Below are 57,671 nucleotides of genomic sequence, written 5' to 3'. Positions count from 1 at the left end.
GCTTTGTGGGCGGCGACGCCTTGACCATTGAGGCCAAGAACCTGTTGGTGGAAGTCAATCAAGTGTTTGGCATCAGCGGCGCACAAGACGCCAGCCAGTTGGTGGTCGACTTCGCTGCAGCCCCGATGGACGTGCTGACCGGAACGGGCACAACCCGCACCTTGAATGTGGACGGCGACAAAGGTCCGCTGATCCGCGCGACCGGTTCGGTCGAAATCGCTGTGGGCGACTTCTTCTACGTCGGCGGTGATCTCGGGTTCGAGAAGTCCACCCGCGACTTGGTGCTCGAAGACGGCAGCACGGTCAGCCACGATGTGATGACGGTGGGCGGCAGCAACTTGCAAGCCTTTGCCGGTCTGAATGGCGGCCCGTTGGTCGACACCAACCTAGACGGCAAGATTGATGCGACAGACCTGCCTGGCCTTGAGGCCGTGGGCTTTTCGCTCTCCGGTGTGGACTTTGCGCTGGTCATTGCCAGCGAACGTGAGGTGGTGCGCGCGGCCTACAAAGACGCGCTGGATTGGTGCGATGTGGCGGTGTCTGACACCCTGCAAGTGGCGATTGCCAGCGGCACCACAGGCTCGACCACTGCAGGCATTTACTTGTCTAAAGACGCAGGCAAAACGTGGGCGCAGTCGGACGCGCCGACTGATTGGGTCTATTCCTCGGTCACCGTTTCTGCCGATGGCCAAATTATTGTGGCCAGCGTGCGCGACGGCGGCATTGTGCGATCAAGCGATGGTGGCGAAACGTGGATCACCACCGGCGCCGTCACTGACCGCTACACCGATGTGGCCTTGCTGGACGGGAATGTGCTGATGTCGCTGGACACCCAGCGCATGCGTGACATGGCGGTTCTGACCCTCACGGGTCAGGTCAAAACGGGTAACGTCATTGCCGTCCAAGTACAGGGTTATGCCCCTGTGTTTTACCGCGTGGTGGCGGCTGACCTCAAAGATGGAAACTCGACCGCGAGCGCAGACAAGGCCTTGGCCAATGTGACACTCAAGTTGCGCGATTTGTTCAACGCCATGCCTGGCAGCCAAGTGACAGCGGTGGCCAATGGCACGTCCTTGGTGTTGGCAGCGAAGTCAGGCAGCGAAGGTTTTGCCGGCATTGGTGTCGGTAAAAATGCCAAAGATCTCCAAATCACGGGCACGCAAGAAGCAGGTGTCAAACGCGCACAGACCGATGCAGTGTTGTTTGACGGTACTTACGCCGTGGGTGACACGATCACGCTCAAAGGCATAGCCGAGGTGGATGTGGTCTACAAGGTGGTGTCCAACGACTTGACGGTCAAGGGCGACGGCTCAGGCGGCAAAGCCAGCTCAGCGCAGACCATCGCCAACATCACAGCCAACCTGCGCAAAGCGATTTCAGCTGCCAATGGTGTCAAAGTTGACGTCAGTGGTTCGGATGCACTGATTGTGTTCAAGGCCAAAGCTGAGAATGCCGCGTTCACGCTGGTGGCGACTGAAACGGCCGCTAAGGGCAGCTTGCAACAAACCCGTTCCGACATGCTGGTCGGCTTGGGTGGCAGCGTGCGTTTGGCAGAAGGTGCAGCCAGCACTTGGACCGATCAACAGTCCTACAGCAACATTGGCAGTGCCAATTGGTCCGCTGTGTCTACCTTCAATGGCGCAAGCCAAGCCTTGGTGGCCTCGGCTGCAGTGAGCGTGTCTGGCATGCCAGGACGCTTGTATTGGGTTGATTTAGCGAGTACCGACCGAGGTGCCGCTGCGACCCATTGGCATGACATCACACGCAACATCGAAGACAACACCAACTGGGTGGCGGTGGATGCCAACGAAGGTGTCGCCGCAATAGATGGCACGACGGCTGTGCCTGCAGGGCGGATCTTGCTGGCGGCAGCGTCGGGTGGTGCGGTCTACTTGGCCGATACGACCCATGACGACTGGACCTGGACTTTGGTGTTGCCAGAGGCCGATTGGACGGCGGTCGCTGTGTCTAACGATGGCAAGACTTTGGTTGCCAGCGCGGGCGGCAGTGCCGGTATCTTGCAGGTGTCTAGCGATGCGGGTGTGACGTGGCGCGAAGTGACTGGCTCAGCCGGTCTGGATTGGCGCTCGGTGGCGATCAGTGGCGACGGCAAGTCGGTCACCGCGGTGGCCAAAGGCCAAGGCATTTACACCTTCACTGTGGTGGCCTCTGTGGCTAAAGCCACGCGTGTGGCGCTGGAAGCCAGTGCGGCTTCTGCCCGTTTGGTTGGCGTGCAAGACGTGACGATCGCGGTGCGCGACGTGGGCGTGAGCATCAACTTGGCTGACGCATCCACGGGGCGAGTGATTGATTTTGCGTCGTCTGATTTCTCGGTCTTGACCGGCCCGAACAGCGCGCACTTGATGACCATGGACGGTGCAAACCACGAAATGCTCAGCGTTTCTGCGGGCGTGACGATTGAGCTGGCCAACTACGTTTACTTAGACGGCACCGCCGCGTTTGAAAAGCGCAGCGACCGCGTGACGCTGGCCGATGGCACTCAGGTCGAGGTGGATGCCTTGACCGTGGGCGCCGCCAATGTGAGCGCGTTCGCTGGTTTGGGCGGTGCTTACCGTGTGGACACCAATGCCGATGGCGTGGTGGATGACCAAGACTTGCTGAACCCCGACTCGGTGGGCTTCTCGCTCAGCGATGTCAACTTTGGCATGGGGCTGTTTTACGCCCAAGAAGGGCAACTCAATGCTGCCAAGAAGAGTTTGGACGGCGTGCGCTGGTTGGCCTTGTCGGTGAATGCCGGCGCGGTGGATGTGGTGGGCATACCTGATCTGACCTTGGCTGCTACGAACTTTGAGGTGCAGGTGAACCAAGTGCACAACTTGGCGGCAGGCACGGATGCTGCTGATCAAGTGATTGACTTCTCTGCCAATGCCTACGCGGTTCGCACAGGCTTGGACAGTGAACTTAACCTTGAGATGGACGGCGACTTGGGCCCACTGCTGCGGGTGCAAGGCGAGGTGACGGCGCAAGTGGGCGACTTCTTGTCGCTCAATGGCGCGATCAGCTTTGAACAAAGCACCAAGGTGCTGACCTTGAACGAAACCGCAGACGAGGTGCAACGTCTGTCGATTGCAGCCAGTTCAAGGACCCAGCCAGCGCTCGATCCGACGAAGGCCGCAGGCTATCGATTGGCATTGGTGCTGGATGGCAAGACCTACACCACGGCCAACTTGTCACGCGACGCCAGTGCGCAAAGCGTGCAAGACGCCCTCAACACTGCCTTGCAAGGCAGTGATGGGGCCGTGTCGGTTGAACACTCAGCTACATCGCTGGCTCAGTCTGAGGCGATTCAGCTCACAGGTAGTTACACCGTGGGTGACAAGATTGTTTTGAGTGGCTTGGCCACCAAGTACCTCACCTACACGGTCACCAGCAAAGACTTGCAACTCAATACCAAAGGGAAAACGGGTAACGAGCTCGCGGCTCAAGTACGTAACAACATTGCAGCGAATGTGCGTGCGATGGTCAATGGCGCTGCTGGTGGCAAGGTGTACGCCTATGGCGATGCAGACATCATCACCTTGGGCGCTCGCAGTGTGGGTACAGCAGGTGCATTCGCATTCAACGTGAATGTGATGAAAAACCTCTTCACCAATGCTGCGGTGGACATGTTGTCGCAGCGCGCCAGTGCCGCAGGTTCAGACCTTGCACAACGCGAGTTGCTGTTGCTCAGCGGCGACTACGCCGTGGGGGATGAAGTTGTGCTGTCGGGTGTGGCTGACGAGGATGTGATCTACACCTTGGTCGCAGAAGACTTCACGCGTTTTGGCAATGGCCGTGGCGGCGTGGTCTCGGGTTATTGGGTGGCCCACAACGTGGCTGAAAAACTGAAGCTGGCCTTGGCCGATGCTGAAGGTGCTTTGGCCACCGCCCAAGTGGAAGGCGCGTTCATCAAGTTCACTGCCGTCAAGGCTGGCGTGGCAGGGGCGTTTGAGTTGAGCGTGAGCTTGCCTGAATCGGCCAGCATGTTCTTGTCGCAGGCAGCGCGTGACGACTTTGACATTCGCTTCACGGAAGGCTTCGCTGGCAAGGACCAAGCAACGCTGACAGTCATTGCCGCCAGCAAAACTGGCGCTGCGGCCTCATGGCTGCAGGCCAATGCCAGTGTGGTCGAGCAAGAGCAGGGCGGTGTGGCCAAGACGGTGCAAAGCCACGTCATGGTGATTGGCGGTACCGACATCAACGCCCGTGTGGCGACCGGTGCCGATGCCTCGGCCTTGGGTCTCGAACTCAAAGGTTTGTCGTTGGGCATGGCCTTGGCCACGCCGACTGACACCACTGACGCACGCAGCTGGCTCACGCTCAAGGCGCAGGCCAACAGCTTGACCGTGCTGGGCACACAAGCCATGGGCGTGACTTTGTCGGGCACCAACTTGGGTCTGCAATTCAACATGGGTTTGGGCAATACGGCCGAGGGCAAAGCCAACACCAGCACGGTGGATTGGAGCCAGACGCCGATCACCCTCAAACCCACCGCGACATCGACCGCGGTGACTTTGGACCTCAAGGGCCAAGTGTTCGACGTGGAAGGCACCATGAGTTTGGCGTTGGGCGACACCTTGTCGGCCAAAGGCACGGTGGTGTTGTCGCGTCAAGAAATTGACGTGACGGTGGGCGGACGCACAGAGTCCGTCAAAGGCTTCTATTTGGGGGCTTCAAACGTCTCGGCCACGGTGCAAGGCATTGCGGTCGAGAACGCGGCCTTGGCTTTGGCGCTGTTGCGCCCCGCTGACCCAGCACCGGGCGACACCCGCAGCTGGATGGCTGTGAAGGCCAGTGTGAATTCGGTCAAACTCAATGCGGCGCAACTGGGCCTACCCGACGATTTGCTGGACATCGAGGCGCGTAATTTGGCACTCGAGATGAACCAAGCTATGGGTTACCAAGGCGGCATCGCTAATACCCAAGTGATGGACTTGGGCACCACAGGCACAGGCACCACCTTGGTGGACCGTGGCTTGCAAGTGCGCACGGGCGGTGCCAGCACCACCAAGCTCGACTTCAGCGCAGACGCCGCCGAGTTCTTGCGTTTGGCCTTGGACGCGACCTTGAACATCAGCGATGTGGTCAGCGTCAGTGGCACCTTTGGTCTGGCCGCTTTGGGCTTGCGCGGTGCGACGCTGGACAACGGCAGCCGCCGCAATCTGCGCACCACGTTGCTGACCGCGCAAGGGGTAGATGTGCAACTCGGCCAAGGTGCAGGCACCGACGCCTTTGTGGGGGTGTCCCTGCAAGACGCCAGCATGGGCTTGGCCTTGTTGCAAGACCCGAGTGGTGGCGCCAGCTTCATTGGCTTGCAAGCGACTGCGGCGAAAGCCAGCTTGGACGGCGTGGCAGGTCTGACTTTGAACGGCTCGCAGATGACCTTGAACGTCAACGTGGGTCCAACCTCCGGTGCCTTGAAGGGCCGTGTGGTGGACTTCAGCCAAGGCGATTTGGATGGCAACGGCGTCAACGATGGCGCAACACTGCTGATGCTGCAAGGCAAAGAAGTCGCCTCACTCCGTGCGAAAACTACGCAAATTCAGGCGCAAGGCACCGTGACGGTTGAGTTGCGTGCGCCGGATGCAGCGGCGGATTCAACCGCGATGGTGGCCGGCAGTGCCACGGTTCGCTTTGAACAAACGGGCACGGGCCCGATGTTGATGGCCGCGACAGGTTTGAAGGCGACGGTGAATGTGGCGGGTCAATCCGCTGGTATCGTGGACGGTCAGCTGGGTGTGGTGTTGCCAGGGCAGGGCTACGCCCTCGACCTGCAAGCCACCTTGAGCTTGCCAATTCCTGGCCTGCAAGGCGTGGCCTTGATGGGCGATGTGAACTTGGCCATGAACCGCACAGGCAAGGCGGTGAACCAAACGATCACGGTCGGAGACCAAGACGTGACGGTACGTTTCGCGACGACCGCTGATGTGACGACCTTTGGCATCACCAACTTGGATGCGTCCATCGGTGGTGCTTTGGGCGAGGCCCTCAAAGGCTTGGCCAGCGAGATGAACAAGGCCAGCGCCTATTTGCTGGCCGACAAAGAGTTGCCTTTGGTGGGCCAATCTTTGAACGACTTGCTTCAGATTGCTGACGAGCTGAGCATTGGCACGCATGTGGGCAATTACTTGAACCAGGACAGCGCCAAATTTGGCGCGCTGGGTGTACCTACTTTGCGCGGTTTGGAGGCCTACCTCAAGGCCAACTGGCAAGCGGGTAACGGTGCTTCCGGCCTGCGCTTTGATTTGACGCAGACCGGTTTGGCCTTTGGCTTCACGGGCGACATCAAAACCCAACTCAACGACATTGAGCTCAACCTCGAAGGTGCGTTGGGCAATGTGGGCGTGGGCATCAATGGCCAAATGTTGGTGGACGCCAGCTTTGAGGCGGCACTGGACTTCGACTTCAAACTCGATTGGTCCAAGGGCTTTGCTGCCAAGTTGGATGTGCGCGAACTCAGCTTTGATGGCAGCTTGTCGGCGCAAGATGTGATCTTGAACGCCAACCTCGGCCCCTTGGGCTTGAGCATTGGCCGTGTCGATGACCCCACCGTCAATGGTGTGGCCGGTCAGACATGGCAGCGCGCTAGTTTGGACGCGCGACTTGCGGGCGATTTGAGCTTTGTGAACGGCAAACTCACCGTCAACGCGCCTGCGGCTAAGAACTACTTTGATGTGAAGTTGCCGATATACGCCAGCATCGCGGGCATTGATTTGGCATCGGATCCCGCGACCTCGCCGTTGATCACGATTTCGGCCAGTCCCTTGGCGGGCAAGTTCGATGTACAGGCGAAAAACCTGGACCAATTGGTCAAGTTCAACAAAATCAGCGTGGCTGACTTGATCACTGCGCTGCCCAATATGTTGAGCTACTTGCAGACCATTGATGTCGACAGCCTCGGCTTGTCGGGCTTGCCGTTCATCGAGCAGTCGGTGGGCGATTTGCTCGATGTGGCCTCGGTGTTCCAGACGCAGGTGATTGACAAGGTCAACTTCAACCGCGAGATCAAACCTTGGAAAGCGTCCACGGGCGACAGTGCCAAGGCCACGGGTACATTGGCGGTCACACCTAACAGCGCTTCAGCATTCACCGTGACACAGGGCGCTGCATCTCTCACAGGTGCTGCCGCTCAGTTCTCCAGTGCCATGGCAGGTTATTGGGTCACGCTCAAAGGCGTGAACGCCAAGGGCGAAGCACGTAGCCAGACCTCACAAATCATGAATGTCACGGCGGATGGCTCGGCCCTCAGCCTGACCAACAACTTTGCAGAAGACCTGCAAAACGTCAGTTACAGCGTGCACCAGAAGATCGAGCAGATCCAGACGGTGGACGAGTTCATCGATGCCGTGAATGTGTCGGGCTTGTTGGGTGACCAAAAAGTGACCTACGACGTTGCCAGTGGTGATGTGCGCATCCCCGTTCGCTTCAAAGGTGCGCTGGCGACTTTGGAGACGCCGATCAATTTGGGCTTGGGGACAGACAGCCCCATCAGCTTGACCACCTCGGCCACCGGTTCGGTGGGCGTGAATATTGAGGCTGGTTTCGATCTGATCTTGGAGCTGGGCGGTAGCAGTTTTGGTCTGGCGATCGACCACCTGTCAGCCAGTGCCGGCATTGCTCTGGCGGTGACCGACCTGACCGTTGCGGCACAGATGGGCTTCTTGGGCTTGCAAGCCGGTGGTGCGGGTTCCGGTTCCGGTGTTGTGTTGAACGCGCAAGCCACCATTGGTTTGGACCGCACCCGCAACGCAGAAGGGGGCACACGTTTTGAGGTGTCAGAGCTGCTGAGCAGCGCCGCCTTGAACAGCATCGTGGTGGGCGTGTCAGGCGACGCGTCGGCCAGCCTCAAAGGTCTGACCGTCAAGGCGGGCAGCGCCAGCATGGAACTCGGCGACGACTTGGAGTTGGGCCTGTATGTGCAAGATTTGCTGAACTGGAGCCAAGTTGAAGTGCGCACGTCGCCGTTTGACTTAGCGGCGTCCATCAAAGACGGCAGCGTGCCACAAGGCGCTGTGGTCGTGGTCTTGCCTGATTTGGGTGGCTTGTTCGATGTGAGCAACTTGACCTTTGCTGACATGGTCGAAGCGGTTCGCTTTGGTTTGGAAACCATCGACCAAATGGCGGCCGACCAGCCGTTCTACACCGCACAACTGCCGATCATCAACAGCTCTTTGTCAGAGTTGATGGTGCTGGGCGACACCTGGTTGGGCAATTTGCAAGCCATCATGGACGAGCCTGTCGGTGGCTTAGATGCGGCTGAGCTGGCCATTGAGAAGGCTTTGGGCCTGCCTGAAGACCTGCTGGACTTCAGTATCGACACCCTCACGGGCAAGTTGTTCTTGGACGTCAATTTGGAGGTGGACTACACCAACCAGTTTGGTCTGAATTTGGACTTGGCATCCTTGGCTTCGCTGGCCGGTGTCAACCTGCCGGATGGTTTTGGCGAGTTCCTCGATGCGTCGGGCAGCGGCACGGTGGCCTTGGCCGTCGGTGCGGATGTGCAATTGCGCTTGGGCTTGACTCTGCCCAAGAAGGGCCAAGCGGCGGGCATTGCCATCGAGGACTACAACGACGTGACAGAGAAGGGTACGCGCTTGGCGCTGACGGCCCGCATGGTGGCGCAGGACGTCAACCTGAACTTCAAGGTGGGACCTTTGGAGATGGGCGTCAAGGACGGTTTGATCGCCATGGACGCTGACGGCCAGGTGTCTGCACCGGTCGATGGCAAAGCTGTGGCGGAAGCGCCGGCCGCTTTGACGGTCACGTGGGTGAATGGCAAACCCGTGATTGAGGCGATTGGTGCGTTGGACATCAAGATGCCTTTGGCTGCCAAGATTTTTGGCAAAGAAGTGAAGATTGGCCTGCTGCAAGTTGCCACCAATCCTGAACTCGGTGGCAAGGGCCTTACGGCTTTGGTCAGCGAGTTGGCAGGCACTGCGCCCGCCGATGCGCCTGACGCATTGGTGGTGAAGCTGCCCGACTTTGATTTGGCCTCAGCCGGCCAGAACACCCTGATGCAGTTGCTGTACGACCCCACCAATGTGTTGGACGGCGTGGACATGGGCTTGGGTGCCGTGCAAGACCTGTTCCAAAGCAGCGTAGCGGTGGACTTGCCGTTCATCGGCACGGGTCTGGCCAGCACGGGCGAATTGATTGCCAACTTGCGTGCGGGCTTGTTGCAAGACCTGCGCACCAAGCTGTCGGGCGAAGGCAAGCCGGTGGAGCTGATACGTGAAGAATTGTTCAAGGTCTTCAACAGCTTGGGCATTTTGCAAGAGCAAGACGGTGTGGCTGGCATCACGGCGAACGATGTGTCAGTGGGCTTCTATGGCACCACGGGCAAGCTGGTGGCCACTTGGCAACCGGGTCGCCCTTTGCCAACCGGCGGTGTGGACTCGATCCGCTTTGACATGAACTTGGGTGGCCGCATCTTGGGCACAGGGCTGGATATTCCGCTGAACTTTGACGTGCCTGGCTTTGAGCTGGACATCGACGGCGGCTTCTCCTTGGCCGCCAATTGGGCGTACGACTTTGGCTTTGGCTTGTCGGCTTCTAAGGGCTTCTTCTTGGGCACCAACATGGGCGCTGAGGCCAGTACAGCTGAGTTGCGCATGAATGTGGAAGCCTTCTTGGATGGCGATCCGAAAGATGCGGATTCGGTGACGGCCTTTGAAGGACGCGGCAAAATTTTGTTCTTCGAAGCCGCAGTCATTGACCACGACATCAGTGCTGAGGAAGGTTTCCAAGGCAGTGGGCTGCGCGGAGAACTGACCATCGACTTGAAGGGCAACACTGCAGGTCAGCTGACGCTGGACCAAGTGCTGTCAAGCCCGCAAACGGCCTTCAAGGCGGACTTTGGTGTTCAGGCCAACCTTGACTTGGGTGTCACGCTCAGCGCGGTGGGTATGCCTAGCTTGAAGAGCGACTTGGTGGTGGATTGGGGTTGGAAGCTGGGCGATGCTGCTTTGCAGTTCCCAGAGATTTCCATCGAGAACATCACGCTGGACATGAAGTCTGCGGTTGCCGACTTCTTGCTGCCGATTGCCAATGCCGTGTCCAACGTGGCTGCGCCATTCCGCGATGTGGTGGATGCGTTGACCGCACCGATGCCGGACTTGGGTGTCTTGCTTGATCCGGCGCGCGAAGCCTTGGACTTGCCAAGCGATAACACCTTGCGTGGATTCATCGACACGGTGAACGAGTTGACCCGCAAGGCTCAGCCTAGCTTGGGTCTGCAGCGCATCGATTGGTCGTTCCTAGACGCGGTGAAGTTTGCGCTAGATATGCCTGACGCCGTGAAGAGCTTGCTTTCTTTTGGCTCCGGCATGGCCATAGGCAGCATCTATGGTTTGGGGACCGACAACGTGAGCTTTGTCAAAGGCGAAGCATCCTCGGCCAGTACCAAAGACAACCAAAGCAACAACGACTTGCTGAACGCGATTGCCGGCATGACTTCAGAAGCCTCAGGCGGGTCTGTCAGTCAGACCAGCCGCTCGGGCTTGCAGTTCATGCCTTACCTGACGGACATTGGCAACTGGGCCAAGATCTTCAGTGGTGGCAGTGCGACCTTGTTCACTTATGAGCTGCCGTTGATGCAGTTTGATTTCAAGTTTGACCAGATCTTGGCGAATATTCCCGTGCCTCTGCCCCCTCTGGCGTGGTTGAGTCTTGAGATTGGGGCTTTGGGTCGGGCGTCTGCCTTTGTGGACTTGTCCTTTGGCTTTGACACATTTGGCATTCAGAAGGCCATGTCCAATGGCAATCCCTTGTCGGTGATTGACGGTTTTTATGTCAACGACTGGACTTTGCCCACCTTGAAGGACAACAAATTCGTGGCTGGCACAGGTGGCCTCGAGAAGCCCGAGTTTGGCTTGACGCTGGAAGCGGGCTTGAAGGGCGGTATCAGTGTGGGTGTTGCGTCGGCAGGTGTGGGCGGATCCATTTCGCTCAAGATCACGGCGGACATGAACGACATCAAGACGGGCACGATTGCACGCGATGCCAACGGTCAGGTGACCAGCGTCAACTACGTGGGCGACGGCAAGGTCCGCTTGTCCGAAGTGGCCGCGATGATGTTGTATCCGGGTGTGATTCCCTTCACGCAGCAAAGCACGGGTTTGCCAGGCGGTCCTTTCAACTTGTTTGATTTGAGCTTGCAGGGGTCGCTCAAGCCTTTCATTTACGGCAAGGCGTTGGGCTTTGAAGCCAAATTCACGCTGTTTGAGATCAAGTTACCAGCGTTGAATTTGTCTGCGCCCACGGTGATTCCCGAGTTGGGCCGCTTAGACAGCGCAACCGGTGTGCTGACCCTGAACATGGGTAGCCGTGCCAGCGATCGTCTCTTCCTGACCACCGAGGACGTGGCGGAGAGCGTCATCTTGAGCGGCTCAGCCGCTGGGGTGGTGGATGTCGAATTTGCGGGCTTCTTGAAGCACTTCACTGGTGTGACGCAAGTGGTGGTCGACATGGGTGAGGGCAACGACACCTTGGACGCCTCGCGTGTGCTGAACAACGTCTATCTTGACGTGCGTGGCGGCGATGGCAACGACACGGTGATGCTGGGCAAGGGCGGCGGCCGTGTGTTTGACTTGTTGGGCAACAACACCCTCAAAGCGTTGGCCACGAGTGCCTCGTCCGTGACTTTCATCACTGGTGAGGGTGACGACAAACTCTTCGGTGGCTTGGGGAGCGACACCTTGTTCGCAGGTGCCGGTTCTAACCAGTTGACCGGTGGTGCTGGCGACGACACCTTGTACGCGCTGGCCGGCTTGAACCGTTTGGTGGGTAACGACGGCGCTGACCGTTATGTGTTCATCGGTGGTTTGGGCAACAACACTTTGGTGGAGTCGGGTGCAGAGCCCACAGACTTGGACTTCTCGGGCTTCATTCCCGATGAAATTCTGCGCGTGATTGGCCCCGCTGTGGGCGCGCCTGCGGTGTCTATTCCTGCGAACTTCAACGTGGCGCGTGATGCGAAGTCACGTTTGGTGTTCTCAGGCACCCCCTTCATGGGTGACGCATCGGTGCCGATGGCGGTGACCTTGTCGGCAGCGGATGGGGTGTTCTCTTACGACGTGCTGGCCAGCGATGGCATCACGGTGTCTGGGCCGGACAATGCGCGGATTTTCAGCGGCTCGGTGGCGAACTTGAACACGTTCTTCACCAACCCTGACAAGGTGTCGTACACCTTCGCTTCCGAGGACGTGACGCGTACCCTCACCGTGACCGTGATGCAAGCGGGCTTGTTGAACCAAGCCACAGCCACTTTGACCGCCGTGGATGCGTTCACCCCAGAGTCGGGCAGCAACCAGGGCTGGGCAGATTTGGCTGTGCGCGGCGATGTGATGGTGGCCGTGTCCAATGTGGACAGCACACAGATGGGTATTTATGTGTCGCGTGACCAAGGCGGCACATGGACATCGGCGCAGTCGCTGGCAAACCGCCCAGAGGTGCAAAGCTCCACGGCATCAACGGGGAATGTGTTGATCACGCAAGGCACCGTTAATTTGTTTGATGGCGCGAGCGACACGGTGTATGTGAACAGCAGCACTGTGAATCCAGGCTTAACGTTCTCGTTGCACAACACAGAGGTTCTGCGCGGTTTGCAATTCACTTCGGGTGCAGATGCGCCTGAGCGTGATCCAACGCGTTATGCCTTGTACGGTGCCAACGAAGCGCTGGATTGGGATGACACGAGCTGGAAAAAAGTGGCCGACGGCGCCACGAATTTGACGGAAACACGCTTGGCAACCAGCAACGTGAGTTTTGACAATGCCAGCAGCTTCAAGTACTACAAGTTGGTGTTCACCGAGTTACGTCCGGTTATGGTCAAGGCCGTGGCTTCGCCTGCCGCAATCACCAAAAATGCGGAGAGCGTGGAAAAAGCGATCGACGGCAGCACGGGCAGCAAATATCTCAACAGCAACAAGGTGGATGCCGGCTTACTCGTGACCTTGTCAAGCGCATCCATCGTGCAGTCGCTGACCTTGACCACGGCCAACGATGCGTCTGAACGCGACCCGATGCGTTATGTGTTGTTGGGTTCAAACAGTGATTTGGCATGGGCTGATGCGACTTGGTCGCAAATTGCCACAGGCCAGACGGGCCTGAGCACGGACCGCAAAGCCACCAACACTGTGAGCTTCGAGAACACGCAAAGCTTCAAGTTCTACAAGTTGGTGCTGACCGACTTGCGCAACGCGAACACGGCCAATGGCATGCAGGTGAGCGACGTGAAGTTGGGCAATGCGCTCAGTAGCAACAACGCTGTGACCAACGCAGTGCAGTTGGCTGAACTGGGCTTGGTCACCGGCTTGTCGGACGTGGCCTCGCCTGGCATGGTGGCGTTTGAACAAAACGCTTCTGCGGCTCTGGATGGCAATGCCAGCACCAAGTATGTCAATGCCTCCAAAGCCGGTAGCGGTTTGATGACGGCGTTGCAAGCGTCGCAGGTGGTGACAAGCATTGACTTCACCAGCGCGAACGACAAGTCCGAGCGCGATCCAACCCAGTTCGTGTTGTACGGTTCGAACACGCCGTTGACATGGGGCAGCACGGCTTGGACCCAAGTGGCCAATGGCGCGACGGGTTTGACGACCGCTCGCGGTGAGATCAAAACGTCCAGCTTTGCAAACACCCAAAGCTTCCAGTACTACAAGATGGTCTTTACCGAGTTGCGCTCGGCCAAGGATGCGACGGCGATGCAAATAGCCGGCGTGCGTTTGGACAGTGCGTTGCCAGTGGGCCAAGGCTTTGACCATGTGTCGATGTCGCCAAATGGCCGAATGATTGCCGCCTTGTCTAACGCAGGCGTGTTGGCAATTTCACGCGATGCGGGCAGCACTTGGTCGATGGTTCAAGCCCCTGCAGACGACTACACCGATGTCTTGGTCACCGATGACGGCCGTGTGATGTTGGCGGACCGTGCGGGCAGTGAGCGTTACAGCTACAAGAACTTCTTGGGCTTCACGATTTGGGATACGCGCGATACCGTGGGTTCGTTACGTGAACTGGCGACAGACGGCAGAACCTGGACGACAGCCAAGCTGCCAAGCCGTAACTGGAACGACTTAGTGCTCAGCGACGACGGCAAAACTGTGCTGGTGGCGACAGGCAAGGCGGCCAACGGGGCTGCAGCCGGCGCGATTTTCCAAGGTGTGATCACGGCGGGTCAAGGCCTGAGTGGCATCACTTGGACGGATGTCACGCGCAGTGCCTTGAGCAACGGCGATTGGTTCTCTGTGGACATGGACGCCAGCGGCAAGCGTTGGGTGGCATCGACCGTGGACGGCAAGATTTTCTATGCCGACACCACGCAAGCGGCTTGGACGTGGCAGGCCGCCGGCACGATGGGTCAAGACACCCGCGTGGCCATCAGCGATGACGGCACAGCCCTGGTCGCCACAGGTTCGGGCGCCAACGGTGGCGTCTGGGTGTCGGGCGACTTGGGTAAGCGCTGGGTGCGCTCGGCAGGGCGCGGCGAGATGGGGGTGACGGCCGATAGCAATTGGGTAGGCGCTTCGATCGACGGTAAGACGGGTGTGATCACGGCCTTGTCCAAGAACAATGCGATCTTGCGTTTTGCGCCAACGTCTGTCACCGCTGCAACCAACTTGCGTCTGCCAGAGGTGTTGATGGTGGCTGGCAATGAGATGACGCCGTTGACCTTCCCGCTGGCTTCGCTTTACGACGCTGACTTGCTCAAGACTTCTGTGGCGGGCGACAGCACGCCTGTGGTGTCGGTGCAGTTTGATGTGACGCAGGGCGGTTTCGGTGTGTCGGGTGCGGATGCAACACGCTGGGGTGTGGCGGTTGCTGCGACGACCTCGGGCGTCAAGCTCACGGGCACGGTGGCCAAACTGTCGAGCTTCCTCGCCGAAGTGGGTAACTTGCAGTTCGTGCCGGGTCAGGCCGGTGTGCAAGGCCCGCTGGTGGTGACACTCAGCGACGGCATCAACACCACGGTGCATGAAGTGCCCTTGGTCGTGCAAAAGCCAGTGGCGCTGAAAGCCTCCTATAACGCGGGCAACTTCGAGATTTTGGCCTCAGGCGGTAACGCCTTGCGCTTGAACCGCAGTCCGCTGGACGAGGTGCGTTTGGGCTTGTTGTCGGATGAACTCACCGTGGTGCGTCTGTCGGACACGCCGTTGGTGGTGCGTGCGTCGGAAGGGTCCGATGAGATTGTCTTGAACCTGGGCAATACCGTGGCAGCCGATGGCTTGGCGCGTGTGTTGCAGCTCAAGGATGTGTCAAACGCCACCAATACGACCACTGAGTTGCGTGATGACACCTTGACGCTCAACTTCAAGCCCTTGGATAAATCGAGCACCAAGAACGTGGTGACTTTGAGTAATGGACAAGTGGTGTCGGGCATCGAGAAGATCGTCTGGGACGAGACCTTGGGCACTGTTCACCTGGTGGGTGACACCATCGTGATCAAGCCGCAGGGCGATGCCGTGATTGACTTGGGTCACACCAAGTTGGTGGTGGATGCCAAACGCCTGGTCGTCGAGGGAGATTTGCGCGTGATGGATGCCGGCCACATCCAGCTCAATGTGAGCGAAAGCATCACGTTGGCTGGACTCAAACAATACGGCGTGGATGGTGCTGCCGACAGCAACTTGGCGGTGCAAAACGTGCTGTCCAAAGATGCCGCCGGCAAGGTGTTGGCGCAAGTGATTCAATCCGTCAAGATCGCGATCCCCGAAGGCGGCGGCGCTGTGGACTTGACCGCATTCGCTTCACCTGGTTCAGGCTTGCAGGTAACGCCAGAAGCTGGGGTTGCCATTTCCTTGGGTGGAAAGGGCGGTGGCTTGTCGCTGGATCCGAGCAAGTTGGTGGGTATTCCAGCGCTGGTCATCGGCTCCTCGGGCAGCGCGAACCCGATTTCCATGGGGGGCGGTGCGTCAACCCTAGCCGTCTCGGTGCCTTTGGTGATTCAGTCGCAAGGCACAGGCGGTCGTGTTGAGGTGGCTGGCACTGTCAAGGGCAAGACGCTGCAAATTTTTGGTCCCGGCAACACCACGGTGTTCTCGGACGGCACTTTGCTGTCATTGAGTGAAGGGGCCTTGATCAACGATGCGATTCGCTTTGATGGCACGGTCACGTTGTCCATGGGTGACGCGGCAGTCGACATGGCGGGTGATTTCCATGTGACCGGCCGTGTGAACGGCGGCACGGGCGATGCAGATGTGTGGGTGTTGTCTGCTTACGAAGGCAATATCGCGATTGACGGTCGCGTGGGTGGCGGTATCGGTTACAGCCACAGCACGACCATCGTCAGTGGTGGCCAGTCGTATGCCGACGGTGTTTACAACGAAGTGGTGCTGCTAGGCGGTAAAGGCTCTGGGGCAACCGCCAACATCACCGTCGCAGGTGGTGTGGTGACGCAAGTGACTTTGGTGTCGGTTGGCGGGGGTTACGAAGTCGGTGATGTGCTGACCGCTGCGCGTTCCAGTTTGGGCGACTTGGCCGGGGTGGCTTCAGGCTTCAAGTTGCAAGTCGATGCCCTGTCTGACGTGGAAGGTATCACCGTCAGCGACGCGATGAATGTGACTTTTGGCGAGCGCGTGTATGTGGATGGCGACATCACCATCAACGCGACTGGCAAGGTGGTGTTCTCAGGTGAAGTGGTGCTGCTTAACGGCGGTCAGCTGATCATCAACGGGACGCAGGAGGTCGAGTTCCTCAACGGCATTCGTTTCGAGGCGGACACTGCGGGCCACAAGGGCGCACTGAAAGTCACCTCGAGCAATACCTCGGTCAGCTTCTTATCGGGCTTGTTTGCAGGTCAGAACGATGCGATGGCTTGGTCTGGCGTGACAACACTTGACTTGCAAGCCCCAGAGACCGCCGCACAAAAGGGTAGTTTGTCGGTGGTGGGGGTTGATTTGGTCCTGAGTGAGGCCCCAGGTTTCGCCAATTTGAATCTCAACCTCGACGCCTTGACGCTGGATGCACAAAGTTTGTCCATGCCTGCAGCGAGTGCGGTTGCGGTGAATATGAACGTGGGCACTTTGGACATTTCTGCCGATGCTGGCGTGGGTGCGGCCGGTGCCTCTTTGAAAGTGAACGCCGAGCGGATTGTGGCGAAAGCGACCGATGGCGATGTGTTCCTAGAAATCACAGGTTCAGAGTCTGTCCTGCTGGATGTTCAAACGCGTATCTCGGGCACCGCACACATCAGTGCCACCCAAGATTTGCGTTTGGATGCCGTCAACGTGCTGAACGCGACCCATGTGAGCCTGAATGCGCAGCGGGATCTGCAGTTGAACACGACCAGCACCGATGGCTCATGGGTCTTGGGTGCGGTGCGCCATATGCAGATCAGCAGCACCGGGGCGACGGTGTTGGGCAACACCACGGTGGGCGGTTCGCTCACTGTGACCAGTACCGGAGCCATCAGCCAAGTTGTCGCGTTGAACGTGACCGGCGACAGCCAGTTCACGGCAGCAGGCCAAACCATCACGTTGAACAGCGCCAACGACTTCGGTGGTGCGATCAGTTTGACAGCGTCTAGTGCGAGCCTGAACGATGTGAATGCATTGGATCTGGGCACCGTGAATGTGGGCAACCTCAGCGTGGCAGCGGCAGGTTCAGTGACGGACAGTGGCGTGTTGACTGTGAGCGGCAACAGCCAGTTCACCGCAGCAGGCCAAGCGATCACGCTGGACAACGCCAACGACTTTGGTGGCGCAGTCAGTCTGACGGCGACGAGCGCAATCCTGAATGACGTCAACGCTTTGGACATGGGCGCATTGAATGTGGCTAGCCTGAGCGTGACAGCTGCAGGTGCAGTGACGGACAGCGGCGTGCTGACTGTGAGTGGCAACAGCCAGTTCACGGCAGCAGGCCAAGTCATCACGCTGGACAGCGCTAACGACTTCGGTGGTCTGGTTGTGGCTCAAGCGCAGCGTGTGGTGGTTCATGCGGTGACGGATTTGAATGTGTCGCTGACGGCAAATCAGATGGACTTGCGCAGCGCCCAGGGCGATGTGAACGTCACTTTGTCTTCAACGGGCCCCGTGAATGCACATGTGGTGGCTGAGGGCAAGGTGTCGGTGATGCACGCTGGGTCGTTGGCATTGGCCTCTGGGTCGATTTTCGAATCTAAAACCGACGCCATTGCGATCGTCGCGACCGGTGACTTGCTGGCGTCTGGCACAACGCTGCTGGCCCAATCTGCCTTGCTCAAGTCGGACCACGCCATCAAGGCGACAGCGCTTGAGCATGCGGCGCCCGTTTCATTCACAGGCGAGTTGCGACTTGAAGCGGTGAACGGCATCGGTGGGTTTGGCTTTGAGCGTGTGCTGGTGAAGGCATTGACGGCTGATGCCAGCGTGAGCGCACGCAACTCCACCAGCGGTGATGTGGTGATTGCGGGGCAGAACGGCTTGACCGTTTCTGTGGCCGGGATTACTTCAGAGTCGGATGGTTGGGTGGGGCTAATGGGTGGTGCGGGCAACATCACTGAGCTAGGCCAAGTTGTGGCTAGCAGTCACAACGTGGTGCGAATGACGGGGGTGACTTGGATGCCGCCTATCAATCCAAATGGCGCACGCGCGATCACGATGGTCGCCGAAGCACTCAAGAGTGGTTGGTCCCCTGTTGCTCAGCTATCGCCTTTGGCGCAGATGAACCAAAGCTTGGCCAAGAGCTGGACGGCCAACACGACGGCACAAAGTGGTGAGCAAGCGTCGAGCGCCAAAGCCGAGGTGTTGGTGACGAAGGCGCGTGTCCAACTGGGTGAGGTGATGACGCACGCGACGAGTTCCAACTCGGCCAGCGTCATGGCTAGCCCTCAGTCGACCGCGCAGTTCCTTGAGTTGGCCATGGCCGCTTCGCAGCAGGGACAGCAACCTGCAGTGAACGACAAGGAAACGTTGACGAGTTGGATTGTTCGAACGTCACCTTCTGAGGCGAATTCAAGTTCGGAATCGACGCGAAAGTCGACGCCACTGGCTCGTGAGACGCCCACTCAGGCTGATGCGGCCAATACCTTGCCAGCGGCCCAAACGCCTGTCAGCCCATCGGACACGGCACCCGTCGCGCCTTCCGACAGCGCATTGGAGCAACCTACCTCCGGTGTGCGCTGGTTGTTGCCTGAGGGCGATTTGTCGCAGTGGGTGGGTTTTGGGGTTGAACTTGCTCAGCCTGCCTCTGACAGCGCTGGAGCCTCAGAGTCAAGTGTTTTAGAGAATTTGGAGGGCAAAGATCAAGGTTAAGGGTGTCTATCGACCTTCGCGTCCCCCATGTGAGAGTGTTGGGGACGCTTGGGCTTTTGTGCTTTGGCTTGATTGACCCCTTAGGAGCCAAGGCACAATACACCCCGCTATGTCCGTCCATCAAAACTACCTCAAAGAACTCGAAATCCGTGGCTTTAAAAGCGACCCTGCCCAGCTGCGTGCCATTGACGCCCTTCAGCGTTGCGCTGACGAGTGGGCCGCTTACAAGGAGAAGCGTTCGAGCCCGCTGAAAAAACTGGTCAACCGTCCGCCCATTCCCCGTGGCGTGTACATGTTTGGTGGGGTGGGGCGTGGCAAGAGCTTTTTGATGGATTGCTTTTATGACGCGGTGCCGATCAAGCGCAAAACGCGTTTGCATTTTCATGAGTTCATGCGCGAGGTGCACCGCGAGTTGCGCGAGTTGCAAGGCACGGTGAACCCCTTGGATGTGCTGGGCAAACGCATGTCCAAGCGCTACAAATTGATTTGCTTTGACGAGTTTCATGTGGCCGACATCACTGACGCCATGATCTTGCACCGCTTGCTCGACGCGTTGTTTCAAAACGGCGTGGGTTTTGTGACCACGTCCAATTTCAAGCCCGACGATCTGTACCCCGGTGGCATGCACCGCGATCGCATCATGCCAGCCATCGACTTGCTCAATAAATCGCTGGACGTGATCAACGTGGACAACGGCACCGACTACCGCCGTCGCACCTTGGAGCAGGTCGAGTTGTATTTGCGGCCCTTGGGCGAAAAAGCCGATACGGCCATGACAGACGCGTTCAAGCGTTTGGCCGAATGCGCCGACGAAGATCCGGTGTTGCACATCGAGGCCCGAGAAATCAAAGCACGACGTCGTGCGGGCGGCTTGGTCTGGTTTGACTTCAAAGAGCTGTGTGGTGGCCCGCGTTCGCAAAACGATTATTTAGAGATTGCCAGCCAATTTCACACCGTGCTGCTCAGCGATGTGCCGCACATGCCGGTGAACAAAGCGGCCGAAGCACGACGTTTCACTTGGCTGATTGACGTGTTGTACGACCGTCGCGTGAAGCTGATGATGTCGGCGGCTGTGCCCCCCGAAGAGCTTTACACGCAAGGCCCGATGGCGCACGAATTTCCGCGCACAGTGTCACGTTTGAACGAGATGCAGTCGGCCGAGTTTTTGGCGCTGGAGCGACGCATGGTGGATACGTCGCTCACATGAAAAAAAGGGTCATCGCGCTTTGGGCCCTGGTGGTGTGGGTTGGTGCAGGCGCGCAGGATGTCTTGCACCCTGCTGCCCTTACAGCGAGCGGACCCGTTGCAACCTCGGCAGTTGCCCTGCATGCCGATGCGCAGGGCTTGCCACCGGTCGCTTCAGCGGCTGAACGCGCAGCACAGAGCCAGCAGCTGCTGGCTCGCCGCCAGCAGTTAGAGACGGCCTACAACCAAGAGATGACGGTGTGTTATCAGAAGTTTGATGTCACGAGTTGCCGTTTGGAAGCGCGTGAACGTCGCTTGCAGGCGCATGCAGCTTTGCGAAAAGACGAAATTGCGTTCAACACCGTGGAGCGACGCCTCAAAGCCGAAGAGGCGGAGCGGCGTTTGGCCGAAACCAATGCCTTGGCGCGTGTGCGAGAGCAAACGCGACAAACGTATGCCGCTGACAACGCCAAAGCCGCAGCGGATCGCGCCGTACAAAAACAGGCCGACCATGCTGCGCAAGGTCAGCAGCGTGAAGCCTACGAACAAAAGCAGCGCGAGGCGGCTCAGCGTCGCGCTGATCTCGAAAAAAAATTGCGTGAACGCGACAAGCCGCCTGCAGCCTCGTTGCCTGCGCGTGGAGCCAGCCAATGAGCGACACCGCCATGAGTCACCCCTTGCGCGACATGGTGCAAGAAGCCTTTGCGCCCTTGGGCGTGTTGGCGCGCAGCACCGACCATTTCCAGCCTCGCCAAGGTCAAACGGACATGGCCTTGGCCGTGGCTGATGTGGTGGCCTTGGGCGGTAGTTTGGTGGTCGAGGCGGGCACAGGCGTGGGCAAGACCTTTGCCTATTTGGTGCCTGCCTTGTTGAGTGGCGAACGCGTGTTGCTGTCGACCGCTACCAAAGCGCTGCAAGACCAGTTGTACGCCCGCGACTTGCCGCGTTTGGTCAAGGCTTTGAATTTGCCAGTGCGCTTGGCCTTGCTCAAAGGCCGCTCCAGTTATTTGTGCACCCACCGCATGGAATTGGCGCGTCAAGACCACAGTGCCACCGACCGCCACACGGCACATTTGTTGTCGCGCGTTGAAACCTGGTCCATGGCCACCCGCAGTGGCGACTTGGCGGAGCTGCCAGGCTTGGATGAGCGCTCGCCACTGATCCCGCTCATCACCTCGAACCGTGAAAACTGTTTGGGTTCGCAGTGTCCGAAGTTCAAAACCTGCTTTGTGAATGCGGCGCGTCGCGAGGCTTTGGGGGCTGACGTGGTGGTGATCAACCACCATCTGTTTTTTGCCGACATGGCGGTGCGCGAGTCGGGGATGGCCGAGTTGTTGCCCAGCGTTCGCGTGGTGATTTTTGATGAGGCCCATCAACTCAACGAAACCGGCGTCAACTTCTTGGGCAACCAAATTGGCACGGCGCAATTGCTGGATATCACGCGCGATGTGTTGGCTACGGGCTTGCAGTTGGCGCGTGGTCTGGCCGATTGGCAGGGCACGGCGTCGGCGCTGGAGCGATCAGCGCGTGAGTTGCGCTTAGTCGTGGGCAAACGCCAAGGCGCCTTGAAGTTACGTTGGGTGGGCGAGGCCCCCGAAGACATTCATCCCGCTGCGTGGCAGCAGTCGTTGCACGATGTGGGCGCGGCCTGTTTGCAAGCTTTGCGCGCCTTAGAAACAGTGAGCGAAATTGCGCCCGACTTCATGCGTTTGTTCGAGCGCGTGGCCGAAATTGCCAAACGTGTGCAGGCATTTTTAGAACCCTGCGCGCACGATGCCGTGCGTTGGGTTGACGTGAGCGCTTCGCAAATTCGCCTGATGGAGGCACCCCTCGACATCGCGGCGACGGTGCGAGACCGGCTGCTGACGCAAGGCGTTGGCGCTAAAGAAATTGGCCAAGACGACGAAGCACCTTGGCAAGATGAGCCCGAGGTCTTGGCCGATGCGGGTGGTTTTTTAGCCGAACATGACGACGCGCAAGATTTGAATGTTGATGCGTTCGCGGCGCGTGCACGCCCCGATGAAGACACGCGGCCTCGAAGCTGGATTTTCACGTCCGCCACCTTGGGCGATGACCCCCGTTTGCGTTGGTTCACCGAGCCTTGCGGCCTAGAGTCTGCTCAGATCTTGCGGGTGAGCAGTCCGTTTGACTACCCCGCGCAGGCGGCCTTGTATGTGCCGCGCCACTTGGTCAAGCCCAACGATCCGGCGCACAGTGGCCAAGTGGCCCAGCTGGCCAGCGACGCAGCCCGCCGTTTAGGGGGACGCACTTTGGTGCTCACCACCACGCTGCGCGCCTTGCGTGCGATTGGCGATGGGATGAAGCAGCAACTCGAAGGCTCAGGCATCGAGGTGTTGGTGCAAGGTGAGTGGCCCAAACGCCATTTGATGGAGCGATTCCGCGAAGGTGCGCAAACCGAAGAGGGTGGTTGCGTGTTGGTGGCCTCGGCCACGTTTTGGGAGGGCTTTGACGTGCCTGGTGATGCGCTGCAATTGGTCATCATTGACAAGCTGCCGTTTCCCCCGCCCAACGACCCGTTGGTGGAGGCGCGTGGCAAACGCTTGGAAGCGCAGGGGCGCAGCCCGTTCAATGATTACTTTGTGCCCGAGGCCGTGGTGGCCTTGAAGCAAGGCGCAGGCCGTTTGATTCGCCGCGAAACAGACCAAGGCGTGCTGGTGCTGTGTGACAACCGTTTGGTGACGACGGGCTATGGCCGACGTTTGATTGCGGCGTTACCCCCTATGCGCCAACTCGGCAATGACGCGGACTTGGCGCAAGCGCTGGACGCGCTCAAACCGGCTTAATCGCTGGACGCGTCAAGCCGGTTTAACTCACCAAAATTTCCACCAAGATTTGGGAGCGACCGCGCGTTCTGGGTACAAGAACACGCTGTTTGGGTAGGTGGCTTCGAGCACGCGGCGTGTGTCGTCGCGCAATTGCACCAAGCCCAGTTTGTCGTAGGACTTGACCAAGATGAACAAAGCCTCTTCCACCGCAGGCACATCGCGGAACTCTTGAACCGCGGCTTGTGCACGGTTGATCGCTGCGACGTAGCCACCGCGCTCAAAGTAATAACGCGCCACATAAACCTCTGAGCGAGCCAGCGAGTTTTTGATGTAAGCCATGCGCAGGCGCGCGTCTTCGGCATATTTTGATTGCGGGAATCGTGTGGTTAATTCACGAAATGCTTCAAACGATTCTTTGGCCTGCTTGGGGTCACGCTCCGCCAAATCTTGTTGGGCGAGGGTGGAGAAGAGGCCCAAGTTGTCGTTGAAGTTCACCACGCCTTTGAGGTACAGCGCGTAGTCCAGCGCAGGGCTGGCGGGGTGCAACTTGATGAAACGGTCCAAGGTGGCCACGGCCTGAATGGGCTCGTTGGTTTTGTACTGGGCCCACGCTTTGTCGAGTTGCGCTTGCTGTGCCATGGGCGTACCCGCCGCACGGCCTTCGAGCTTTTCGTAGTAACCAATGGCCTTGTCGTAGCCGCCAGCGGCGAGCTCGTCTTTGGCTTCTTGGTACAGCTTGTCCACGCTCCAAGCGGAGGTCGGGTCATAGTTTTGGGCACAACCCGATAAAAGAATGGCCGCAGACATTCCGAGAGCCATCCACACAGCCGATAATTGAAGGCGTAACACCACAGGCCACTTTCTTGAAGCAAAGACAAACCATTCTATCGGCACAGCCGACCGCCGCACCCTCAATCCTTGAGGATGTTTTGCCAGACGAACACGTTGAGCTGGTGGACGGTCCCGAGATCGAGTGGCGCGAGCTCGACATTCCCACCACCTTGCACGGTGAGCGTTTAGACCGCGCCTTGGCTTTGTTGCTGCCCGAGTTCTCGCGCAGCTACTCGCAGCAGTTGTTGGCCGAGGGGTGTGTGTCGTGCATCTTGCCCACGCAGCGCGAGGTGACCAAGGCGTCTAGCAAAGTGCGCATGGGCGAGCGTTACCACGTGGCCTTGCGTCCCACGCCGCAAAGTCAGGCGTTCAAGCCTGAAGATATTCCTTTGGATGTGGTTTACGAAGACGACGATTTACGCATTTTGAACAAGCCCGCTGGCTTGGTCGTGCATCCCGCGCCGGGCAACTGGAGCGGCACCTTGCTCAACGGCTTGTTGGCTTTGGACCCGCAGGCGGTCATGCTGCCGCGTGCTGGCATCGTGCACCGGTTGGACAAAGACACCAGCGGTTTGATGGTGGTCGCACGCACCCGTCGCTGCATGGACGCCTTGGTCGAGCAAATTGCCGCCCGTGATGTGCACCGCGAATACTTGGCCGTGGCCTACCGCAAATGGAATGGCAACCCGAATCGCGACGTGGTGGCTGGCATTGGCCGCGACTACCGCAACCGCCTGCGCATGGCCGTGGTCGATTTGGAGCGTTTGCCCGGCAAAGAAGCCCACACCACGTTTGATTGCTTGGCCAGCCAAGAAGAAGCGTGTTTGGTGCAATGCACCTTGCACACCGGCCGCACGCATCAAATTCGTGTGCACATGGGCCACATTGGGCATCCGCTGGTGGGCGATTCTTTGTACGCCGGTCCCATGACTTTGGGCATTGACCGCCAAGCGCTGCATGCGTTTCGATTGAGTTTTGAGCATCCCATTTCGGGCAAAGCGCTTTCGTTTGAGGCGCCATTGCCTGCGGACATGGTGGCATTGTTGGATGGGCTGGGCCTTAAAAAGCCATAAGCGTTACAATCACGCACCCGCTTGTGAAAGCGGTGAGCCCTTTGGCTCTGACTTCGCGAACGCTAGAACAACAACTGGCCCTGTCCATTTGAGCTTTGCCTTACCGGCCCCGAGACGTGTTTCGGGGACACTTTCCTCGATTCCCTGACCTCGGAACCCCTCACGATGAACACCGTGGATGCCAAGCGTGTGCTTGAGACCGCTTTGATTTGCTCCCATCAGCCGATTCAAGTGCGCGATTTGCGCGTGCTATTCGCAGATGACTTGGGCGCAGACACCATCAAAACGCTGCTGGAAGAACTGCAACTCGACTGGGCCCAGCGTGGCGTCGAGCTGGTGCATGTGGCTTCGGGCTGGCGTTTTCAAAGCCGCCCTCAAATGCGCCCCTTTTTGGATCGCCTGCACCCCGAAAAGCCACCCAAATACAGCCGTGCAGCCATGGAAACCTTGGCCATCATTGCCTACCGCCAGCCCGTGACCCGCGCGGACATGGAAGACGTGCGTGGCGTGACCATCAACTCTTTGGTGATCAAGCAGCTGGAAGACCGGGGTTGGGTTGAAGTCATCGGTCACCGCGAAACGGTGGGTCGTCCCTCCTTGTTTGCCACCACGCGCCAGTTTTTGGACGATTTGGGCTTGGCGTCTTTGGACCAATTGCCCACTTACGACACGGCCCAAGCCCAAGCCAACGCCTTTGCCCGTTTGGGCGAAGACGATCCCAGCCTGCAAATGAACATGGTGTTGGATGCGCCTGTTGACACCGCACCCACAGAACTCCCATCCGCACCGGACATCTTGCTCGCCCCTGAACTGGGCGAGCCCGAAGTCTTCCACCTATCTCTCCCTAGCGAACCCGCCACACCTGGCGACGAACCCCATGAACACTGAAAATAATCACCCTGGCAACACGCCAGAGCTCGCAGACGCTTTTGATGCCGATGACGCCGCGTTTGACTTCGACGATGTTGTCTCCGGCCAGTTTGACGCCGAGCTGATTCGCGCCGATGCCGCGCCTGAAAAGCGCGTGCTCTTGCCCCAGCCCGAATCGCCCAAGTTGCACAAAGTCTTGGCCCAATCGGGTTTGGGCTCGCGCATTGAGATGGAGCGTTTGATTGCCGACGGTCACGTCGCGGTGAACAACGAGGTGGCCCACACCGGCCAGCGCGTGCAGTTTGGTGACCAAATCAAGGTCAACGGCCGTCAGCTCAAAGTGCGTATTGCACCACCGCCTCCGCGTGTCATCGCATACCACAAGCCTGCGGGCGAAGTAGTGACCATGGACGACCCACAAAACCGTCCCACCGTGTTTCGCCGTTTACCGCGCCTCTACCAAGGCAAGTGGCAGTCGGTGGGTCGTCTGGACTTGAACACCGAAGGCCTGTTGCTGTTCACCAGCTCGGGCGAGTTGGCCAACCAGCTGATGCACCCCCGTTTCGGTTTGCAACGCGAATACGCGGTGCGCTCCTTGGGCAAACTCAGCAAAGACCAAAAAGAACAACTGGTCACGGGCATTCAGCTCGACGACGGTCCTGCGCAATTCGGCTCCATTGAAGAGGGCGGCGGCGAAGGTTCCAACTGCTGGTATCGCGTCACCATTTCTGAAGGCCGCAACCGCGAAGTGCGTCGCATGTTCGAAGCTGTCGGTCACGCCGTGAGCCGTTTGATTCGTATTCGCTACGGCGCCATGGTGCTGCCACGCGGTTTGAAGCGCGGTGCTTTTGTGGAGTTGGGCGAGCGCGACATTCGCGCCTTGATGGAAGCTGCCGGTGCCGAGGCCCCCATGGCCAGCGGCCCCTCGCAAAACAACCGCACCGAGCGTGCCAACAGCCGCCGCCGTGGCAACAGCGTGGGCCCACGTCCGTCGATGCCACGCGCACCGGACGAGCGTCCACGCGGTCCTGAGCGTTTGGTCATGAGCGAGCGCAAACGCGGTGGCCGAGGCAAGCCTGAGCCCGTGCAGCAGCAACAGCCCGACCCCATGCAAACGTCGGTGGGTTACATCGGTGCTGACAGCTACGCGATGGAGCGTCAACGCAAAAAAGACGGCCACAAGGCCTTCAAAGCCGGTTTGGTGGGTGCTCGCAAGCCTTCTTCTGCGCCTGCGGGCCCTCCTAAACGCGGCGGCATCCCCGGTGGCAGTTTTGGTCGAGGCCGTAACGGCCGCTGATCACGGCTAAAAGCATCACAAATGCTCAGGGGGAAACCCTTTGAGCGGTTAAAATAACGGGCTTCGCTTTTGTCGAACTCAGTTTTTAAAACGTCAAACAAGGAAAATTCCAACATGACTATCGAACGTACCCTCTCCATCATCAAGCCCGACGCAGTTGCTAAGAACGTCATCGGTCAAATCTACGCCCGTTTCGAAGCTGCTGGCTTGAAAGTCATCGCCGCTCGCATGGCTCACCTGTCACGTGGCGAAGCTGAGCAGTTCTACGCTGTGCACGCTGCACGTCCTTTCTTCAAAGACTTGGTCGACTTCATGGTCTCTGGCCCCGTCATGATCCAAGTGTTGCAAGGCGAAGGCGCTATTTTGAAAAACCGTGACTTGATGGGTGCTACCAACCCTAAAGACGCAGCCCCTGGCACCATCCGCGCTGACTTCGCTGACAGCATCGATGCCAACGCTGTGCACGGTTCTGACGCCGCTGAGACTGCCGCTGTTGAAATCGGCTTCTTCTTCGCTGGCATGAACGTTTACGCTAAGTAAAGAAAGTTTGCTGTGGTTGGTAACAACGACGGCAGCGATAAAAAAATGACGGCCAACCTGCTTGATTTTGATCTCGACGGTTTGGCCGTTTTTTGTGAACAGCTGGGCGAAAAGCGCTTTCGCGCCACCCAGTTGTTTCGCTGGATTCATCAAAAAGGCGCACAAGACTTTGATCAGATGTCTGATCTCGCCAAGTCGCTGCGTGAAAAGCTGAAAACCTGCGCTCAGGTTCAGCCCTTAACCCCCATTTCCAGACACGATTCCGCCGACGGCACCATCAAGTGGTTGTTCGACGTGGGTGACGGCAACGCCGTCGAAACCGTGTTTATTCCTGAAGACGACCGAGGCACTTTGTGCATCTCGTCACAAGCCGGTTGCGCCGTGGGTTGCCGCTTTTGCTCCACGGGCCACCAAGGCTTCAGTCGCAACCTCACCACAGGCGAAATTTTGTCGCAGCTGTGGTTTGCCGAGCACACGCTGCGCAAACAGTTCAACACCACCGACCGCATCATCTCCAACGTGGTGATGATGGGCATGGGCGAGCCGCTGCAAAACTACAGCGCCTTGGTGCCCGCCCTGCGTGCCATGCTGGACGACCACGGCTACGGCCTGTCGCGCCGTCGCGTGACCGTGTCTACCTCGGGCGTGGTGCCCATGATGGACCGTTTGGGTGAGGATTGCCCCGTGGCCTTGGCTGTGTCTTTGCATGCCCCGACGGACGCCTTGCGCGACAACCTCGTGCCACTCAACCGCAAATACCCGTTGCATGAGTTGATGGACGCCTGTCGTCGCTACTTGGCCCACGCGCCACGCGACTTCATCACCTTCGAATACTGCATGTTGGACGGCGTGAACGACCAACCCGAACATGCGCAAGCTTTGATCGAGTTGGTCAAACCAAAGCGCGGGGCAGGTGAGGGTGTGTCGTGCAAATTCAACCTGATTCCGTTCAACCCTTTCCCTGCGTCCGGGTTGACGCGTTCCAGTGCCGCGACGGTGAAAGCCTTTGCAGCGCGATTGAGCGAAGCCGGCATCATCACCACGGTGCGTAAAACCCGAGGTGACGACATTGATGCCGCTTGCGGTCAGTTGGCCGGTGATGTCAAAGACCGCACCGACGTGGACTCGCGCATGGCCAAGCAGCGCGTGATTGCGCTCAAACAGGTGCCCTCATGAACGGGCGCTTGGGCGCGCAGCAATGGATCAAAACTGTGGCGTTTTTCGCCTTGATGTGGTGTGTGTTGGGTTTGCAAGCCTGCAGTTCACCCATGCAAGACACACGCGCTGCACAGTTGGATGCCTTGACCACGCCCGAGCCCGATGCGCAGCGCCAACGTGCCATGCGTCGTTTGGCATTGGCTTCTGCCTACTTTGAGCAAAACCAATCGGATGCCGCTCTGCAAGAGGCGCGCGCTGCGTTGCAAATCGACGCCACCTACCCGCAAGCTTTCAGTTTGATTGGCCTCATTCACCAGCGTGCCAACGCCCCCGCGTTGGCCCAGCAAAGTTTTGAGCAGGCCTTGCAACTCGCGTCTCAACCGCTCGCCACCCCCGCCGATTTGGCCGAGGTACAGCACAACTATGGTTGGTTTTTGTGCCAGCAAGACCGCTTCGAACCCGCCCAAGCGCAGTTGACGCAAGCGGTGTCGCAAGCTGGCTACCGTCAGGTCGGCAAAAGCTGGATGGCCTTGGGCGTATGCCAACTTCGCGCGGGGCAAAAAACACAGGCGCGACGCAGTTTTGACGCGGCTTTGGCTCTCGAACCTGCCAATCCTGTCGCCCGCTACCAATTGGCTGTTCTCGATTGGCAAAATGGCGATGCACAGCGCGCCCAAGTGACCCTGTCCTCGCTCAACAGCTCGCCCCAAGCCAGTGCTGAAAGCCTTTGGTTGGGCATCCAGCTGACCCGTGCTTTGGCGCAGCCTCAAGAACAACGCCGCCTCGCGCAACAATTGAACCAGTCCTTTCCCAACTCGACCCAAGCGCTTGCGCTGGCTCAGGGTAAATTTCAAGACCAATGACCCAAGATATTTCGACCTCTTCTGAATCTCAAACGCCTGACGTTCAGGTGGATTCACACCCCGTGGCGACCCAAACAGCCGGAGCGTTGTTGCGCCATTACCGCGAGACGCAAGACGTCAAGATCGAGATTTTGGCCAGCTCGTTGAAGGTGCCTGTCAGCAAGCTTGAGTCCCTTGAAAACGACAGTTTGGACGAGTTGCCAGACGCCATGTTTGCCCGTGCGTTGGCCTTGGCCGTGTGCCGTATTCTGAAGATGGATGCAGCGCCTGTGTTGGCCTTGTTGCCCGGCCAAGACGTGTCGCGATTGGCGCCCAAAGATGAACGCGGGATTGATTTCCCCTTGCAGCGTCCTTCGTTTTTGCCGCAATCCAAGTTACTGACGACGACGGCTTTGTTCACGCCCATGCGCGGTGGCGCCGTTTTGGCGCTGCTGGTGGCCTTGGTGTTGGCGTTTTGGCCCGATGTTCAAAGTTTGCTCGGCAGCAAAGACGCCACGCCCGCCGACGCGGTGACGGAATCTGTGATACCTGTGGCCCCCGCTGTGATGGCTGCCTCTGCGGCGGTCGTGGAGGCGGTGCCTTCAGGCTTGGTGCTTGTGCCCGTTCAGTCGATGGCCACCGCGTCTGCCCCCCTGAATGCGGTGGCACCTGCTGCCGCGCAGACCCCCACGAGCGCTTCAGGAGCTGGGCATGTCCGCTGACACGTTGTTGCCTTGCGGCATTGCCATGTCGCAGCCCAAAGCTCGCCAAACCTTGCAAGCGCGTGTGGCATGGGGTGACCATGTGGTGACCGTTGGTGGTGACGCGCCCGTGCGCGTGCAGTCCATGACCAACACCGACACGGTGGACGCGATTGGCACCGCCATTCAAATCAAAGAGTTGGCTTTGGCGGGCTCTGAGTTGGTGCGCATCACAGTGAATACGCCCGAAGCCGCAGCCGCTGTGCCTTATGTGCGCGAGCAGCTCGACAAAATGGGCATCAACGTGCCGCTGATTGGCGACTTTCATTACAACGGCCACCGTTTGTTGACCGAGTTCCCTGACTGTGCGCAAGCTTTGTCGAAGTACCGCATCAACCCCGGCAACGTGGGCAAGGGCGACAAGCACGACAAGCAATTCGGCCAAATGATTGAAGCCGCAATGCGCTACAACAAGGCTGTGCGCATCGGCGTGAACTGGGGCAGCCTCGACCAAGAACTGCTGGCCCGATTGATGGACGAAAACGCTTTGCGTGCCAAACCCTTCGAAGCCAAGCAAGTGATGTACGAGGCTTTGATCACCTCGGCCATCGACTCGGCCAAACTGGCGCAGAGCATGGGCATGTCGGCCAACCAAATTTTGCTCAGCTGCAAAGTGAGCGGCGTGCAAGATCTGATTGCGGTGTACCGCGAGTTGGCTCAGCGCTGCAACTATCCGCTGCATTTGGGCCTCACCGAAGCAGGCATGGGCACCAAGGGCACGGTGGCATCGGCCACGGCTTTGTCTATTCTTTTGCAAGAAGGCATTGGCGACACCATCCGTGTCTCGCTTACACCGCAGCCCGGCGAGGCGCGCACGCAAGAGGTGGTGATTGCTTCTGAAATTTTGCAAGCCTTGGGCCTGCGCACGTTTGTGCCCAGCGTTACCGCATGCCCAGGTTGCGGTCGCACCACCAGCACCACGTTCCAAGAAATGGCCAAGTCGATTGACGACTTTTTGCGCGCCCAAATGCCTGTGTGGCGTACCCAATACCCTGGCGTGGAAAACCTCAAAGTGGCGGTGATGGGCTGCATCGTGAATGGCCCTGGCGAGAGCAAGCATGCTGACATCGGCATCAGCCTGCCCGGCAGCGGTGAAGCACCTGCGGCTCCCGTGTTCATTGACGGTGAAAAAGCCATGACCTTGCGCGGCGACAACATCGCGCAAGAGTTCCACCACATTGTTGAAACCTACATTGAAAAACGCTTCGGCTAAGCCTCAAGCGTGATGAAGACTTCTGGATCGAAACGTGACTTCTGAACTCACCCCAAACCACGCGGCCGAGCCCGTGAAATCAAGCAAGCCCGCCAAGGCCCAAGCGCTCACAGCCGTCAAAGGCATGAACGACTTGTTGCCCCCAGCCTCAGCCCAATGGGAATGGCTGGAAGACAAAGTGCGCGGCTTGATGGCACGCCACGCCTACCGCAATCTGCGCACGCCCATCGTCGAACCCACTGCTTTGTTTGTGCGTGGTTTGGGCGAGGTGACCGACATTGTGGAAAAGGAGATGTACTCCTTTGAAGACCGCTTGAACGGCGAGCAACTCACGCTGCGTCCTGAAGCCACTGCCGGTGTGGTGCGTGCCGTGGTCGAACACAACATGCTGTACGACGGCGGAAAGCGCCTGTACTACATGGGCCCCATGTTCCGCCACGAGCGCCCACAACGTGGCCGCTACCGCCAGTTTCACCAAATCGGCGCGGAGGCTTTGGGCTTTCCTGGCGCCGAGGTGGATGCCGAACTCATTTTGTTGGCCGCCACGCTCTGGCAAGAGCTGGGTTTGCAAGACGTGCGTTTGGAGCTCAACAGCTTGGGCCAGCCCAACGAACGCGCTGCGCATCGCACAGCCTTGATTGCGCACTTGGAAGCCCACGCCGATGTGCTGGACGAAGAGGCCAAACGTCGCTTGCATAGCAACCCGCTGCGTATTTTGGACACCAAGAACCCAGCCATGCAAGCCGTGGTGGAAGCCGCGCCGAAGTTGATCGATTTCCTGGGCGAAGCCTCGCTGGCTCACTTCAACGCGGTCAAAGCCATTTTGGACGCCAGCGGTGTGGCCTACCGCATCAACCCGCGCTTGGTGCGTGGCATGGATTACTACAACCTCACTGTGTTTGAGTTTGTGACCGACCGCTTGGGCTCGCAAGGCACCATCTGCGGCGGTGGCCGTTACGACTACCTGATCGAGCAAGTGGGTGGCAAGCCCGCACCGGCCGTGGGCTGGGCTTTGGGCGTCGAACGCGTGTTGGAGTTGCTGAAAGAGCAGGGCACCTTGCCAGAGGCCGTGGGCCCTGATGTGTACGCCATCGTGCCCGATGCGTCAGCCTTGCCCGTGGTGTTCAAAACCATCCAAACCCTGCGCGCGCAGGGCATGTCCGTGCAAATGCACGCTGGGGCGGGCGAGGGTATGGGCAGCATGAAATCGCAGTTCAAAAAGGCCGATGGCAGCGGCGCCCGTTTCGCCCTGATTTTTGGCGGCGACGAGTTGGCCCGTGGCGAAGTCACCCTCAAGTCGCTGCGTGACGGTGTGGGTGCCCAGCAAGCGGTGCCACTCGTTGATGTCGCCGTGTGCGTGGCGCAAAGCCTTGCCCAGCCTCAAAGCGTGGTGGCCTGAGCGGCCCCCCTACAATCCGCGTAACTTTTTGTAAGCATTGATCACTATGGCCTCGCACCTCGACCTCGAAGAACAAGAACAACTCGATGAACTCAAGCACTTCTGGAAGCGCTGGGGCGACCTCATCACTTGGGTGCTGATTGCCGTCCTCGGTAGCTACGCTGCTTGGATGGGCTGGCAGTCGTATTCGGTCAAGCAAGCTACGCAATCTGCCGCCTTGTACGACACGGTCGAGCGCGCGGCCATGAGCGCCGACATGCCTTTGTTGGACCGCTCATTGGCTGACATCAAAGACAAATTCGCGAGCACCACTTACGCCCAGCAAGCCGCCTTGTTGGCTGCACGCGTTTACCAAGACAAAGACCGCGCCAAAGACGCCAAAGCCCAATTGACATGGGTGAGCGAGAAAGCCAGCGACGAAGGCTACCAAGCCTTGGCCCGTTTGCGTTTGGCTGCCTTGCAAATTGAAGAAAAAGCGTTCGACGAAGCCCGCAAGCAGCTCAGTGCCAAAGTGCCCGCAGCGTTTGCGCCCTTGATGGCCGATCGTTTGGGCGACCTCGACATGCTCGAAGGCAAGCCTCAAGACGCGGTGAAGCATTACCAAGATGCGTGGAAAGTCTTGGAGCCCAACGCTGAATACCGCCGTTTGGTCGCGGTCAAACTCGCGGCTTTGGGGGCTGACCCCGAAGAAAAAGCTGCTGTGGAGTCTACGAAGTGAAATTCAACGCCCCGTTTTGGTGTTCCCGTTTGGCTTATGCCGCTGTGTGTTTGGCACTGGCGGCGTGTTCGTCGTCGCGACCTAAACCGGCTGATATTCCGGTCGTGTCGGTGCTGCAAGATGTGCGCACCAGCTGGTCATCGGCATTGGGCGAAGTTAATTTCCCCCTCGTGGTGACGGCGCGTGACGGTCGCGTGGCGCTGGCCAACAGCGAAGGCACCGTGGCGGTGTTGGATGCGGCCACAGGCAAAGACGTGTGGCGTTTGAATTTGAAACAAGCCATTGCCGCGGGCGTGGGCAGCGATGGCCAGCAGGTCGCCGTGATCACCCGCGACAACCAATTGGTGGCCATGCGCGATGGCCAAGTGCAGTGGCGCAAGACCTTGCCAGCGCAGTCGTTCACTGCGCCTTTGGTGGCTGGAGCGCGCGTGTTTGTGCTCACGGCGGACCGTTCTGTGTTGGCGTTTGATGGCAACTCAGGCGCCAAGTTGTGGACCCAACAACGCGCGGGCGAGCCTCTGGTGCTCAAGCAAGCGGGCGTCTTGATGGCGTTCAAAGACACGTTGATCACCGGTTTTGCCGGTCGTTTGGTGGGCTTGAGCCCCAACACCGGCGTGATCCGCTGGGAGTCGGCCATCGCCTCGCCGCGTGGCACCAACGATGTGGAGCGCTTGGTCGACTTGCTCAGCCCCGTCGACCGTTTGGGCGACAGCGTGTGCGTGCGCGCCTTTCAGTCACAAATCGGTTGTGTCAATGCCCAAAGCGGGCAGGGCGTCTGGACCCGTGCTGCCGCAGGCGCCCGAGGCGTGAGCGGCAACGACACCGTGCTCATTGCCGGACTCGCCAACGGCGTGGTTCAAGCATGGAACCGCAACAACGGCGAACGCGTTTGGGAAACCGAGCGCCTCAAATACCGCGTGCTCAGCGCGCCCTTGGTCACGCCCCGTGGCGTGTTACTGGCAGACGACGGCGGTTGGCTGTACGTTTTGTCATTGGCCGATGGCGCCTTGCTCAACCGCGTCAAGCTGGACGGTAGCGAACTCGCTGCTGCACCTGTGTTGGCGGGTGAGCGTTATGTGTTGGTCACACGCGAAGGTCGCGTGACAGGCCTGCAAATCCCGTAATTGGGAATGTTTAAGGAATAAGTTTTGAAACCCGTATTGGCCCTGGTGGGCCGCCCCAACGTTGGCAAGTCCACGTTGTTTAACCGTTTGACCAAGTCGCGTGATGCGATCGTGGCCGACTTCGCAGGCCTGACCCGTGACCGCCACTATGGCAACGGGCACTTGGGCAAGCACGAATACATCGTCATTGACACCGGTGGCTTTGAGCCCGATGCGCACGACGGCATTTACAAAGAAATGGCCCGTCAAACTCGCCAAGCGGTGGCCGAGGCTGACGTGGTGTTGTTTGTGGTGGACGCGCGTGGCGGTATTTCCGCCCAAGACCACGACATTGCCAATTACCTGCGTCGTTTGGGCAAGCCCACGCTGCTGGTGGCCAACAAAGCCGAAGGCATGAAAGAGGGCGCTCAGCTGGTGGAGTTTTACGAGCTGGGCTTGGGTGATGTGCTGCCTGTGTCGGCCTCGCATGGCCAAGGCGTGCGCGATTTGGTTGACACGGCTTTGGCCACCTTGAACTTGCCCGAGATCGACGAAGACGCCGAAGTCGTGGACGACGGCTCGATCAAGCTGGCGGTGGCCGGTCGCCCCAACGTGGGCAAGTCGACCCTGATCAACACATGGTTGGGTGAGGAGCGCTTGGTGGCGTTTGACATGCCCGGCACCACCCGCGACGCCATTAGTGTGCCGTTCGAGCGCGAAGGTCAAAAGTTTGAGCTGATCGACACCGCCGGTTTGCGCCGCAAAGGCAAAGTGTTTGAAGCCATCGAGAAGTTTTCGGTGGTCAAGACCTTGCAAGCCATCGAGTCGTCCAATGTGGTGCTGTTGTTGCTCGATGCCACCCAAGGCGTGACCGACCAAGACGCGCACATCGCGGGCTACATCTTGGAAAGCGGTCGCGCCGTGGTGGTCGCCGTGAACAAATGGGATGCCGTGGACTCTTACCAACGCGAAATGCTGATGCGCTCGATCGAGACGCGTTTGCCGTTCTTGAAGTTTGCGGCCTTGCATTTCATCTCGGCCAAGAAGCGTCAAGGTTTGGGCCCGTTGTGGGGCGCCATTGCGCAAGCGCACCGCGCTGCGATGTGCAAAATGTCCACGCCTGTGCTCACACGTTTGTTGTTGGAGGCCGTGCAATTCCAAAGCCCACAACGCGGCGGCATGTTCCGCCCCAAATTGCGCTACGCCCACCAAGGCGGCATGAACCCGCCTGTGATCGTGATTCACGGTAATTCGCTGGAGCACGTCACCGACACCTACAAGCGTTACTTGGAAGGCCGTTTCCGCAAAGCGTTTTCGCTCGAAGGCACACCCTTGCGCATCGAGATGAAAACCTCGCAGAACCCCTACAAGGACAAGGAAGCTTGAGGTCTTTGACCTCTCGCTGTGGTAAGGTCAGACCTCTTCACAACTACTGAAACACGGAGAATATCGTGAACACCGACAACTCAAAAAACAAAGGCCAGCTGTTGCAAGACCCTTTTCTGAACATCCTCCGTCGCGAGCATGTGCCCGTGTCCATTTACTTGGTCAACGGCATCAAGTTGCAAGGTCAAATTGAATCGTTTGACCAATACGTGGTTCTGTTGCGCAACACCGTGACGCAAATGGTTTACAAACACGCCATCTCGACCATCGTGCCGGGCCGCGCTGTGAACTTCAACCCCACCGACGGTACGGGCAGTTCGCCCGAAGTTTGAGCTGGGTAGCTCTGCAAAAAGGGCTGGTCACAGCCCTTTTTTTACGCCTTCATTTTTTAGATTGACCGCTTGAACGACTCTGACCGTAAAAACGTTGCCCCCACCTTGTTGGTCGGGGTTGATTTTGGTTTGCCCCATTTCGACAACGAACTCGAAGAGTTGGGGTTGCTGGCTCAGACTGCGGGTCTTCAACCCGTGGCGCGCCTGACTTGCAAACGCAAAGCCCCCGACGCCGCTTTGTTCGTGGGCAGCGGAAAGGCCGATGAAATCAAAGAACTCGCCACATTGCATGGTGCCGTCGAGATTTTGTTTGAACAGCCCCTGAGCCCCGCCCAGCAGCGCAATTTAGAGCGACACATGGGCATGCCGGTCAATGACCGTACTTTCTTGATTTTGGAAATCTTCGCCCAACGCGCACGCAGCCACGAAGGCAAATTGCAGGTGGAGTTGGCCAAACTGCAATACCTCAGCACGCGCTTGGTGCGCCGTTGGTCGCATTTGGAGCGACAAAGCGGCGGCATTGGCATGCGCGGTGGCCCTGGCGAAACCCAAATGGAGCTGGACCGTCGCATGATTGGCGACGCCATCAAGCGCACCCGCGAGCGCCTCGAAAAAGTCAAACGTCAACGCAGCACCCAGCGCCGCCAGCGCAACCGCCGCGATGCCTTCACGATCTCGCTGGTGGGCTACACCAACGCAGGCAAGTCGACCTTGTTCAACGCCATGGTCAAAGCCCGTGCCTACGCGGCTGACCAATTATTCGCCACCCTGGACACCACCACGCGTCAGCTCTATTTGGGCAACAAAGAGGGGGTGGGCCGCTCGGTGTCGCTGTCGGACACGGTGGGGTTCATTCGCGATTTGCCCCATGGCTTGATTGACGCCTTTCAAGCCACCTTGCAAGAGGCCGCGGATGCGAGCTTGTTGATGCATGTGGTCGATGCCTCCAACCCCAATTTCCCCGAGCAAATGGCCGAGGTGCAAAAGGTGTTGGTCGAGATTGGCGCTGCGGATGTACCGCAAGTTTTGGTGTTCAACAAACTTGACGCCGTGAGCGAAGAAACGCGTCCCTTGCTGATGCAAGACACTTACACGGTGGACGGTGTGGCGATTCCACGGTTCTTTGTGAGTGCCAAATCCGGCGAGGGTTTGGCTGGCTTGCGTGAATATTTGGCCCAAGAGGCCTTGCAAGACTTGCCCGATGACCTCACGTCTTATCCAACATCTGACGAACGAGGCCTCAACTTGGGCACAATGAAGACTTCAGAGAAATAACAACGATGCGTATGAACTCCAATTCTAAAAACGTGGCCCCAAGCTCTTGGTTGTCGCGACTGCTCGGCATGTTCAACCTCAACGACGGCCGTTGGGGTCGCGACAACGAGAATGGCACCCAATCGGGACCGACTGAGCCCAAGCCCGACGACAAAAAACCGCAAGGTCCAGCCGCTGGTGGGCCTCCAGATTTGGATGAGTTGTGGCGTGATTTCAATGCCAAGTTGTCTGGCTTGTTTGGCCAGCGCAAAGGCGGCGGCTCAAACCCACCGCCTCCTGGCGATCCTTCCGGTCCGCAATTCAAGGTGGCACGTTTTGGCATTGGCGTGATTGCGGCGGTGTTGGTGGCCATTTGGCTATCGACTGGCTTTTTCATCGTGCAAGAAGGCCAGCAAGCGGTGATCACGCAGTTTGGTCGTTATCACTCGACCGTGGGTGCGGGTTTCAACTGGCGCTTGCCTTATCCGTTTCAGCGCAATGAGTTGGTGTTTGTCACGCAAATTCGCTCGGTCGATGTGGGCCGCGACAACATCGTCAAAGCCACGGGCCTGCGCGAATCGGCCATGCTGACCGAAGACGAGAATATTCTTGAAATCAAATTCGCCGTGCAATACCGTTTGACCGACGCGCGCGCCTATTTGTTCGAAACCAAGAACCCCACTGACACCGTGGTGCAAGCCGCCGAAACAGCCGTGCGCGAAGTGGTGGGCAAGATGAAGATGGACGCCGCCATGTCCGAAGAACGTGACCAAATTGGCCCACGCATTCGCACCTTGATGCAAGCCATTCTTGACCAATACAAAGTGGGCATTGAGGTGGTGGGCATCAACTTGCAACAAGGTGGCGTGCGTCCCCCCGAGCAAGTGCAAGCCGCCTTTGACGATGTGCTCAAAGCCGGTCAAGAACGCGAGCGTGCCAAGAACGAAGCCGAGGCTTATGCCAACGATGTGGTGCCACGCGCTGTTGGCGCCGCCTCGCGTTTGAAGCAAGAGGCGGACGGCTACAAAGCCCGCATCGTGGCGCAAGCCGAAGGCGATGCACAACGCTTCAAATCGCTGGTGGGTGAGTACCAAAAGGCGCCGCAAGTCATGCGTGACCGTTTGTACATCGACGCCATGCAGCAGATTTACAGCAACACCACCAAGGTGTTGGTCGACACCAAGCAAGGCTCGAACTTGCTCTATCTGCCCTTGGACAAAATCATTCAACAAACCAATGCTGCCAATGCCACGGCGAATACGCCAGCCGCAGATGCCGCGGGCACAGGGACCAATGCGCTGAGCACCAATCCAGCGGCCAGCGACGCGCGTGCGCGTGATGGCCGTTCGCGTGACCGTGACGGCCGTTGATCAGAGGACACAAAATGCAAAACAACAAAATCGGTTTCTACATTTCTTCTGCGATGGTGGCTTTGGCATTGCTGAGCTCGACCTTGTTTGTGGTGGACCAGCGTCAGTTCGGCGTGGTCTATTCGTTTGGTCAGATCAAAAACGTCATCACCGAACCCGGCTTGAACGTCAAGCTGCCGCCACCTTTCCAAAACGTGAGTTACATCGACAAGCGTTTGCTGACGCTCGATAACGCCGACACCGAGCCGATGTTGACGGCTGAAAAGCAACGCGTGGTGATTGACTGGTATGCCCGTTGGCGCATCACCGACCCATCGCAATACATCCGTAACGTGGGTTTGGACGAAAACGCAGGCGCGATTCAACTCGCCCGCGTGGTGCGCAACGCGTTCCAAGAAGAAATCAACAAACGCACCGTGAAAGAACTGCTGTCGCTCAAACGCGAAGAGTTGCTGGGCGATGTCAAACGCGAAGTGCTGGCTGCTGTCAAAGGTGCCAAGCCTTGGGGCGTGGATGTGGTGGACGTGCGCATTACCCGCACCGACTATGTGGATGCCATCACCGAATCGGTGTATCGCCGCATGGAAGCCGAGCGCAAGCGTGTGGCCAACGAGCTGCGCTCCACCGGTGCCGCTGAGGGCGAGAAGATTCGCGCCGATGCCGACCGCCAACGCGAAGTGACCGTGGCCAACGCCTACCGCGAAGCGCAGATCATCAAAGGCGAGGGCGATGCCCAAGCCGCCCGCATCTATGCCGACTCCTTTGGTCGCGATGCGCAGTTCGCCCAGTTCTACCGCAGCCTTGAAGCCTATAAAGCCACGTTCAATAAAAAGGGCGACGTGATGGTGCTCGATCCATCGAGTGACTTTTTCAAAGCCATGCGCAGCAGCGGTGGTGGCAACGCGCCAGCACCTAAAAAGTAAAAAGGCGGTCGCATGAGTTTTGACGGCGATACGCTGTGGGTGGCGTTCGGCTTGATGCTGATCGTCGAAGGGCTATTTCCCTTTATTTCGCCCGAGGGCTGGCGTCAGAAAATGGTGCAAGTTTTGGCCTTACACAACGGTCAAATCCGCTTTTTTGGTTTGGCTTGCGTGTTTGTTGGGCTTTTGATGCTCTGGTGGCTGGGTTAATGCCCGAGAAGACCGGTAAAATCTCTGTTTTAACAGCCTCCATCAATCACATGTCCGCTTGGGTTCTGCCGGATCACATCGCCGATGTTCTGCCTTCTGAGGCCCGGCACATTGAAGAGCTGCGCCGTCTTTATTTAGACACGGCTCGGGGCTACGGCTACGAGTTGGTCATGCCGCCGCTGCTCGAATACCTCGAATCGTTGTTGTCCGGCACCGGCCGCGCACTCGATTTACAAACCTTCAAACTGGTGGACCAACTCTCGGGTCGTACCTTGGGTCTGCGCGCGGACACCACGCCGCAAGTGGCTCGCATTGATGCCCATTTGCTCAACCGTGCCGGTGTGACGCGTCTGTGCTACTGCGGCCCCGTGCTGCACACGCGCCCAGACCGCCCATTCGCCACCCGTGAGCCTTTGCAGTTTGGTGCTGAAATTTATGGCCACGCCGGCATCGAGGCCGATCTCGAAGTGCTGCACTTGGCGTTGGACACCCTCAAAGCCGTGTCCATCCACCAATTCACGGTCGACTTGAGCGATGCGCGCATCGTGCCGGCCTTGCTCAGCGGCGTTACCCTGACGGCTGACGCGCGCGATGCCTTGCACAGCGCCTTGGCGGCCAAAGACACCTCAGGCGTTCAAGCCCTCTCCAAAGATTTGCCTGCCCATGTGCGCACCGCCTTGGTGGCTTTGGTCGACATGTATGGCGACGCATCGGTGTTGGCGCAAGCTGAAAAAGCCTTTGCCGCATGGCCTGTGGTCCTACAAGCCTTGGCTGAGTTGCGTCAAATTGCAGCCGACTTGAGCGGTGTGGCGATCACCTTTGACTTGGCCGATCTGCGCGGCTACGCCTACTACAGCGGCGTGCGCTTTGCCATCTTTGTGCCCGGTGCCAGCGACGCCTTGGTGCGCGGTGGCCGCTACGACGAAGTCGGTGCCGTGTTTGGTCGCAAGCGTCCCGCCGTCGGGTTCAGTTTGGACCTGAAAGAGTTGGTCAGCGTGGTGCCCGAGCGTGCCCTCAAAGCCGCCATTCGCGCGCCTTGGGGAACTGCCAAAGGTTTGCGCGAAGCCATTGCCACCTTGCGTGCCAATGGTGAAACCGTGGTCTGCGTGATGCCAGGCCACGAGAGTGAAGTCGATGAATTTGATTGCGATCGTGAACTGATCGAAGTCGCCGGCCAATGGGCAGTGCAAGCTGTTCCTGCCGTTCAAGCCCTTTAATTTTTTTAGTAATCGAGTGGATATGAGCACTACCCAAGGACAAACCGTGGCTGCAACCAAAGGCCGTAACGTCGTCGTGGTCGGCACCCAATGGGGTGACGAAGGCAAAGGCAAATTGGTCGATTGGTTGACCGAAACCGCCACCGGCGTGGTGCGCTTTCAAGGCGGTCATAACGCAGGCCACACCTTGGTCATCAATGGTGTAAAAACTGCGTTGCACTTGATTCCTAGCGGCATCATGCGCCCGGGCGTGAAGTGCTACATCGGCAACGGTGTGGTCTTGTCTGCCACCAAGTTGCTTGAAGAAATCGCGGGCCTCGAAAAAGCGGGCGTCGAAGTGCGCTCACGTTTGCGCATCAGCGAAGCTTGCCCCTTGATCTTGCCTTACCACGCCGCCATCGACATCGCGCGTGAAGCCGCCAAAGAGAAGGCCGGTACGGCCAAGATCGGCACCACAGGCCGCGGCATTGGCCCCGCCTATGAAGACAAAATTGCACGCCGCGCCTTGCGCGTGCAAGACCTGAAGCATCCCGAGCGCTTCGCTACCAAACTGCGCGAGAACTTGGAGCTGCACAACCATGTGTTGACCGACATCTTGCACGCACCCGCTGTCGACTTTGATACGGTCTACAACGAAGCCATGGCCTACGCCAAGGAAATCTTGCCCATGGTGGCCGACGTGTCACGCGAGTTGAACGAAGCCCACAAAGCCGGTGCCAACCTGTTGTTCGAAGGCGCACAAGGCACCTTGCTCGACGTGGACCACGGCACCTACCCCTTCGTCACCTCCAGCAACTGCGTGGCCGGTAACGCCGCTGCAGGCGCTGGCGTGGGCCCAGGTTTGTTGCACTACATCTTGGGCATCACCAAAGCCTATTGCACACGCGTGGGCGGCGGTCCATTCCCGACAGAGTTGGATTGGGAAACCCCCGGCAACCCCGGCTATCACATGTCCACTGTGGGCGCTGAAAAAGGCGTGACCACTGGCCGTTCACGCCGTTGCGGCTGGTTCGATGCCGCCTTGCTCAAACGCAGCGCGCAAGTCAACGGCCTCACCGGTTTGTGCATCACCAAGCTCGACGTGCTCGATGGCTTGACTGAGTTGCTCTTGTGCGTGGGTTACGAGCTGGATGGCCAAACCATCGACATCTTGCCCATGGGCGCTGACGAAATTTCGCGTTGCAAGCCCATCTACGAAACCATCCCTGGCTGGACCGACAGCACCGTGGGTGTGACCGACTACAACAAGTTGCCCAAAGCCGCTCAGCACTACCTCAACCGCATTGCTGACACCACTGGCGTGCCCATTCACATGGTGTCCACCAGCCCTGACCGCGACCACACCATTTTGTTGACCCACCCCTACGTGGCTTAACTCGGCGTTTTAATTTCAGTTTTATTTTGAAGGACCATTGATATGTTGACCGAAGACGGCAAACACCTGTACGTTTCGTACGACGAGTACCACAACCTGATTGAAAAACTCGCCATCAAGATTCACCAATCTGGCTGGGAATTCGACACCATCCTGTGTTTGGCCCGTGGCGGCATGCGCCCAGGCGACATCTTGTCGCGTATTTTTGACAAGCCCTTGGCCATCATGTCCACCAGCTCGTACCGCGCTGATGCAGGCACGGTGCAAGGTCACTTGGACATCGCCCGTTTCATCACCACCCCCAAAGGCGAAATCGCTGGCAAGGTGTTGTTGGTGGACGATTTGGCTGACACTGGCCACACCCTCAAGGCGGTGGTCGACCAACTCAAAAACAACTACGCCCCCATCACTGAGCTGCGTACCTCTGTGATCTGGACCAAAGGCGTGTCGGCCTTCAAGCCTGACTACTCGGTGGACTACTTGCCCACCAACCCATGGATTCACCAACCGTTTGAGCCGTATGACAACATGCGCCCAGCGGCTTTGTTGGAGAAGTGGAAGGTTTAATCTTTCGCGCTTCAAGAAAAAACTCCGCCACCGTGCGGAGTTTTTTTATGCCTGTCGTTATTTTGATTTTTGGGTGACTCAGCGTAGGTAATATGTGTGCATGTCACGCAGCACCGATCTCATTCATCACCCCTACCAACCCCCCGCCGAATTTGAAGCGCCACAGGTGGGGGTGTTCAAAGCCTCGACGGTGATTTTTCCCAACGTGGCTGCCATGCGCACACGCGAGTGGATGGACAAGTCGGCTTACACCTACGGCTTGCACGGCACGCCCACCACATTCACATTGGAAGAGCGCTTGGCCACGTTAGAGGGCGGCACGCATTGTCTTCTCACACCCAGCGGTTTGGCGGCGATTGCGCATGTGGATTTCGCGCTGCTCAAAGCGGGCGACGAGGTGTTGATTCCTGATAACGCCTATGCGCCCAACAAGTCCTTGGCTGAAGGCGAGTTGGCGCAGTTTGGCATCACGCATCAGGTGTACGACGCGTTGGATGTGAACGACTTGGCCGCACGCATCACACCGCGCACGCGTTTGGTGTGGCTTGAAGCGGCGGGCTCGGTGACGATGGAGTTTCCCGACCTCGTGGCTTTGGTGCAGCTGTGCAAAGCGCGTGGCGTGCTGTGCGCGCTCGACAACACCTGGGGCGCAGGCTTGGCGTTCAACGCGTTTGACCTGACGCCAGGGCAGGGCGAGCTTGGCGTTGACCTGACCATCCACGCGCTCACCAAATACCCCAGCGGCGGTGGTGATGTGTTGATGGGCAGCATCGTCACCCGCAGCGATGAACTGGCGCGTGTGTTGAAGCTCAGCCACATGCGTTTGGGCACGGGCGTGGGTGCCAACGACGCTGAGGCCGTGTTGCGTGCATTGCCCAGCTTGCCCTTGCGGTACAAGGCGCAAGACATGGCAGCACGCACGTTGGCCGCGTGGTGTGCCACACAGCCCGCCTTCAGCCAAGTGCTGCATCCCGCGCTAAGCGGTGCCCCCGGTCACGCGCATTGGCAGCAGCTGTGTGTGACGCCAAGCGAGCCCGAAGGTTTGGCCGCAGGTATTTTCAGCGTGGTGATGGACGCGCGTTTTACGGCCAAACAGGTGGATGCGTTTTGCGATGCTTTGCAGCTGTTCAAGATTGGCTACAGCTGGGGCGGGCCCATGAGTTTGGTGATGCCCTACAACATGGCCTCTAGCCGCCATCGGGCCACCGCGCATTTGAAGCCCGGTCGGGTGGTGCGCTTGTGTATCGGGCTCGAAGACGTCCGAGATTTACAAAACGACATCGCGCGGGCATTGCGCGTCGCAAGTTTGCAAGCTTAAAAACAAGAGAAGGTGAGACATGCAGCAACTGGTACCCGAAGAAGCACACGACCGCATTGACATCAACCCCCTTCGTTTCAGCGATCCTTTGCGCTGGCTTTGGATGGGTTTGCGTGACATGGCTTCACAGCCTTTGATTTCTTTGTTTTACGGTTTTTCGTTCTGGCTCATGGCGCTCATTTTGTTGGCCGTGTTCAAAAGCAATCCTGAGTACACCTTGTCTGCCGTGTCGGGCTGTTTGTTGGTGGGGCCGTTTTTGGCGATGGGGCTTTATGACGTCAGCATGCACATGGAGCGCGGCGAGCCTGCAAGCATGGGCAGTTCGCTCACCTGCTGGGAGTCACACATTCGCAGCATGGGCATGCTCATCATGGTCATGATCGTGATGGAGTTGCTGTGGGGGCGGGCGTCGTTGGTGGTGTTCGCCGTGTTTTTCAACACAGGCGGTATGCCCACCACGGCCACAGTTTTGGAGGCGGTGTTCAACCCTCAAAACTGGGAGTTCATCGTGGCCTACATCTGCGTGGGCGGCTTCTTTGCAGGGCTGGTGTTCGCCAGCATGATGGTCTCCATCCCCATGATTTTGGACCGCGACACCGATGCCATCACCGCCTGCATCACCAGCTTGCGTGTGTTTGTGGACAACACCGCCGTGTCTGTGTTTTGGGGCTTGCTCATCGTCGCTTTGTCTGTGCTGGCGTTGTGGCCCTCTGCGGCGGGCTTGCTGCTCGTGGGGCCTTGGCTGGGGTTCGCCAGCTGGCACGCTTACCGTGCGTCCGTGCGAGTGACCGCAGGCACGCGCGAGTCAGCTCAGTAAAACACGTGCCACGTCACGCAGACTTTCTGCGTGACGGTCGGCAGCCACACACGCGGTGGCTGTGTCGGTTTGGGTGAAGTTGCGCACCATCGACGAGGCGTAGGTGGGGTCGTAGTGCAGCACCAGCAGGTCGCGCACCACGTCTTCGATGTGGCCGGTGTGAATTTGTTCTTTCCACGCATCCACCACCGCTTTACCGCGAATGGCCACCAACGCATCCAAGCGGTGGCAGAACAAGTCGTGGTCTTTCACAAAGAAGTTGTAGTCTTCCATCAGCAAGGCCACGCGTTCATCCAAGCTGAGTTGCAACTCAAAACACGGGCTGTCGCGCATGGCGAGCATCAGCGATTCAGGGATCGACAAATTGCCCACTTTGCGGCTTTCCGATTCCACGAACACGGGGCGCGTGGGGTCAAAGCTGCGCAGGGCTTGCCACACCAAGGTGTCGAAGCGTTTTTGGCTGGGTTGTGGTTGGCCGGGGATGTGGCCGAGCACCGAGCTGCGGTGGCTGGCCAACTCTTCCAAGTCCAGCACTTGGGCACCTTCGGCGGCCAAGGCGGAGAGCAGTCGTGTTTTTCCGGAGCCTGTGGGGCCCGAGATCACTTTGAATTGCAGCGGCGCCACGCGTTTCGGGATGTCTTCCACGATGGCCGCACGGAAGGCTTTGTAGCCGCCTTCGATCAGGTGAATTTTGAAACCAATTTGCCCTAACACCATCGACAGCGAGCCGCTGCGCTTGCCACCACGCCAGCAGTAAATGAGCGGCTGCCAACTTTTGGGCAGCGCCAACACCTCGCGCTGAATGTGCCGTGCAATGTTGGCCGCCACCAGTGCTGCACCATGTTTTTGTGCTTCAAACGCATTGACTTGCTTGTACATGGTGCCCACAAAGATGCGCTCTTCGTTGTTCAACGAAGGCCAGTTGACGGCGCCGGGCAGGTGGTCGAGCGCGTACTCGTCTTCGCTGCGTGCATCGATGATGGTGCTGAAACCGCCTGGCTCGCCCAGTGGCGTGGCCATGCGGGCCATGGCGTCTTGCGCCGAGATGAAATGAACGCTCACTGCGATGCCTTATAGGTTCTTTTTGATTTCGGGCCACACATTGCTGAGCATGCGGGGGTGCGCCGTCTCGCGAGGGTGAATGCGATCGGGTTGAAATTGGTTGGCGGCGTCTGGTGCATCTGCGATGCCTTTGAGGAAAAACGGCACCAGACCCGTTTGGTGTTTTTTGGCAAGGTTGGTGAACATGGCCGAAAACTTGTTGCCGTAGTCGGGCCCGTAGTTGGGAGGGATTTGCATGCCGACCAACACCACGCGGGCGTTGACGGCACGGCAGGCTTGAATCATGGCTTCGAGGTTGTTTTGTGTGCTGTTGAGGTCGAGGCCACGCAGCGCGTCATTGCCACCGAGTTCAATCACCACTTGCACGGGACGCAGTTGGTCCAGCATGGCGGGCAGGCGAGAGCGACCACCTGCCGTGGTGTCGCCGCTGATGCTGGCATTGACCACGCGCACATCGGGCCGCTCGGCTTGTAGTTTTTCTGTCAGCAGCGCCACCCAGCCTTTGCCGCGTGGGATCCCGTATTCGGCGCTCAGCGAGTCACCCAGCACCAAAATGGTGGCCGCAGGGGCCGATCCGGGCGGAGGCACCGCGTTGTTCATGGCGTTGGCATAAGGGCTTGGGGCGCGGCGACGGCGTGGGTCGGTGGAGATCACGTCGCCATCCATGCCTTCGCCCCGAGACGAGATCACGTTGGTTTGCGCCGACGCTGCGCGCAGGCCCAAAAGCCCCGTCAAGCCAGCGGCCAGTGCGCCCAAGTTAAAGTCGCGTCTCCACATCCCATCGCGCTTCATGACCACATCCTCTTTAGAAAATCCATCTGCACACACACCTGCTGCGGTGTCGCCCTTGATCGCCGTCTCGCACTTGTTTAAGTCGGTCCAAGACGCTACGGGCACACTCGACATTCTCCGCGATATCGATTTCACCTTGGCCCCACAGCAATCGCTGGCCATCGTGGGCGCCTCGGGCTCGGGCAAAAGCACTTTGCTGGCCATCATGGCGGGCTTGGACACGCCCAGTCAAGGCAGCGTTTGGCTGGGCGATGTGGACATCTTCCGTTTGAACGAAGACCAACGTGCCGCCTTGCGGGCGCGGCAAGTGGGCTTTGTATTTCAAAGCTTTCAGCTGCTGGGCAACATGACCGCACTCGAAAACGTCATGCTGCCGTTGGAGCTGGCAGGCCTGCCCAACCCGCGTGCCGCCGCCAAAGACATGTTGGAGCGCGTGGGCTTGGGTGAGCGCTTGGGCCATTACCCCAAAGTGCTGTCGGGCGGCGAACAACAACGCGTGGCCTTGGCCCGCGCCTTTGTCGTCAAACCCGCACTACTGCTGGCCGACGAGCCCACTGGCAGCTTGGACCACGCCAGCGGCGAGCGCATCATGGATTTGATGTTTGCCTTGAACAAGGAATTGGGCACCACGCTGGTGTTGGTGACGCACGATTTGAAGCTCGCTGCCAAATGTGATCGGGCGATCACGATTGAGGCGGGGCAGGTGAAGGGGTGATTTTTTCTAGGTCATCAGATCGGTGCGAATAAAACTTTCACTGAAAGATAAACGTTGAATCGTGAGCGCGCAGCCATTCAGGCATGTACGTGAAGCTCAGTCGTTCATTGACCAACGTCAATGTGCCAATAGGCGTGGTGAATAACCAGACCGCTAATTGATGCGTCATGTCGATACCTCATTGCCAGAGGAGGGCAAGCCCTCTATGCGAATCACACCGCCCAGCGCCTCAATCACGCGCATCACTGCATCTAGCCGAACGGTTGGTTTTCCGGCTTCAAGATCGACGATAAACCGCACACCGACGCCAGCGGCAAGCGCCAACTTTGGTTGCGTTAGCCCAAGCCCCTTGCGTGCAGCACGAAGCGTTTCGCCGAGCGTTTGTGGTGATTTGATCGTTGTCATGGTGTTCATAGTTTCCCGTTCGGTAAATTATGAGGTAATTTCTGCCGCTACGCAATTGAATAACCCGATCGGGAAATAAATATTAGAAACTAATTTTGTTTCTTCAAAATACACCTATCGGGAAATTTTATTAAAGGTGCAGTGCCTAGAACGCCAATACCACCAAGGGATAATCAGCCCCATGTCTTCAGCCCCCAAAGTTCTCTTCGGCTTTCACGCCGTTGGCGTGCGCGTTAAAACAGCGCCGCAATCCGTCATCGAAATCTACTTCGACCCCACACGCCGCGATGCGCGTATGCGCCAGTTCATTGACCGCGCCAACGAGGCCGGTATTCGCTTGATCGAGGCCGATGGCCCGCGTTTGGCCAAGCTCTCAGGCGGGCACGGCCACCAAGGCGTGGCGGCGCGTGTCACCGAAATCAAGATGGTGCATTCGTTGGACGAGTTGCTGGAAGGCATCGAGAAAATTGAGTCGCCTTTGATTTTGGTGCTCGACGGCGTGACCGACCCGCACAACCTTGGCGCGTGCTTGCGCGTGGCCGACGGCGCCGGTGCCCATGCGGTTATTGCGCCCAAAGACCACGCCGTGGGCATCAACGCCACAGTGGCCAAAGTGGCCAGCGGTGCAGCGGAAACTGTGCCGTATTTCATGGTGACCAACTTGGCGCGCACCTTGAACGAACTGAAAGAACGCAACATTTGGATCATCGGCACCAGCGACGATGCGCCCAAAACCTTGTACCAAGTGGACCTCAAAGGTCCTACCGCTTTGGTGCTGGGGGCCGAGGGTGACGGCATGCGTCAACTCACCCGCAAGACGTGTGACGAGCTCATCAGCATCCCCATGTCGGGTGCGGTGGAGAGCTTGAACGTGTCGGTGGCCAGCGGTGTGTGCTTGTACGAAGCGCGCCGCCAACGTACGGTCGCTTAAGCGCAATCGCCTAAGCCTCACCGCGTCGTTTAGCTTTCCCAGCGAAACATCACATTGGCCTTGGCTTTGGCCGCTTCAATGCGCCGTGCATTGGGTTCGTCGGTGTGTTGCACCCAATCGGCAGCGTCTTGTGCGCTGCGGCCAAATTGCTGGTGGCGTTGGGTCAGGCGGCCCACGCGCAGGTCTTGCGGCACATCGACAAACCACGTTTCATCCAGCAGCGCTTGCACTCGGTTCCAAGGGGCATCGTCGAGCAGTAAATAGTTGCCTTCCACCACGAGCAGCGGCGTCTTGGCGTGTACGGCGATGGCGCCTGCGATGCCTTCTTCTAGGGTGCGTTCATAGCTCGGTGCGTAAACCACCTCATCGTCTGCCTGTGTGCGCAGCCGTTGGAGCAAGGCGACAAAGCCAAACGCGTCAAACGTGTCTGGTGCGCCTTTGCGCTGCTTGCGTCCCAACCGTTCGAGCTCCACATTGGCCAAGTGAAACCCGTCCATGGGCACCACTTGAATGTGCGCAGGCCATTGCGACGCCAGCACTTGCGCCAAAGTCGATTTGCCCGCGCCGGGTGCCCCGACCAAACCCACCATGCGGCGCGTTCCGCTGGCCAGCAAAGCCTCGATGCGCTGCTGATACATCGCGGGAAGTGTGGGGCGCTTGGGGCTCAAATCCATCTCAAATCCATCCCATGGCCCCCAGCAAAGCGCCAAAGCCAAGCAGCAGCAGTAAGTGCGTTTTGGTTTTCCAGACGATCAGCGTGGTGGCTCCCGTCAAGGCCCACAGCGGCCAGTCGTGTGCGGGGTTTTCGTGGTTACCGGTCAGCAACCAACCGGTGGCTATCAACAGCGCAATCACGATGGGGGCCATGCCCGCCTTGAAAGCTTTCACGGCGCGAAGTTCGCGGTTGCGGTGCGCCCATTGCGTGGCCACAAAGGTGAGGGTGGCCGAGGGAATCATGATGCCCACCATGGTGATCAGCACGCCCCACAACGCCAAGCCCACAGCGGGCCAACCCGCCGCCAAGCCGCCTGCGGCGTTGAGGCCCACGTTCCAGCCCATCAAGGCCACAAACATCACATTGGGCCCAGGCGCGCCTTGCGCCAAAGCGATGGACGAGGTGAACTGCGTGTCACTCAGCCAATGGGTTTCATCGACCAAGTAACGGTGAATATCCGGCGCGGTGGTGATGGCGCCGCCCACGGCCAGCAGCGAGAGCGACACGAAGTGCAAAAACAGAGACCACCAATCGGCCAAGGTCAAAACGATGGTCATGCCTCACCCCGCTGCGCGATGCAGTGGCTGGCCCACAGGCTGGCAAGCGGCCCCAAACTCAGCAGCACCCACGCCAAAGGCAAGCGAAACAACGCAATGCCGACAAAGGTGAGGGCGGCAATGCCGAGGCAGCTGAACTGGCCCATGGGGTTGTTTTTCAAGGCGCCCATGAGCTTGATGCCCACCGCCGCAATCAAGCCCGCCGAGACCGCGCCCATGCCACGCAGCATGCTTTGCGCGATGGGCGTATCGGACACGCCCGCCACGGCCGCGGCAATCAGCAGCACCAATACCGTTGGCGCCAACAGCAGGCCCGCTAGGGCAGCCAGCGCACCGGGCAAGCCAAAGGCGCGTCCGCCAATCATCAGCGAGAGGTTGACCACGTTGGGGCCAGGCAAGATTTGCGCAACCGCCCAATCTTCCACAAACTCATCCAGTGTGAGCCATTTCTTTTTGTCGACCAACTCGCGTTGCACCACCGCCAACACACCGCCAAAACCCTGCAACGCGAGCAGGGTGAAGGAGACAAACAAATCTGTCTTGTTGCGTGGCGTGTGCTTGTCCGTGAGCGGCTGCTGCGTGTCGCTCATACCGTCATGCCGCCTGAGACTTCCAGCACGGCGCCGTTGACATAAGCGGCCTCGTCGCTGGCCAAAAAGGCGTAGACGTTGGCAATGTCTTCAGCGCGGCCCAAGCGTTTCAAGGGCACGCGGCTCACCATGTCTTCGATTACTTTCTCGGGCATCGAATCCAAGATGGGCGTGGCGATGAAGCCGGGCGCGACCGCATTCACACGGATGCCTTTGGGCCCCAGTTCACGGCTCCAGGTTTTGGTAAATCCGATGACGCCAAACTTGGTGGCGGCGTAGTTGGTTTGGCCAAAGTTGCCGTAAATGCCCACGACCGAGGAGGCATTCAAAATCACGCCGCTGCCTTGCGCCACCATCGTGTCGGTGACGGCTTGTGCGCAATGGAAAACGCCGCGCAAGTTGACGTCGATCACGCGGTCGAACTGCTCCAAAGTCATCTTTTGCAAGCGCGCGTCTTGGGTGATGCCAGCGTTGTTCACCAGCACATCGATGCGGCCAAACTGCTCCATCACCGCTTTGACGGCGCCATCCACCATGTCGCGCTGGGTCACGTCGACCACAAAGCCCACGGCTTCAGCGCCTGTGGCTTGGCACTGCGCCACCGCCGCGTCGACGGCGGCTTGCTTCACATCGCACAGCACCACGATGGCGCCTTCATGGGCAAATTTGAGGGCGGTTGCCAAGCCAATGCCTTGTGCGGCGCCTGTGATGATGCTGACTTTTCCAGCCAGTCTTTGGGCGGTGTGTGGTGTGGAGGTGTTCATGCACTCAGTGTAATTTGCCCACCTTCTAGGGAAAATCCTTAGAACTTTGTTTAATTAATTAATGAATAATTAACGCACTCAAGACCAACGCTTGAGCCCTCTAACTCAAACCGAGAGACAAACCCATGAAATTCAACCAAATCGTTCTGGCCTGTGTGGCCGCTGTGTCTGTGTCGGCCGCTGTGGCTGGCGAAGTGGAAGTGTTGCATTACTGGACTTCAGGCGGCGAGGCCAAATCGGCCGCTGAACTGAAAAAAATCATGTCGTCCAAAGGTCACAGCTGGAAAGACTTTGCGGTCGCCGGCGGCGGTGGTGACAACGCGATGACCGTGTTGAAGAGCCGTGTGGTCTCGGGCAACCCCCCAGCCGCTGCGCAAATCAAAGGCCCTGCCATTCAAGAGTGGGCGCAAGAGGGTGTGTTGGCCAACCTCGACAGCGTCGCCAAAGACGAAAAGTGGGACAGCTTGTTGCCCCAAGTCGTGGCCAATGTCATGAAATACAAAGGCAGCTACGTGGCCGCACCTGTCAACGTGCACCGCGTGAACTGGATGTGGGCGAACCCCGACGTGCTGAAAAAAGCAGGCGTGGCCACCATGCCCGCCAACTATGACGAGTTCTTTGCCGCTGCCGAAAAAATCAAAAAAGCGGGCTTCATCGCCGTGGCCCACGGTGGCCAAAACTGGCAAGACTTCACCACCTTTGAGTCGGTGGTGTTGGGTGTGGGCGGCGCCAAGTTTTACCAAGACGCCTTGGTCAAGCTCGACCCCAAAGCGTTGAACAGCGCCACGATGACAAAGTCCTTGGAAACTTTCCGCAAGATCAAGGGCTACACCGATGCCGCCTCCCCAGGTCGCGATTGGAACTTGGCCACCGCCATGGTCATGCAAGGCAAGGCAGGCTTCCAATTCATGGGTGACTGGGCCAAGGGCGAGTTTGTCGCGGCCGGTAAAAAGCCAGGCAAAGACTTCTTGTGCGCAGCCGCTCCTGGCACGGCCAAGTCGTACACCTTCAACGTCGATTCGTTTGCCATGTTCAAACTGAAAGACGCCAGTGCTCAAAAAGCCCAAGGCGACTTGGCTGCCGCCATCATGAGCACCGACTTCCAAGAGGTGTTCAACCTGAACAAGGGCTCCATCCCCGTGCGCTTGAACATGTCCATGGCCAAGTTCGACGACTGCGCCAAGCTCTCCAGCAAAGACTTCGTGGACACCGCCAAGACCGGCGGCTTGGTCCCCTCGGTTGCCCACGGCATGGCCATCTCGCCAGCCACGGAAGGCGCCATCAAAGATTTGGTCAGCCAGTTCTGGAACGACGACAAGATCAGCATCGACGATGGTCAAAAACGCCTCGTTGCAGCCGCTGCGACCAAATAAGCAACAGACAAGACTGTTGATTTTTAAAACTCCTGAGAGACAACTATGAAAATGAAACTAACCTGCGCCGCAGCTGCACTGTGCTGCTTGAGCGCCACGGCTTTCGCCGCAGATGTGGGCGGTGTTGAAGTCACCGGCTACAGCCGTGGCGGTGGCGTGTACAGCTACAACAAAGACCAACAAATCAAAGGTGGCTTGACCCTTGGCGGCGATTTGCAAAAGTACCGTTTGGGCAACGAAGGTGACTACGGTGTGGAAGTCAACATCGCCAAAACTTTTGAAGTGGATGGCGTGAAGTACAAGCTCGACTACATGCCCACCAAGTGGAATGATGGCAATGTGGGCACAGAACAAGCCTTCGTCGAAGTCTCGGGCTTGAGCTTTGCACCCGAAGCCAAGATTTGGGCCGGTCAACGCCGCCTCCGTATTCAAGACGTTCACATCGTTGACCATTTCTTGATGGACTACGGCGTCAACCAAGGATCAGGTTTCACCGACCTGTCTGTGGGTGGTGTCAAGGTGGGGGCCGCTTTGCAAACCGGCGACACATTCGACAAAAAGATGACCGTCGGCACCTCTGCCAACAAACTCAACGTTGACATTTCTGAGATCAACACCAACCCCGGCGGCAAAGTGCGTGTGTTGTTGACTTCAGTGACCACCTCTGGCTTGAAGAGCAGCGGCGGTTCTGGTTTGACCATCAACCACAACCAGTCGAATTTCGGCATGGCCGGTTTGACCAACAGCGTGTTCTTGCAAACCTCCAGCGGCTACGCCAACATCAACGGCCGTTTTGGTGACATCAGCTCGACCACGGTGTATGGCAAGAAAACCAACCGCATCGCTGATTCCATCAACTGGCAATCAGGCCGTTTCGGTGGTCAAGCGATTGTGGGTTACCAAACCACCAAGTCGGATGATCCAGCTGCAACGCAAACTATCAAAGACACCTCTTTGGGCGGTCGTATCAGCTACGCGTACACCAAGAACTTCAAGATGTTGGTTGAAGCTGGTACCACGTCGCGTTCATTTAGCGATGGTGCTCAGTCACAGCGTTTGAACAAAATCACGATTGCGCCCACCATCGCCATGTCGCCTGATTTCTGGTCACGTCCTGAGTTGCGTTTCTACGTGACCAAGGCGAACTGGAACCAAGCAGCAGCGGATGCCAACAATGGCGGAGCAGGTGAAGGTACGTTTGGAACCAACAACCGCAAAAACCAAACCTTGGCTGGTGTCCAATACGAAGTTTGGTGGTAAATCGACCTTGGTTTTGAACAGACGAGGGTGAGAGAAGGGGGCAACCCCTTCTCTCTTTTTTGAAACATCACAAAGGCTCAAGATGCAAAAGCATCGCTTAGAAGCGCTGATTCCCAAAATGGTGGTTGCTCCCGGCTTGGTGCTGGGGTTTGCGTTCATCTACGGGTTCATGATTTGGAACGGCGTGTTGTCGGTCACCGTCTCGCGCATGTTGCCCAACTACGAGTTGGTCGGTTTGGCGCAGTACGCCAAGTTGTGGGAGATGGACCGCTGGTGGGTCGCCCTGAAAAACCTCGCTATTTTCGGCATTGGCTACGTCGCTGGTGCCATGGCCTTGGGCGTCTTTTTGGCGGTCTTGTTAGACCAAAAAGTGCGCGCCGAAGGCTTCATTCGCACCGTGTATCTGTACCCCATGGCCTTGTCGTTTGTGGTCACGGGCACGGCGTGGAAGTGGTTGCTCAACCCCAGCATGGGCCTTGAAAAACTCATGCACGACTGGGGCTGGAGCAGCTTCAGTTTCAGTTGGCGGGTCGAGAGCGACATGGCCATTTACTGCGTGGTGATTGCCGGTGTGTGGCAGTCGGCAGGTTTTGCCATGGCCTTGTTTTTGGCGGGCTTGCGCGGCATTGACGACAGCATCATCAAAGCGGCGCAGATTGACGGCGCTTCGTTGCCACGTATTTATTGGCGCATCGTGTTGCCCGCGTTGCGTCCCGTGTTTTTCTCGACCTTGATGGTGCTCTCGCATCTGGCCATCAAGAGCTTTGATCTGATCATGGCGCTCACTTCGGGTGGCCCTGGCTACGCCACCGATGTACCCGCCACCTTCATGTACGCCATGAGTTTTACGCGTGGACAAATTGGCTTGGGCGCGGCCAGCGCGACCATGATGTTGGCCACCGTGGCTGCCTTGGTCGTGCCTTATCTCTACAGCGAATTGCGGAGCAAAAACCATGAGCACTAAGTTCTTTTCTGCGCAAACGCTGTGGCGTGCTTTGCTCTATGTCACCTTGCTCGTGGGCGCTGTGTTCTTCTTGGCGCCGCTCTATGTGATGCTGGTGACCTCGCTCAAAGACGCCGAAGAAATTCGTCAAAACAGCTTGGTCAGCTTGCCCGGTGCCTTGAACTTTGAGGCCTGGCGTTTGGCGTGGGACTCGGCCTGTACCGGCGCCCAATGCTCGGGCCTAGAGCCCTTCTTTTGGAACTCGGTGTGGATGGCGGTACCTGCGGTCTTGATCTCCACCACGTGGGGCGCGCTCAACGGCTATGTGCTGAGTTTGTGGAAATTTCGCGGCAGCGAGACCTTGTTTGCCTTGCTGTTGTTTGGCGTGTTCATGCCGTTCCAAGTGGTGTTGTTGCCCATGAGCCAAGTGCTGGGTTGGTTGGGAATGTCGAGCTCCATCGGCGGCTTGATCTTGGTCCACTTGTTGGCGGGTTTGCCCAGCACCACCTTGTTTTTCCGCAACTATTACGCGGGCATTCCCAAAGACTTGATGAATGCAGCGCGCATGGACGGTGCGGGTTTTTGGATGATCTTTTTCCGCATCATCGTGCCCATGTCCACGCCGATTGTCATGGTCACTTTGATTTGGCAATTCACCCAAATCTGGAACGACTTCTTGTTTGGCGTGGCCTTCAGCGGCGCCGACTCCAAGCCCATCACCGTGGGCTTGAACAATTTGGCCAACACCACCAGCAGCGTCAAAGCCTACAACGTGGACATGGCGGCTGCGTTGATTGCGGGCTTGCCCACCATGCTGGTGTATGTGCTGGCAGGACGATATTTTGTGCGCGGCCTCACCGCCGGCGCTGTCAAAGGTTAAGAGGAACGACTATGTCTTCAGCATTAGAAATTCGCGGCATCCGCAAGTGTTTTGGCAAGGGCGACAACACGGTGGAGGTGCTCAAACGCATCGACATCGACGTGGCCCCCGGTGAGTTCTTGATTTTGGTTGGCCCCTCGGGCTGCGGCAAGTCCACCTTGCTCAACATCATTGCGGGTTTGGAAGAGCCCACCGAAGGCAGCATCTCGATTGGCAACAAAAACGTGGTCGGCGTGCCGCCCGCGCAGCGCGACATTGCGATGGTGTTTCAGAGCTACGCGCTGTACCCCACGATGAGCGTGGCCGAGAACATTGGCTTTGCCCTCGAAATCCGCAAAGTGCCCAAGGCCGAGCGTCAAGCGCGCATTGCCGAAGTGGCCGCCATGTTGCAGATTGAGCATTTGCTGGACCGTCGCCCCTCGCAACTCTCAGGTGGTCAGCGTCAGCGCGTGGCCATGGGTCGTGCCTTGGCGCGTAACCCACAGCTGTTCTTGTTTGACGAACCCCTGTCTAACCTCGACGCCAAGCTGCGCGTGGAGATGCGTGCCGAAATCAAACGCTTGCACCAGCTCAGCGGCATCACCAGCGTGTATGTGACGCATGACCAAGTCGAAGCCATGACCTTGGGCAGCCGCATCGCGGTGATGAAGGGCGGCGTGCTGCAACAGCTGGGCACGCCAGACGAAATTTACAACCGACCTGCCAACACCTACGTGGCCACGTTCATTGGTTCACCCACGATGAACTTGATCGAAGGCCGCGTGTCCGCCAACGGGGGCGCTGCTTTTGACATTGCAGGCGCTCAGTTGGCACTGACAGCGCCCACGCATGCGGGCAGCGCAACGCTGTTGGGCTTGCGTCCCGAGCACCTGAGCTTTGACGACGCAGCGCCTTGGCGCGGCGTGGTGAATTTGGTGGA

Annotated in this window: 42 protein-coding genes (2 of these 42 only partly in view); 33 read left to right on the top strand and 9 right to left on the bottom strand. The window is 58.4% G+C overall.

Annotated elements, in window-relative coordinates:
* The 4 genes from C5F52_RS12620 to C5F52_RS12605 all read left to right on the top strand — a co-directional run.
* Window positions 1-19,223, top strand: partial view of a glycine-rich domain-containing protein gene (locus tag C5F52_RS12620; protein ID WP_104798714.1) — the 3' end only. The gene continues 42,634 nt to the left of window position 1, outside the view; 19,223 of the gene's 61,857 nt are visible here — the last part of the coding sequence; its start codon lies off the left edge, out of view; it ends in the stop codon at window positions 19,221-19,223.
* 109 nt (window positions 19,224-19,332) lie between these two features.
* Window positions 19,333-20,430: a cell division protein ZapE gene (zapE, locus tag C5F52_RS12615; RefSeq protein WP_104798713.1), complete on the top strand. Its 1,098-nt coding sequence runs from the start codon at window positions 19,333-19,335 to the stop codon at window positions 20,428-20,430.
* The gene (locus C5F52_RS12610; protein ID WP_104798712.1) at window positions 20,427-21,062 is read left to right on the top strand and encodes a hypothetical protein; all 636 of its coding nucleotides are present in this window, start codon (window positions 20,427-20,429) and stop codon (window positions 21,060-21,062) included. Before zapE ends, C5F52_RS12610 begins: the two co-directional genes overlap by 4 nt.
* Before the next feature lie 11 nt (window positions 21,063-21,073).
* The gene (locus C5F52_RS12605; protein WP_104798774.1) at window positions 21,074-23,212 is read left to right on the top strand and encodes an ATP-dependent DNA helicase; all 2,139 of its coding nucleotides are present in this window, start codon (window positions 21,074-21,076) and stop codon (window positions 23,210-23,212) included.
* A 27-nt stretch (window positions 23,213-23,239) separates the two neighbouring features.
* On the opposite strand, the gene C5F52_RS12600 is transcribed toward C5F52_RS12605, so the two are convergent.
* Window positions 23,240-24,013 (bottom strand): outer membrane protein assembly factor BamD, encoded by a 774-nt coding sequence (locus tag C5F52_RS12600; RefSeq protein WP_236657850.1) that lies wholly within the window; start codon window positions 24,011-24,013, stop codon window positions 23,240-23,242.
* Between the two features lie 110 nt (window positions 24,014-24,123).
* Between C5F52_RS12600 and C5F52_RS12595 the strand changes: the two genes are divergently transcribed.
* The 22 genes from C5F52_RS12595 (at window position 24,124) to C5F52_RS12490 (ending at window position 45,765) form a co-directional block, all read left to right on the top strand.
* Window positions 24,124-25,098, top strand: a complete 975-nt coding sequence (locus C5F52_RS12595) for an RluA family pseudouridine synthase (RefSeq protein ID WP_369952034.1) — start codon at window positions 24,124-24,126, stop codon at window positions 25,096-25,098.
* Between the two features lie 165 nt (window positions 25,099-25,263).
* Complete coding sequence (gene scpB, locus C5F52_RS12590) at window positions 25,264-25,986, top strand: SMC-Scp complex subunit ScpB (RefSeq protein WP_104798709.1); 723 nt, start codon at window positions 25,264-25,266, stop codon at window positions 25,984-25,986.
* Window positions 25,904-27,265 carry a pseudouridine synthase gene (locus C5F52_RS12585; protein ID WP_369952038.1) on the top strand — a complete coding sequence of 454 codons (1,362 nt, stop codon included), beginning with the start codon at window positions 25,904-25,906 and terminating at the stop codon, window positions 27,263-27,265. Before scpB ends, C5F52_RS12585 begins: the two co-directional genes overlap by 83 nt.
* 114 nt (window positions 27,266-27,379) lie before the next feature.
* A complete protein-coding gene (gene ndk, locus C5F52_RS12580) occupies window positions 27,380-27,805 on the top strand; it encodes a nucleoside-diphosphate kinase (RefSeq protein WP_104798707.1) in 426 nt (141 codons plus the stop codon).
* 45 nt (window positions 27,806-27,850) lie between these two features.
* Window positions 27,851-28,981: a 23S rRNA (adenine(2503)-C(2))-methyltransferase RlmN gene (gene rlmN, locus C5F52_RS12575; RefSeq protein ID WP_104798773.1), complete on the top strand. Its 1,131-nt coding sequence runs from the start codon at window positions 27,851-27,853 to the stop codon at window positions 28,979-28,981.
* Complete coding sequence (gene pilW, locus C5F52_RS12570; RefSeq protein ID WP_104798706.1) at window positions 28,978-29,826, top strand: type IV pilus biogenesis/stability protein PilW; 849 nt, start codon at window positions 28,978-28,980, stop codon at window positions 29,824-29,826. The genes rlmN and pilW overlap by 4 nt, the downstream gene beginning before the upstream one ends.
* Complete coding sequence (locus C5F52_RS12565; RefSeq protein ID WP_104798705.1) at window positions 29,823-30,527, top strand: RodZ family helix-turn-helix domain-containing protein; 705 nt, start codon at window positions 29,823-29,825, stop codon at window positions 30,525-30,527. The genes pilW and C5F52_RS12565 overlap by 4 nt, the downstream gene beginning before the upstream one ends.
* Window positions 30,517-31,779 (top strand): flavodoxin-dependent (E)-4-hydroxy-3-methylbut-2-enyl-diphosphate synthase, encoded by a 1,263-nt coding sequence (ispG, locus tag C5F52_RS12560; protein ID WP_104798704.1) that lies wholly within the window; start codon window positions 30,517-30,519, stop codon window positions 31,777-31,779. Before C5F52_RS12565 ends, ispG begins: the two co-directional genes overlap by 11 nt.
* A 124-nt stretch (window positions 31,780-31,903) precedes the next feature.
* Entirely contained in the window at window positions 31,904-33,178 is a 1,275-nt protein-coding gene (hisS, locus tag C5F52_RS12555) for a histidine--tRNA ligase (RefSeq protein WP_236657857.1), read from the top strand.
* Window positions 33,179-33,224: 46 nt separating this feature from the next.
* Window positions 33,225-33,896, top strand: coding sequence for a tetratricopeptide repeat protein (locus C5F52_RS12550; protein ID WP_104798702.1), 672 nt, complete (start codon window positions 33,225-33,227; stop codon window positions 33,894-33,896).
* Entirely contained in the window at window positions 33,893-35,020 is a 1,128-nt protein-coding gene (bamB, locus tag C5F52_RS12545; RefSeq protein WP_104798701.1) for an outer membrane protein assembly factor BamB, read from the top strand. The genes C5F52_RS12550 and bamB overlap by 4 nt, the downstream gene beginning before the upstream one ends.
* A 24-nt stretch (window positions 35,021-35,044) precedes the next feature.
* On the top strand, window positions 35,045-36,385 hold the full coding sequence (gene der, locus C5F52_RS12540) for a ribosome biogenesis GTPase Der (protein WP_104798700.1): 1,341 nt from the start codon (window positions 35,045-35,047) through the stop codon (window positions 36,383-36,385).
* A 65-nt stretch (window positions 36,386-36,450) separates the two neighbouring features.
* A complete protein-coding gene (hfq, locus tag C5F52_RS12535) occupies window positions 36,451-36,717 on the top strand; it encodes an RNA chaperone Hfq (protein WP_104798699.1) in 267 nt (88 codons plus the stop codon).
* A gap of 69 nt (window positions 36,718-36,786) precedes the next feature.
* A complete protein-coding gene (gene hflX / locus C5F52_RS12530; protein ID WP_236657849.1) occupies window positions 36,787-37,992 on the top strand; it encodes a GTPase HflX in 1,206 nt (401 codons plus the stop codon).
* Between the two features lie 11 nt (window positions 37,993-38,003).
* Window positions 38,004-39,341 carry an FtsH protease activity modulator HflK gene (gene hflK, locus C5F52_RS12525; RefSeq protein WP_236657848.1) on the top strand — a complete coding sequence of 446 codons (1,338 nt, stop codon included), beginning with the start codon at window positions 38,004-38,006 and terminating at the stop codon, window positions 39,339-39,341.
* Between the two features lie 14 nt (window positions 39,342-39,355).
* Entirely contained in the window at window positions 39,356-40,264 is a 909-nt protein-coding gene (hflC, locus tag C5F52_RS12520) for a protease modulator HflC (protein WP_104798698.1), read from the top strand.
* 12 nt (window positions 40,265-40,276) lie between these two features.
* On the top strand, window positions 40,277-40,471 hold the full coding sequence (locus tag C5F52_RS12515) for a DUF2065 domain-containing protein (RefSeq protein ID WP_104798697.1): 195 nt from the start codon (window positions 40,277-40,279) through the stop codon (window positions 40,469-40,471).
* Between the two features lie 50 nt (window positions 40,472-40,521).
* Window positions 40,522-41,688 (top strand): ATP phosphoribosyltransferase regulatory subunit, encoded by a 1,167-nt coding sequence (locus C5F52_RS12510; protein ID WP_104798770.1) that lies wholly within the window; start codon window positions 40,522-40,524, stop codon window positions 41,686-41,688.
* 46 nt (window positions 41,689-41,734) lie between these two features.
* A complete protein-coding gene (locus C5F52_RS12505; RefSeq protein ID WP_104798769.1) occupies window positions 41,735-43,063 on the top strand; it encodes an adenylosuccinate synthase in 1,329 nt (442 codons plus the stop codon).
* Between the two features lie 42 nt (window positions 43,064-43,105).
* Entirely contained in the window at window positions 43,106-43,630 is a 525-nt protein-coding gene (locus tag C5F52_RS12500) for a phosphoribosyltransferase (protein ID WP_104798696.1), read from the top strand.
* Window positions 43,631-43,730: 100 nt separating this feature from the next.
* Entirely contained in the window at window positions 43,731-44,948 is a 1,218-nt protein-coding gene (locus C5F52_RS12495; protein WP_104798695.1) for a PLP-dependent transferase, read from the top strand.
* A 19-nt stretch (window positions 44,949-44,967) separates the two neighbouring features.
* Entirely contained in the window at window positions 44,968-45,765 is a 798-nt protein-coding gene (locus C5F52_RS12490; protein WP_104798694.1) for a DUF2189 domain-containing protein, read from the top strand.
* Here the strand turns inward: C5F52_RS12490 and mnmH are convergent.
* Window positions 45,754-46,827 (bottom strand): tRNA 2-selenouridine(34) synthase MnmH, encoded by a 1,074-nt coding sequence (gene mnmH / locus C5F52_RS12485; protein ID WP_104798693.1) that lies wholly within the window; start codon window positions 46,825-46,827, stop codon window positions 45,754-45,756. The two genes, C5F52_RS12490 and mnmH, sit on opposite strands and share 12 nt — an antisense overlap.
* 9 nt (window positions 46,828-46,836) lie before the next feature.
* Window positions 46,837-47,427, bottom strand: a complete 591-nt coding sequence (locus C5F52_RS12480) for an arylesterase (RefSeq protein ID WP_201747011.1) — start codon at window positions 47,425-47,427, stop codon at window positions 46,837-46,839.
* Between the two features lie 190 nt (window positions 47,428-47,617).
* On the opposite strand from C5F52_RS12480, the gene C5F52_RS12475 reads away from it, so the two are divergent.
* Window positions 47,618-48,334: an ABC transporter ATP-binding protein gene (locus tag C5F52_RS12475; RefSeq protein WP_104798692.1), complete on the top strand. Its 717-nt coding sequence runs from the start codon at window positions 47,618-47,620 to the stop codon at window positions 48,332-48,334.
* Window positions 48,335-48,371: 37 nt separating this feature from the next.
* Here C5F52_RS12475 and C5F52_RS30415 read toward each other — a convergent pair whose 3' ends face one another.
* Window positions 48,372-48,503 (bottom strand): HipA N-terminal domain-containing protein, encoded by a 132-nt coding sequence (locus C5F52_RS30415; protein ID WP_369952032.1) that lies wholly within the window; start codon window positions 48,501-48,503, stop codon window positions 48,372-48,374.
* Window positions 48,500-48,739, bottom strand: a complete 240-nt coding sequence (locus C5F52_RS12470; protein WP_104798767.1) for a helix-turn-helix transcriptional regulator — start codon at window positions 48,737-48,739, stop codon at window positions 48,500-48,502. The genes C5F52_RS30415 and C5F52_RS12470 overlap by 4 nt, the downstream gene beginning before the upstream one ends.
* Window positions 48,740-48,920: 181 nt before the next feature.
* Here C5F52_RS12470 and rlmB point away from each other — a divergent pair, with 181 nt between their 5' ends.
* Complete coding sequence (gene rlmB / locus C5F52_RS12465) at window positions 48,921-49,670, top strand: 23S rRNA (guanosine(2251)-2'-O)-methyltransferase RlmB (RefSeq protein ID WP_104798691.1); 750 nt, start codon at window positions 48,921-48,923, stop codon at window positions 49,668-49,670.
* A gap of 29 nt (window positions 49,671-49,699) precedes the next feature.
* Here the strand turns inward: rlmB and C5F52_RS12460 are convergent, their stop codons facing one another.
* From C5F52_RS12460 to fabG, 4 genes are read right to left on the bottom strand one after another with little or no spacing between them, the layout of a single operon-like run.
* Window positions 49,700-50,344: a nucleoside/nucleotide kinase family protein gene (locus C5F52_RS12460; protein WP_104798690.1), complete on the bottom strand. Its 645-nt coding sequence runs from the start codon at window positions 50,342-50,344 to the stop codon at window positions 49,700-49,702.
* Window position 50,345: 1 nt separating this feature from the next.
* Complete coding sequence (locus C5F52_RS12455; RefSeq protein WP_104798689.1) at window positions 50,346-50,942, bottom strand: chromate transporter; 597 nt, start codon at window positions 50,940-50,942, stop codon at window positions 50,346-50,348.
* Window positions 50,939-51,532, bottom strand: a complete 594-nt coding sequence (locus C5F52_RS12450; protein ID WP_104798688.1) for a chromate transporter — start codon at window positions 51,530-51,532, stop codon at window positions 50,939-50,941. Before C5F52_RS12450 ends, C5F52_RS12455 begins: the two co-directional genes overlap by 4 nt.
* Entirely contained in the window at window positions 51,529-52,296 is a 768-nt protein-coding gene (gene fabG / locus C5F52_RS12445) for a 3-oxoacyl-ACP reductase FabG (protein WP_104798687.1), read from the bottom strand. Before fabG ends, C5F52_RS12450 begins: the two co-directional genes overlap by 4 nt.
* 125 nt (window positions 52,297-52,421) lie before the next feature.
* Between fabG and C5F52_RS12440 the strand changes: the two genes are divergently transcribed.
* From C5F52_RS12440 to C5F52_RS12420, 5 genes are all read left to right on the top strand, one after another.
* Window positions 52,422-53,669, top strand: a complete 1,248-nt coding sequence (locus C5F52_RS12440; protein ID WP_104798686.1) for an ABC transporter substrate-binding protein — start codon at window positions 52,422-52,424, stop codon at window positions 53,667-53,669.
* Between the two features lie 45 nt (window positions 53,670-53,714).
* A complete protein-coding gene (locus tag C5F52_RS12435) occupies window positions 53,715-54,929 on the top strand; it encodes a carbohydrate porin (RefSeq protein ID WP_104798685.1) in 1,215 nt (404 codons plus the stop codon).
* Window positions 54,930-55,011: 82 nt separating this feature from the next.
* Window positions 55,012-55,893 carry a carbohydrate ABC transporter permease gene (locus C5F52_RS12430; protein ID WP_104798684.1) on the top strand — a complete coding sequence of 294 codons (882 nt, stop codon included), beginning with the start codon at window positions 55,012-55,014 and terminating at the stop codon, window positions 55,891-55,893.
* A complete protein-coding gene (locus C5F52_RS12425; RefSeq protein ID WP_104798683.1) occupies window positions 55,883-56,752 on the top strand; it encodes a carbohydrate ABC transporter permease in 870 nt (289 codons plus the stop codon). The genes C5F52_RS12430 and C5F52_RS12425 overlap by 11 nt, the downstream gene beginning before the upstream one ends.
* A gap of 11 nt (window positions 56,753-56,763) precedes the next feature.
* A protein-coding gene (locus tag C5F52_RS12420; protein ID WP_104798682.1) for an ABC transporter ATP-binding protein crosses the window boundary here: on the top strand, window positions 56,764-57,671 show its 5' portion. It continues 166 nt past the right edge of the window; the window shows 908 of its 1,074 coding nt (coding positions 1-908); it begins with the start codon at window positions 56,764-56,766; the stop codon falls past the right edge of the window.

The organism is Limnohabitans sp. TS-CS-82, assembly GCF_002943475.1.
This window is presented reverse-complemented; position numbering and strand designations above follow the sequence as displayed.

What these genes read in the sequence shown, in the direction of transcription:
- zapE (WP_104798713.1), top strand. Translation starts at nt 19,333, where the DNA reads ATGTCCGTCCATCAAAACTACCTCAAAGAACTCGAAATCCGTGGCTTT.
- C5F52_RS12610 (WP_104798712.1), top strand. Translation starts at nt 20,427, where the DNA reads ATGAAAAAAAGGGTCATCGCGCTTTGGGCCCTGGTGGTGTGGGTTGGT.
- C5F52_RS12605 (WP_104798774.1), top strand. Translation starts at nt 21,074, where the DNA reads ATGAGTCACCCCTTGCGCGACATGGTGCAAGAAGCCTTTGCGCCCTTG.
- C5F52_RS12600 (WP_236657850.1), bottom strand. Translation starts at nt 24,013, where the DNA reads ATGGCTCTCGGAATGTCTGCGGCCATTCTTTTATCGGGTTGTGCCCAA.
- scpB (WP_104798709.1), top strand. Translation starts at nt 25,264, where the DNA reads ATGAACACCGTGGATGCCAAGCGTGTGCTTGAGACCGCTTTGATTTGC.
- ndk (WP_104798707.1), top strand. Translation starts at nt 27,380, where the DNA reads ATGACTATCGAACGTACCCTCTCCATCATCAAGCCCGACGCAGTTGCT.
- rlmN (WP_104798773.1), top strand. Translation starts at nt 27,851, where the DNA reads ATGACGGCCAACCTGCTTGATTTTGATCTCGACGGTTTGGCCGTTTTT.
- pilW (WP_104798706.1), top strand. Translation starts at nt 28,978, where the DNA reads ATGAACGGGCGCTTGGGCGCGCAGCAATGGATCAAAACTGTGGCGTTT.
- C5F52_RS12565 (WP_104798705.1), top strand. Translation starts at nt 29,823, where the DNA reads ATGACCCAAGATATTTCGACCTCTTCTGAATCTCAAACGCCTGACGTT.
- ispG (WP_104798704.1), top strand. Translation starts at nt 30,517, where the DNA reads ATGTCCGCTGACACGTTGTTGCCTTGCGGCATTGCCATGTCGCAGCCC.
- hisS (WP_236657857.1), top strand. Translation starts at nt 31,904, where the DNA reads ATGAACGACTTGTTGCCCCCAGCCTCAGCCCAATGGGAATGGCTGGAA.
- C5F52_RS12550 (WP_104798702.1), top strand. Translation starts at nt 33,225, where the DNA reads ATGGCCTCGCACCTCGACCTCGAAGAACAAGAACAACTCGATGAACTC.
- hflK (WP_236657848.1), top strand. Translation starts at nt 38,004, where the DNA reads ATGAACTCCAATTCTAAAAACGTGGCCCCAAGCTCTTGGTTGTCGCGA.
- hflC (WP_104798698.1), top strand. Translation starts at nt 39,356, where the DNA reads ATGCAAAACAACAAAATCGGTTTCTACATTTCTTCTGCGATGGTGGCT.
- C5F52_RS12515 (WP_104798697.1), top strand. Translation starts at nt 40,277, where the DNA reads ATGAGTTTTGACGGCGATACGCTGTGGGTGGCGTTCGGCTTGATGCTG.
- C5F52_RS12510 (WP_104798770.1), top strand. Translation starts at nt 40,522, where the DNA reads ATGTCCGCTTGGGTTCTGCCGGATCACATCGCCGATGTTCTGCCTTCT.
- C5F52_RS12500 (WP_104798696.1), top strand. Translation starts at nt 43,106, where the DNA reads ATGTTGACCGAAGACGGCAAACACCTGTACGTTTCGTACGACGAGTAC.
- C5F52_RS12495 (WP_104798695.1), top strand. Translation starts at nt 43,731, where the DNA reads ATGTCACGCAGCACCGATCTCATTCATCACCCCTACCAACCCCCCGCC.
- C5F52_RS12490 (WP_104798694.1), top strand. Translation starts at nt 44,968, where the DNA reads ATGCAGCAACTGGTACCCGAAGAAGCACACGACCGCATTGACATCAAC.
- C5F52_RS12480 (WP_201747011.1), bottom strand. Translation starts at nt 47,427, where the DNA reads ATGAACAACGCGGTGCCTCCGCCCGGATCGGCCCCTGCGGCCACCATT.
- C5F52_RS12475 (WP_104798692.1), top strand. Translation starts at nt 47,618, where the DNA reads ATGACCACATCCTCTTTAGAAAATCCATCTGCACACACACCTGCTGCG.
- C5F52_RS30415 (WP_369952032.1), bottom strand. Translation starts at nt 48,503, where the DNA reads ATGACGCATCAATTAGCGGTCTGGTTATTCACCACGCCTATTGGCACA.
- C5F52_RS12470 (WP_104798767.1), bottom strand. Translation starts at nt 48,739, where the DNA reads ATGACAACGATCAAATCACCACAAACGCTCGGCGAAACGCTTCGTGCT.
- rlmB (WP_104798691.1), top strand. Translation starts at nt 48,921, where the DNA reads ATGTCTTCAGCCCCCAAAGTTCTCTTCGGCTTTCACGCCGTTGGCGTG.
- C5F52_RS12460 (WP_104798690.1), bottom strand. Translation starts at nt 50,344, where the DNA reads ATGGATTTGAGCCCCAAGCGCCCCACACTTCCCGCGATGTATCAGCAG.
- C5F52_RS12455 (WP_104798689.1), bottom strand. Translation starts at nt 50,942, where the DNA reads ATGACCATCGTTTTGACCTTGGCCGATTGGTGGTCTCTGTTTTTGCAC.
- C5F52_RS12450 (WP_104798688.1), bottom strand. Translation starts at nt 51,532, where the DNA reads ATGAGCGACACGCAGCAGCCGCTCACGGACAAGCACACGCCACGCAAC.
- fabG (WP_104798687.1), bottom strand. Translation starts at nt 52,296, where the DNA reads ATGAACACCTCCACACCACACACCGCCCAAAGACTGGCTGGAAAAGTC.
- C5F52_RS12440 (WP_104798686.1), top strand. Translation starts at nt 52,422, where the DNA reads ATGAAATTCAACCAAATCGTTCTGGCCTGTGTGGCCGCTGTGTCTGTG.
- C5F52_RS12435 (WP_104798685.1), top strand. Translation starts at nt 53,715, where the DNA reads ATGAAAATGAAACTAACCTGCGCCGCAGCTGCACTGTGCTGCTTGAGC.
- C5F52_RS12430 (WP_104798684.1), top strand. Translation starts at nt 55,012, where the DNA reads ATGCAAAAGCATCGCTTAGAAGCGCTGATTCCCAAAATGGTGGTTGCT.
- C5F52_RS12425 (WP_104798683.1), top strand. Translation starts at nt 55,883, where the DNA reads ATGAGCACTAAGTTCTTTTCTGCGCAAACGCTGTGGCGTGCTTTGCTC.